Below are 55,239 nucleotides of genomic sequence, written 5' to 3'. Positions count from 1 at the left end.
TCTCGTTCACCGCGTGGATCTGCGCCTCCGGCTCGCTCAGGCCGATCAGCAGGATCTCGGCCTCCGGGTACAGGGCGGCGAGGGTGTTGCAGAGCGGGATCGAGCCGCCCATGCCGGACGTCTGCATCTTCTCGCCCGGGTACGCGGCCTCCATCGCCTGGGCCATCGACGTGTACGCCGGGCTGGAGGTGTCCGCGCGGAACGGCTGGCCCTGGCCGACCTGTTCCACCGCGACCCTGGCGCCCCACGGGGCGTGCGCCTTGAGATGGGCGGTCAGCAGCTCGGTCGCCGCTGCGGCGTCCTGGCCCGGCGGGACCCGCAGGCTGATCTGCGCCCGCGCGCTCGCCTGGAGCGACGGCGTCGCGCCGACCACCGGCGGGCAGTCGATGCCGATGACGGTGACGGCGGGCCGGGCCCAGATGCGGTCGGCGACGGTGCCCGTGCCGATCAGCCCGACCCCGTCGAGGACCTTCGCGTCCTTGCGGAACTCGGCCTCCGGATACTGCAGTCCGTCCCATTCGGTGTCCGTGGCGAGCCCGTCGACGGTCGTGGTGCCGTCCTCGGCGCGCAGCGACGCCAGCAGCTGGATCAGCGCGGCCAGCGCGTCCGGGGCGGCGCCGCCGAACTGCCCGGAGTGCAGGTTGCCTTCGAGGGTGTCGACGGTGACCCGCAGCATCGTCATGCCGCGCAGCGTCGCGGTGACCGTCGGCAGGCCGAGCCGGAAGTTGCCGGTGTCGCCGATGACGATGGTGTCGGCGGCCAGCAGTTCGGGGTGCGCCTCCGCGTACCGCTCCAGACCGCCGGTGCCCTGCTCCTCGGAACCCTCGGCGATCACCTTCACCGAGACCGGGACGCCGCCGTCGGCCTTGAGGGCGCGCAGGGCGAGGAGGTGCATGATGAAGCCGCCCTTGCAGTCGGCCGCGCCCCGCCCGTACCAGCGGCCGTCGCGCTCCGTCAGCTCGAACGGGGGCGAGAGCCAGGCGGACTCGTCGAGCGGCGGCTGCACGTCGTAGTGCGCGTAGAGCAGTACGGTCGGGGCGCCGGCCGGGCCGGGCAGGAAGCCGTAGACCGACTGGGTGCCGTCGGGGGTGTCGAGCAGGGCGACGTCCTGGAAGTCCTCGGCGCGCAGCGCGTCGGCGACCCAGTTGGCGGCCGCCTCGCACTCGCTCTTCGGGAACTGCGCGGGATCCGCCACCGACTGGAAGGCCACCAACTCGGCCAGCTCCGCCTTGGCGCGGGGCATCAGCGAGGCAATGGTCTCGGAAACCGGACGGGCGGTCATGGGCACGCTCCTCGTGGGTGCGACGTTATGTGTACGAATCCGGCCACATGTGCACCGAGTGTGCGGCGTCGCATGCAGGACGAACGTACGGTCGATCCTCCCACAGCGGGGGCCGGGGGCAACGCGCCGTAGGATGCCGTGAGCAGCATGGGCCACTGGTGGGATCGGGAGCAGAAGCACATCGTGAGCAGCGAGAACGCAGACGCCGTACAGGAGCACGAAGAGTCGTCCGTGTGGGATGTCGTCGTAGTCGGTGGTGGACCGGCCGGAGCCTCCGCGGCCTATGCGGCCGCGGTAGCCGGCCGGCGGGTGCTGCTCCTGGAGAAGGCGGAGCTTCCCCGGTACAAGACATGTGGCGGCGGCATCATCGGGTTTTCGCGTGATTCGCTGCCGCCCGGGTTCGAACTGCCGCTGCGGGACCGGATCCACGCGGTCACGTTCTCGCTCAACGGCAGGCTGGCGCGGACCCGGCGCTCCAAGCGGATGCTCTTCGGGCTCATCAACCGCCCGGAGTTCGACGCGGGTCTGGTCGAGGAGGCGCAGAAGGCGGGCGCCGAACTCCGCACCGGCGCGACGGTGATGCGGGTCGAGCAGCACGGCGCCTCGGTGCCCGACCGGCGCACGGTCGCCGTGGTGCTGTCCGGCGGCGAGACGGTCCTGGCCCGCGCGGTCGTCGGTGCCGACGGCAGCGCGGGGCGGATAGGGGCTCATGTCGGGGTGAAGCTCGACCAGGTGGACCTCGGCCTGGAGGCGGAGATCCCGGTCCCGGCCACGGTCGCGGAGGACTGGGCGGGGCGGGTGCTCATCGACTGGGGCCCCATGCCCGGCAGTTACGGCTGGGTGTTCCCCAAGGGCGATGTCCTGACGGTCGGTGTGATCTCGGCGCGGGGCGACGGGGCGGGAACCAAGCGGTACCTGGAGGACTTCATCGCCCGGCTCGGCCTGGCCGGCTTCGAGCCGAAGATCTCCTCCGGCCATCTGACGCGCTGCCGCAGCGACGACTCGCCGCTGTCCCGCGGGCGGGTGCTGGTGTGCGGCGACGCGGCGGGGCTGCTGGAGCCGTGGACCCGCGAGGGGATCTCCTTCGCGCTGCGGTCGGGGCGGCTGGCCGGTGAGTGGGCGGTCCGGATCGCGGAGTCGCACGACGCGGTGGACGCCCGGCGCCAGGCGCTGAACTACGCGTTCGCCATCAAGGCGGGGCTCGGCGTCGAGATGGGTGTCGGGCGGCGCATGCTGAAGCTGTTCGAGCGCCGTCCGGGGGTGCTGCACGCGGTGCTGACGGGATTCCGCCCGGCCTGGAACGCGTTCGCGGGCATCACCCGCGGCACGACCTCGCTCGGCGAGCTGGTCCGTACGCATCCGCTGGCACAGCGGGCGCTGAACGCGATGGACCGCTGAGGGCCGTCCCGCAGGGCCTGTCCGGCGGACCGGGTCCGGACGGGCCCCCGGCCTCGTCCGCGAAGTCCCGTCGAGCGCCGGGCGGCGCCGGCCGCACGGTCAGCGCTCCACGGCGATCCGGAACACGGGGTGGTCCGGGCAGGCCGCCAGCAGTTCGGCGTCCGAGGACTTCGCGGTGACGCCCTGGAAGTAGTCCTTGACCTCCCAGCCCCACCGCTCCAGGTAGGTGCGGATGATCAGCGACTTCTGCTCGTCGTCCGGGATCTCCACGGCGGTGAAGGCCCGGACCTTCCGGCCCACCCGCAGCTCGCCGCCGCCCGCGGCCCGCATGTTGCGCACCCACTGGGAGTGGCCCCGGGCGGAGACGAGGTACTGCGTGCCCTCATGGGTGTGGGGGTTCACGGGGATGCGCTGCAGCTGCCCGCTCTTGCGGCCGCGCACGGACATCTCGGCCGACCCGAACATGCTGAAGCCGTGGCGGGCGAGCCATCCCACGATGCCGTTCATCCGGACGTTGAGGGCGCTGCCGCGGAGGTAGTACGGCTGAGACATGGTGACTCCCCAAGGTTTTGAGAGCGGTGCTCTCGCTTGAGATCAGTGTGCACGGAATGGGTGCTCAAAAGCAAGAGCACTGCTCTCGTTGTTGGTCGGTGCTCTGCTTCCGTGGCAGACTGCTGCCCATGAGCACTGTCCGAGGAGCCAGGGAACGGGCCCGTATCGAGGTCACCGCCGCCATCAAGGACGAGGCGAGGAAACAGCTCGCGGCCGAGGGCGCCGCGAAGCTGTCGCTGCGCGCCGTGGCGCGGGAGCTCGGCATGGCGTCCTCCGCCCTCTACCGCTACTTCCCCAGCCGGGACGAGTTGCTCACCGCCCTGATCGTCGACGCGTACGACTCCGTCGGCGAGGCCGCCGAGGCCGCCCACCGCACCGCCGGTGCCGAGGCCGCCACCCCTCTCGCGCGCTGGATCGCGGTCACCCGCGCCGTGCGCGAGTGGGCCCTCGCCCACCCCCACGAGTACGCCCTGATCTACGGCTCGCCCGTGCCCGGCTACACCGCACCGCAGGCGACGGTCGGCCCCGCCTCCCGCGTCGGCTTCGTCCTGATCGCCGTGGTCGCGGACGCCCACCGCGCGGACGGCCTGGCCCTGCCGCCGCTCGCCGACGATCTGCGCGACGAGGCCGCGCGGATGGTCACCGAATTCGCCCCGGACCTTCCCGTGGAGGCCGCCGTCCCGCTGATCGCCGCCTGGGCGCAGCTGTTCGGGCTGATCTCCTTCGAGATCTTCGGCCAGTTCCACCGGGTGGTGGAGGTCCGGGACGCCTTCTTCCGGGAGGCCGTCACCGAGATGGCCCGGACGGTCGGCCTGTCCGCCGGAGGGAACGGCTGAGGACTCTCCCGTACGACGTACTCCCCGGGGAGTACGGGTGAGCACCACGTCCGGCTGACGCCCCGGGCGCGGCCCGCGGTCTAGCGTGGCCGGCATGGAAGACCAGCGCTCACACGCAAGCGGCGGCGGTCCCCCCTGGGCGCACGGCGAGCCGCCGCGGTGGCTGACCGGGGCGCCGGGACGGTCCGCCACCCGGCTGCCCTGGCCGTCGACGATCCTGATCGGTGCCGTCGTCATGATCGGCTCGACCATCGCGGCCCGGGGGCAGATGGACGAGCGGGCCCCGCTGGACCTCTTCGCCCGGCTCCTGCTCTTCCTGGCCGTGGCCGTGCTCCTGGTGCGCCACCGGCACCCCGTGGCGGCCGTCTTCGGCAGTTCGGCCGCGGCGCTGATCTATCTGGCGGCCGGCTATCCGTACGGGCCGGTCTTCCTGGCCGTCGCCGTGGGCTGCTTCAGCGCGGTCGTCTCGGGGCACCGGCGGGCCGCCTGGTCGGCCGTCGGCATGGTGTGGCTGGGACACGTCCTGGTGGCGCACTGGCTCTACCGGTGGCTGCCGCCCACGGACGACCATCCCGCCGCCTGGGGACAGGAACTGGGCATCGCCGCCTGGGTGGTGGCCATCATCGCCGCCGCCGAGTTCGTCCGCGTACGCCGTGAGCAGTGGGCGGACCGGCGGGCGGAACGGGAGGCGGCGGAGCAGCGCCGGGCCGATGAGGAACGGCTGCGGATGGCGCGCGAACTCCATGACGTCCTGGCCCACAGCATCTCCGTCATCAACGTCCAGTCGAGCGTGGGACTCGCGCTGCTGGACTCCGATCCCGAGCAGGCGCGCGCGGCGCTGACCACCATCAAGGCCGCCAGCAAGGAGGCGCTGGGCGAGGTCCGTCAGGTACTCGACACCCTGCGTGGCCCCGGAGACGCCCCCAGGGCCCCGGCCCCCGGACTCGACCGGCTCCCCGAGCTCGTCGAGCAGGCGGCGAGCACCGGACTGACCGTCACCGTCGAGACCGAGGGCGAACGGCCGGCGGTGCCGCCCGGCGCGGACCTCGCCGCCTTCCGTATCGTGCAGGAGGCACTGACCAACGTGGTCCGGCACTCCGGATCGCGTACCGCGCGGGTCCGGATCGGCTACGGGCCGGGCGGCATCCGGCTCCGTATCGACGACGAGGGGCCCGCCACCGGCGGCGACGCCGGAGGCAGCGGCAACGGGCTGGCGGGAATGCGGGAACGGGCCGCCGCGCTCGGTGGCACGATCGAGGCGGGCCCCCGGGCCGACGGCGGCTTCCGGGTGCGCGCCGAGCTTCCGCTGCCCACCGGTGCGTCCGGCACGGCGGCACACGAGGAGGAGACACCGTGATCCGCGTACTGCTCGCCGACGACCAGTCGCTGGTCCGGGCGGGCTTCCGGGCCCTGCTCGACGCCCAGCCCGACATCGAGGTGGCCGGGGAGGCCGCCGACGGCGCGGAAGCCGTGCGCCTGGTGGGTGAACTGCGTCCCGACATCGTGCTGATGGACATCCGGATGCCGCGTCTGGACGGCCTGGCCGCGACTCGCGCCATCACCGGGGACGCCCGGCTGGACGGGGTCCGGGTGGTCATGCTCACCACCTTCGAGCTCGACGAGTACGTCTTCGAGGCGATCCGGTCCGGGGCCTCCGGCTTCCTCGTCAAGGACACCGAGCCGGACGAACTGCTGCGCGCCGTACGGGCGGTGGTGGGCGGGGACGCGCTGCTCTCGCCAGGAGTCACCCGGCGCCTGATCGCCGAGTTCGCGGCCCGTTCCAAGGAGCCCGCGGCATCGGCCGGACTGGGCGGACTCACCGAACGGGAGCGGGAGGTGATGGCGCTCGTCGGCATAGGGCTCTCCAACGAGGAGATCGCCAGGCGCCTCGTCGTCAGCCCCCTCACCGCCAAGACCCACGTCAGCCGCACCATGGTGAAGCTGGGTGCCCGCGATCGGGCCCAGCTCGTCGTGCTCGCCTACGAGTCGGGGCTGGTGCGGCCGGGCTGGCTCGGCTGACCCGGGCGCGGCCGGAACCCGTGGCAGTGCTCCGGCGCGGTGCCCGGCCGACGGGCGACCGCCCCGGCCGGACACCGCACCGTCCCCCTCGCCCGGTGGTCAGTCCCGCACGGACACCTTCTGTGCGGGGGCCGTCGTCCCGGCCCCGGCCGCGCGGTCCGTCTCCGACGACGCGACCAGCACGGTGTGCTGTACGGGCCTTCGGCGTCGCAGGCCGGGGAGCGTGACCAGCAGACCGGCGACCGCGACCGCGGTCACCACGGCCAGGCCGGGCCGGTAGCTGTCCAGGACCGCCTGGCGCGAACCGTCGCCGCTGCCGTGCGCCGTGATCACCGCCGTCACGACCGCCAGGAAGATCGCCCCGCCGACCTGGATCGAGGTGTTCAGCAGGCCCGACACCATGCCCTGCTCGTCGTCGTCCACCCCGTTGGTGGCCTGGATGTTGAGCGAGGGGAAGGTCAGCGCGCAGGCCGCGCCGAGCAGCAGCATGGACGGCAGGATCACCACGGCGTACGACGGGGTGAGGGTGATCCGCAGGAAGAGCGCGTAGCCGATGACGAGGAACGTGAACCCGGCCGCGATGACGCGCGGTGTCCCGAACCGGTCGACCACATCACCGATCTTCGTGGAGGAGAGGGCGACCAGCACCCCCGCGGGCAGGAAGGCCAGCGCGGTCTCCAGCGCGGACCAGCCGAGCAGCGACTGCATGTACTGGGTGACCAGGAACTGGAAGCCCACGTAGCTCCCGAAGAACGCCGCGGCGCCCAGCTGTGCCCTGACCTGGCTCCCGGAGCGCAGCACCCCGAGGCGGATCAGCGGATTCGCGGTGCGCCGCTCGATGGTGACGAAGACGGTCAGCAGTGCGGCGACGGCGAGGAACGACAGCAGGGTGCGGGCGGAGGTCCAGCCGGCCTCGGGTGCCTGCACGACCGTGAACACCAGCAGCAGCATGGCGCCCGTGCCGGTGACGGCGCCCGGCAGGTCGTAGCCGCGGTGGGTGTCCTCGCGCTCGCTGTGCGGGATCAGCCTGAGACCCGCGACGAGGGCGATCAGGGCGACCGGGGCGGGCAGCAGCATCGTCCACCGCCAGGACAGCTGGGTGAGCAGGCCCGAGAGGACCAGGCCCATGGAGAAACCGGTGGCGGCGCAGGTGGTGTAGATGGACAGGGCGCGATTGCGCTGCGGTCCCTCCTTGAACGTGGTGGTGATGATCGACAGCCCGGCCGGCGCGGTGAAGGCGGCGCTCAGTCCCTTGATGAAGCGACTGGCGATCAGCAGCGGTCCGGAGTCGACGAAGCCGCCGAGCAGCGAGGCGAGGGCGAAGACGCCGAGCGCGATCAGGAAGACCTGGCGCCTGCCCAGCAGATCGGCCGCCCGGCCACCGAGGAGCAGCAGGCCGCCGTAGCCGAGGATGTAGCCGCTGACGATCCACTGGAGGGTCGAGGTGGTCAGTCCGAGATCGTCGGCGATGGACGGCAGCGCGACCCCGACCATGGAGACGTCGAGGGCGTCCAGGAACATCGCGGCGCAGAGCACGAGGAGCGTGCCCCACAGGCGCGGGCTCCAACGCGCATGGGAATCGGGGACGTTGAGCGGAGTGGTCATGCGCAGCACAGTACATGCACATGCATTGAATGCAAGTGCATTTAATGACGATGCAACAAAGGGTGTCGTCTCTGCTAACGTGCGGTCATGGCAGCGAACAAGTCCGAGCGGGTGCTCGTCGACGAGTGGCGGGACATCCTCGCGCTGCACGCCAGGACTCTCTGCGAGCTCGACCGCGAGCTGCACCGGCACGGCCTCGGCGCCAGCGATTTCGAGGTGCTCGACGTCCTGGCGGAGGGGGCGTCCGAAGAGGGCGGCTGCGCCTATCGCATGCAGGAGCTGGCCTCCCGCGTCCACCTCAGCCAGAGCGCGCTGTCCCGCCTGGTGGCACGGCTGGAGAAGGACGACCTGGTGCGCCGGGGGATGTGCAGCGAGGACCGGCGGGGCGTCCAGGTGGAGCTGACCGCGAAGGGGCGGGAACGCCACGCCGAGGTGAAGCCCCTGCAGAGGTCGGTGCTCGCCCGGATGCTGGACGAGCCGGGTCGGTGAGCGCGGCGCCCGACCGTGCCGGGGGAGTTGTGGGTACGGCGAAGGAACGTGCGGGGGAGAGGGAACGGGCCGCCGAGCCGGACGGGTTCTCGGCTGTGGCTACGCCCCGGTCGCGGGCGTCCTCGGCGGTCCGGACCAGTTGACCGCGGAGTTCTCGCGCCAGATCCGGGCGGGCTCCGGGTCGCCCGTCACGGTGACGGCGGCGAGCGGCAGCCGGTTCCAGAGCGTCAGGTAGAGCTCTTCGGCCGAAGCGGTCAACTCGCAGTCCACGAGCCCTTCTTCGGAACCCTCTCCGGCTTCCGCGCCCGTCCGTACGGCCCGTGGCGGCTCCGGCGAGAGGTGTACGGTCCAGCAGGCGTCGGCGTCCGTGGCGCGGATCCGGAGGGTGCGCGGCGCCGAGGTGCGTACCTGGCTCTTCGGGCGGGCGTGGAACCCGAGCAGCAACTCGTCGATCCCGTCCACCGCGAGAGCGGCCGGGACCGGCGACGGCCGCCCGCCCAGCGCCGACTCCGCGTCCACCCGATGGATCGTGGTCTCGTGCGCCTGGCGCCGGGCCCAGAAGGCCAGGGGCGACGGCGCGGGCAGGAAGCTCCAGCACTCCAGCCCGGCCGGTGCGGCGTCCAGGGCGTCCACCAGGAGGCCGTGGCCCTCGCGGAACCAGTCGATCAGTTCCGGCCCGTCCAGATCGGGTTCCCCGCCGTCGGGGTGGTACGAGGTGTGGCCCTCGGCGACGAACGCGGTGGCCCAGCGGTGCACCATCCCGGTGTGCCGCAGCAGATCACGCACCAGCCACTGAGGACACGTCGGCACCGGGGTGCCGGTCCCCGCCTCCTGCGCGGCGGATGCCAGCAACTGTCCTGCGGCGGCCAGGGACTTGATGTGGTCCGTGATCTCCATGGCCCCGATTGTGCCAGGGGTCCGGGCTCCTGTCCCGGCCGGGTCAGGTCGCCGGCGCATGGGTCGCGTTGCGTGCTCCGTACCCCAGCGCCGCGGCCGCGGTGGCCAGCAGCGCCACCGTGGTGAGGGCCACCGGGAGCGAGGACCAGTCGGCCAGGAAGCCGATCGCGGGCGGCCCGAGCAGCATCCCGCCGTAGCCGAGCGTCGAAGCGGCGGCCACCCCGCCGGCCCCGGCCAGCTCACCGGCCCGGCCGACCGCGACCGGGAAGATGTTGGCCAGGCCGAGCCCGGTGACCGCGAAGCCCAGCAGGGCCGCCCACGTGCTGGGGGCGAGCGAACCGAGCAGCATCCCGGCGGTTGCCGTCGCACCGCCCAGGACGAGGGTGCGGGTCTGGCCGAGCCGTTCGAGCAGGGCCGTGCCGCTGAGCCGGCCCGCCGTCATGGCCAGCGCGAACAGGGAGTAGCCGGCGGCCGCGACGCCGGGGTGGGCGTGCAGGTCCTGCTCCAGGTGGAGTGCGCCCCAGTCGGCCAGCGCGCCCTCGCCGTACGCGGTGCAGAGCGCGATCAGGCCGAACAGGAGCACCAGCCGACGGGCCCTCAGGCTCGGCCGCCGGGGTGCCTCGGCGCCCGGTGCCCGGACCGCGGGCCGGGGCGCCGGGTGACGCAGCAGCACCGGCCCGGCCACCGCGGTGACCAGGAGCCCGGCCCCGGTGAGGGCGAGCAGATGGGCGGCGGGGGAGAGGCCGCCCGCGACCAGCCCGCCGAGCCCGGCGCCGACCATGCCGCCGAGGCTGAAGGCGGCATGGAAGCCGGGCATCACGGGGCGCCTCAGCACGGCGACCAGGTCGACCGCGGCGCTGTTCATCGCCACGTTCATCCCGCCGTACGCGGCACCGAAGACCAGCAGGACCATGCCGAGCGCCGGGGCCGAACGCGTCTGCGCGGGAAGGGCGATGGCGAGGGAGAGCAGGACGCCCGAGGCCACGGTCACCGGATGGCTGCCGAAGCGCCGGCACAACCGGCCGGTGAACACCATGGTCAGCACGGCCCCGGCGGAGACCCCGAGCAGCGCGAGGCCCAGGGTGGCGGCGGAGGCACCGGTCTGGTGCTTGATGGCCGGGATGCGGACCACCCAGCCGGCGAAGAGGAAGCCGTCGAGGGCGAAGAACACGGTCAGGGCGGTACGGAGGCGGGCCGACGGAGGTGCGGCGGTGTTTCCGCCCGGTCCCCCCGGTAGGGCCGTCCGCAGTTTGTTTAGTTGCGGCACAAACTCAGCATAGGGGCGCGGCGACAATGGACGCAAGACGGTCGGCAGGGGCGGAGCCGGGCCACCGGGGCGTCGGCCGTACCCCCGGACCGTGGGAGACTCGCCCCCATGAACGGCAAGGTGTCCACCACCCGGACAAAGTTGGAGAGGGGCCGCAGCGCGCTCGGACCCGCGCTGGAACTGGTCCATACCGGACGTGCGCCCACCCGCTCCGTCCTCACCTCCGAGCTCGGGGTCACCCGGGCGACGGCCGGTGCGGTCGCCGCGGAACTGGAGGCGCTCGGCCTGATCCGGGTCGACTCCCGGCCCGGTTCCGCCGCCGGATCGCAGGGCCGCCCCTCGCACCGGCTGTCCGTACGGGAGTCCGGCCCCGTCGTCATCGCCGCCCAGGTGCACGCCGACGGATTCCGTGCCGCGCTCGTCGCACTGGGCGGGCGGCTGGTGGCCACCGCTCCCGGCCGCGTCACCGTCACGGCCGACCCGGCCCAGGTCATCGGTGAAGTGGTCGACGACTGTGCCCGGTTGCTGCGGGACAGCGGACTGCGCTGCGTCGGGGCGGGGCTCGCGGTGCCGTCGGCGGTGGCCGAACCGGAGGGCACCGCGCTCAACCCGCTGCACATCGCCTGGAAGGCCGGCGCCCCGGTGAGCGAGATCTTCGCCGAATGCGTACGCGGAGCGGGCATCCCCGGACCGGCGTTCACCGGGAACGACGTCAACCTCGCCGCGCTCGCCGAACACCGGCACGGAGCCGGCCGCGGCGCCCAGCATCTGCTCTGCGTGGCCACCGGCCACCGGGGAGTGGGCGGCGCGCTCGTCCTCGACGGCCGCCTGCACACCGGGAGTTCGGGACTCGCGCTGGAGGTGGGCCACCTCACGGTCAATCCCGAGGGGCGCCCCTGCCACTGCGGCGGGCGCGGCTGCCTGGACGTCGAGACCGACCCGCTGGCCTTCCTCGTCGCCGCCCGCCGCGAACCCGGCCCGGAGGAGTCGCTGCTCAAGCAGGCCGGCGACCTGCTGCGCACGGAGTACGAGGACGCCGCGGTACGGGGCGCGGCCGAGGAGCTGATCGACCGGCTCGGCCTCGGGCTGGCCGGCCTGGTCAACATCCTCAACCCGGACCGCATCATCCTCGGCGGACTCCACCGCGCCCTGCTCGACGCGGACCCGGAGCGGCTGCGCGCGGTGGTCGCCGACCGCAGCCTGTGGGGGCGGAGCGGCAGCGTCCCCATCCTGCCGTGCTCGCTCGACCACAACAGCCTGGTGGGCGCGGCCGAACTGGCCTGGCAGCCGGTGCTGGACGATCCGCTGGCCGCGCTGGCCTGACGGGGACGGACCCGTGGGGCCTCGGCCGCCGTCACCCTCGGGAGCAGCCGCGACGGCGCGTACTCCCGCGGGGGTACGCGCACGGCCGCCGGCCGTACGACGACTCGGACGCCTCTTCCGGCGAGGCTCGGAAGCGTCAGGAAAACCTGACCACGAACCCCTGAACCGAGGGAGTCGACCGAGATGAACACCCTGGCGTACAGCGGTGGCCCCGGGCCCTGGATCCTCCTCTTCCCGCTCTTCTGGGCGGCCGTCGTCATCGGCGGCGTCACCCTGCTGCGCCGCACCGCGTGGCGTGGCCGGCGAGGCCCCTGGCAGGCCCGCACCACCCCGGAAGCCCCTGCCGAACCGTCGCCGATCAACCTGCTCGGCAAGCGCTTCGCCGCCGGCGAGATCGACGAGGACGAGTACTGGCGCCGGCTCTCCGTCCTGGACGAACAGTTCGGCCGCGGCAGCGGAGGAGGCCCGGCATGACCACCACCCCCACCTCCGAACCCGGCTCGACGGCTCGCTCACGGGGCTGGGCACGGGCGGGATCGCCCTCTCCACCACCGAGGCCGCCGGGACGCGACCTGCGCCCCGTCCACCGGGCCGCACGGCTGAACGTGCTCCACGCGGTCGCCGCCCGGTAGCGCGACGAGGAGGGGTGGGGCGCTCCGGCGCCCCGCCCCTCCCGTCACGTCACGGTCTCCCCGCCCCGGGCCCGGCGGATCAGCCGACCACCGCCGACCGCGCGGCGGAAGGCGTGCCGCTCTCCGGGTACATGACGGGGTCCGGCTCGAACGGCCCGTCGGTGGTGGCCCCGTACACCGGATGCGGGGCGAGCGCCGCGCTGCGCGGAGGCGCCGGAAGGGTGAACCAGACGACCTTCCCGGCCCCGCCCCTCGGACGGACCCCCCAGCTCTCGCTGACCGCGGCGATCAGTGCGAGTCCGCGCCCCGAGGTGCTGGACGAGCTGGGCTCACGCACGGTCGGCAGCCGTGGGTCGTGGTCGTGGACGGACACCGTGAGCCGTTCGAGCAGCAACTCGATCTCGACGGTGCATGATTTGTCCGGCTGGGCATGCCGGTGGACATTGGTCAGCAGTTCGGTGACGCCGAGCGCGGCCTGGTCGATCAGGGGATCGAGATGCCAGTAGCGCAACTGCGCCGAGACGATTCTGCGGACCTGACCGATCCGCGACGGCAGGGCCTGGAGCTCCACCGTGCAGTGCCTGCTTGGCTCGCTGATCACGGCTGCGACTCCCCGAAATAGGTCCGGAAGAAGACGGAGGAACGGATCCCGCGGCCGGCCGGCCGCTGATCCGGACCCGGCGGCGTGGATCTCAGTGTCACCGCCGGTGAACCATGAGTGACGTGTCCAATGTCGCCCAGGGGTCACGGCTCCGCAACTCGCGGTGGCCCGGCGAGGTCCGCCCGTCTCAGGTCATCCGTCCGCCCGCGCTGCGCAGCGTTTCGAGGAACCGGTGGGCCGGCCCGCCCCGGTCCGGACCGTGATTGCGCTGCCCCATCGTCAGCCGGTACCGCGTCCCGTTGAGGCGGGCCACGGCCGCGCCGGCTCCGGCGAACCACGGCCTGCCCGCACTCACCGTCACCACCGGGGCGCTGTCGATCTCCCGCCCGTTGCTGGTCAGCAGGGCCAGCCTGCCGTCCTTGACGATCACCTGCCCGGCCCTGGTGAGCGAGCGGGCCCACCGCTCGATCCGTACCCCCGTCGCACTGAACTCCGTTTCCGGCATGGCTGCTTCGCCCCCTTCGTGACACTTCTGATGGGAAGTCTGCACAAACCTGGACCGGCACGCCAGGCCGCGTGCCGGTCCGGTGCCGGGGCTCCGGGCCCCTTGACGCCAAGGCAGGGCTATGGAGCATCAAAGTGAACGTTTGTGCAGGTGGGGGGAATACCGTTGTCGGTGGAGTGATGGCGACACGAGGAGGAACGCGCTGATGGACACCGAGAAGCACGGCGGCGAGGGCCGGGCCGCTGCGACGATCGACATCGACCGCTCCGATCCCGGGTACCGGGCCTGGCTCAAGGAGGCGGTCCGCAAGGTCCAGGCCGACGCCAACCGCTCCGCCGACACCCATCTGCTGCGCTTCCCGCTGCCCGAGGCGTGGGGCATCGACCTCTACCTCAAGGACGAGTCGACGCATCCCACCGGGAGCCTCAAGCACCGGCTGGCCCGTTCGCTCTTCCTCTACGGGCTCTGCAACGGCTGGATCCGGCCGGGCAAGCCGGTGATCGAGGCGTCCAGCGGTTCGACGGCCGTCTCGGAGGCGTACTTCGCCAAGCTGATCGGTGTGCCGTTCATCGCCGTGATGCCCCGCACCACCAGCCCCGAGAAGTGCCGGCTGATCGAATTCCACGGCGGCCGATGTCATTTCGTCGACGACTCGCGGAAGATGTACGAGGAGTCCGCCATGCTCGCCGCGGAGACCGGCGGCCACTACATGGACCAGTTCACCTACGCCGAGCGGGCCACCGACTGGCGCGGCAACAACAACATCGCCGAGTCGATCTACCAGCAGCTGGGACTGGAGCGCTATCCGGAGCCGACGTGGATCGTCGCCACGGCGGGCACCGGCGGCACCTCGGCGACCATCGCCCGCTATGTGCACTACATGCAGTTCGACACCCGGATCTGTGTGCCCGACCCGGAGAACTCCTGCTTCTTCGACGGCTGGACCCAGCACAATCCCCTGGCCACCAGCGACTGCGGCTCCCGGATCGAGGGCATCGGCAGGCCCCGGATGGAGCCGAGCTTCGTGCCCGGGGCCATCGACCGGATGATGAAGGTGCCGGACGCGGCCAGCGTCGCGGCCGTGCGCGCCCTGGAGCAGGCCATCGGCCGCAAGGCCGGCGGCTCCACCGGCACCGGGCTGTGGAGCGCGTTCAAACTGGTCGCCGAGATGGTCGAGCAGGGCAGCACGGGCAGCGTCGTCACCCTGATCTGCGACCCGGGCGACCGCTACCTCGACAAGTACTACTCCGACAGCTGGCTCGCCGCGCAGGGCCTGGACATCGCCCCGTACGCGGCGACGATCGAATCCTTCCTGGCCGACGGCAACTGGCCCTGACCACCGGCGCGGAACGGGGCGCGCGGCGCGGCGGTCTCAGGCCGCGGACCCGGTCAGCCGCCGGTCGAGCTCGCGGACCGCGTCCCGGAAGGACCGGCCCACCCCCGACCGGGCCAGCCGCAGGGTGAACCGGAACGGGGCGGAACCGTCGGCGGCGAACGTCCACCGCACCAGCGTCCCGGTCCCGGCCGGGGCGAGCCGCCATTCCTCCAGCAGGGCCCGCATGCCGGGGGCGTTGGTCCGGTCGGCCCGGTAGGCGTACCGTCTGCCGGGCTCCGCCGCCATGATCGTCTCCTGGATCACGAAGCCGCCCTTGAGCCGCACCTCACGGCCCGCGCCGTCCTCGGTGGGCCGGGCGGACGTCACCGCCGTGAACCAGCCCGGCCAGCCCGGCACATCGTCGGCGAGCGCCCGGTAGACCTCCTCGGGAGCCGCGGACACCTCGGCGGCGAAGACCAGTCGCAGCGGAGCGGAATCGACGAAATCGAGCTCCACGGAACGGAGTCGGCGTGGCATGGAACGCACCTCCCGTGCGGTCGGCGGCGGACGGGGCCGCGCCACACCATAGCTGACGTGCCATCAGATGTCGTGGTCCGTGCGGCCGCCGCACCCGGGCGCGTCCGGGTACGGCCCCGCCCCGGACTACGGACGTTGTCGCTCCGGGTGGTCCAGCATGCCGTCGAGCACCCGGCCGAAGACCCGGCGGCCCGCCCCGGCGATCAGCGGATCGCCCCACCGCGGCAGCAGCCGCACGCCCAGCTCCTCCACCCACACCACATGGGAACCGGAATCCGTCGGATACACATCGATCGACGCCCGGCCCCGCACCAGCGAACCGCGCTTCTCCAGCCGGCACAGCCCCGCGCGCCCGGCTGCGGGCGGCGTCCACCGCACCACTTCCATCGGGTCGTCGAACGCCAGCGGCCCCACGCCCGTACGCGCCACGAAAACGGTTCCGACGCCGGTCGCCGGCCCCGTGGGGACGGTGATCGTGGTCAGCGGTACGTGCGCGGCGTGCCGTTCCCAGTCCGTCACCCGGCGCCAGGACTCGGCGGCGGGCAAGGAGGTGAAGCGCTCGATCCGGAAGACGGCCACAGCACGATCCTAAGTGGTCGGCTCCGGAAGTCCTTCGGGGGTTGACGCTGGGGGAGCTCCTGTGCCAGGTGGTGGCGTGGAACCCGGCCGAAGCGCGAGTTGACCTTCAAGTTGGATGAACGTCGACAATCGGGGCCATGGACGGCACCACGGAACTACTGAGCATCAGCGCCTTCGCGCGGCGGGTCGGTCTCGCTCCGAGCGCCTTGCGTTTCTACGACGACTGCCGCGTTCTGCGGCCGGTGTGGGTTGATGGGGCGACGGGATACCGCTTTTACAGTCCTGCTCAGGAGTCCCGTGCCGCTCTCCTGCGCAGTCTGCGAGAAGCGGGACTGCCGCTGGCTGAGGTCACCGTGGTGCTCGACGGGCCCGAGCGCGAGGGCCGAGAGGTACTGGAGCGGCACTTGGACAGGATGCGGGACCAGACGCAGACGGCCGAGGCGGCCATCGCCGTGGTTCTACGTTCCTTCTCGACTGCCGGCAGCATGACGGAAGCGCGAATCGGCGGCGTGGAGTTGGCCAGTGCAGTACGCCAGGTGGTGCCGGCCGCGGCTTCCGACGCGGAACTTCCTGTGCTGGGTTGTGTCCTCATCGAGATCGATGACGGCGAGGTGCGTCTGGTGGCTACCGATCGCTACCGCCTGTCGATGCGCGTCCTGAGGCCGGCGGCACTCGACGGAGGGCCCTGCCGCCTGCTGGTGCACGCGGCTGACCTGATCGAGTTCGGGCAATGGGCGGCGCGAGTCCATGAGGTCACCATCCAGGTCGGACCGGACGGCGCCCGCGCACGCAGTACGGCAGAGTCCCGTGTTCTGGTGACGATCGATGACCTGTTCCCTGCCTACCGCGAGATGCTCTCGGCTCTGGCCCCGCCCGAATACCGCGTGATCGTGGATCGCCTGGCTCTGCGTGAGGCGGTCAGCAGCCACGCAGACGCTGCACGTATCGCTCTGAGCTTCGCCGACGACGAGCTGGTCGTCTCGCTTGCCGACCACTCCGACGCCGTCACCCTGCCTGCGGTCTGCCATGAAGACCTGCCCCAGCGGATCGGTTTCGACCCCGCCGTCCTGGGCCCCGCGCTGGAGGCCAGTGTCGGGCCCGACGTTCTGTTGGAGGTCTCCGCCGCAGACCGGCCTGTCGTGGTGCGTTCCGCAGACCAGGGCAGCTTCAGCACGCTGATCATGCCCGTCGCCCTCGACACCTCCAGCTGATTTCCCCAGCACCGCATCCTCACCACCTCAGGAGAACCGTGACCGACCCCGAGAACATCGTCGTGCGGCTGTGCGCGCAGGGTATGCAGGCCGAGACCGAAGGACGAGATGCCCGAGCCCGGGACCTGTTCCTTCAAGCCTGGGAAGCGGCCGAGGACGACTACGACGCCTGCATCGCCGCGCACTACCTCGCCCGGCACCAGCCGACTCCGCAGGAGACTCTGCGCTGGAACCAGGAGTGCCTGAACCGGGCCGACAAGGTCGGCGACGACCGTGTCCGCGGCTTCTACGCCTCACTTCACGGAAACATGGCCCGGGCCCACCGGGACCTGGGCCAGATCGAGCAGGCCCGCGAACACTTCGAGTCCGCCGCCGAGCACATCGACGACGTCCCAGCCGGCCCCCACCAGCAATGGCTCCGCTACCGCATCGCCGCAGGACTGCGTGCCACCACTCAGGCCGCACCACAGCAGCACGAAGACCCGGTCGGCGAACTCCTCACCACGCTCTGCGCACGCGCGGACCTCGAAGCCCTGAGTCTGCTGCTGCCCCCGTACATGGGCAGCCTCGGCACACCCGAGGACGAGGAACGCGTCACCACCGCCCTGCGCATGCTCCATGCCGAGCGTCGTCTTCCCGACGAGGAGCAGGCCGTCCTCAGCCACGCGATCAAGGTCCGGTCCGCCGCGTGAGCGCCCCCGATCCTCGGTGACCCGCGCGACACGCACGTAGACCGCCGGCCGACTTCGTGGGGGCCGACGAACCTTCAACGATCACGATGGCCCGCCGACCTGACGGTCGGCGGGCCATCAACATGCTGGTCACTACCGCTCTTCCTGCCTCCTTGAAAATCCAGCGAGGTGGAAGGAAGAGGGGGGACAGTCGAAATCATTCAGGTTCATCAGCCTGCCGCAGGATCCGGGGGACAGGTACGTGGCCATACGCGCTGCCGTGGGGGTGGTGCTGACCGCCGCCGAGCGCCACCGGCTGAAGAAGATGGCTTACGGGCACAAGACTCCACACCAAGCCCGGCAGCGTGCCGCAGTGGTCCTCCTTGCGGCACGTGGTCAGGGCAATGCCAGGATCGCTGCCGAGACCCACCTGCACGTGGACATGGTCCGGACCTGGCGCGGGCGGTTCGCCCACGGCGGGCTACCGGCCCTGGCTGACCGCAAGCGCTCCGGGCGTCCCGCCCGTTTCACTCCCGTGCAGGTCGCCGAGGCCAAGGCGTTGGCCTGTCAGTTGCCCACCGAGACCGGCGTGCCTTTGTCGCGCTGGTCCTGCCCGGAGCCGGCCGCCGAGCTGACCGCGCGTGGGATCACCGAGAGCGTCTCCGCATCCACGGTGCGCCGCTGGCTGCGCGAGGACGCGCTCAAGCCCTGGCAGTACCGGTCCTGGATCTTCGTCCGCGACCCGGACTTCCGCGCCAAGGCCCAGCGTGTCCTGGACCTGTACGCCCGCACGTTCGAGGGTGTCCCGCTGGGCGAGGACGAGTACGTCGTCTCCAGCGATGAGAAGACCTCCGTCCAGGCGCGCTGCCGCTGCCATCCGACCCTGGCCCCGGGCCGCGCCCGGGCGATGCGCGTCAACCACGAGTACGGCCGCGGCGGCGCGTTGGCTTACCTGGCCGCCTACGACGTCCACCGCGCGAAGGTCTTCGGCCGCTGCGAGCCGAAGACCGGCATCGTCCCCTTCATGGCCCTGGTCACCCAGGTCATGACCACCGAGCCCTACGCGAGCGCCAGACGCGTCTTCTGGATCGTCGACAACGGCTCCCCCCATCGAGGGAAGAAGGCCGTCGACCGTCTGACCAAGGCGTTTCCGAACGCGATCATGGTCCACACTCCCGTACACGCCTCTTGGACCAACCAGATCGAGATCTTCTTCTCCATCGTCCAAGGCAAGGTCGTCCAACCCAACGACTTCACGGACCTCACCCAGGTCCGGGACCGGCTCCGAGCATTCGAAGACCGCTACAACGCCACGGCACAGCCGTTCCAGTGGAAGTTCACCACCTCCGACCTGGACGATCTGCTGGCCCGGCTCGACCGACACACACCAGCCGACCGACAAGAAGAATCCTCCGTCGCCCTGGCAGCCTGATCAACCCCCGAAGGACTTCCGGAGCCCACCACTTAAGCGCCCGGACTCCGCCCGGAGCCCCGCAGCCGCTCAGGAGCCGCCCTCCGCGACCGGGCCGGTCACCACCAGCCCCGGCAGATGCTCCTCGATCTCCGCACGGGCGGCGTCCGACAGCCCCGCGTCCGTCACGAAGGTGTCCACCTGGTCCAGCGAAGCGAACGAACTCAGACCGACCGTGCCCCACTTGGTGTGGTCGGCGACCACCACCACCCGCCGCGCCGACTGGACGAAACGGCGATTGGTCTCGGCCTCCGCCAGATTCGGCGTCGAGAGACCGGCCTCCACCGAGATCCCGTGCACCCCGAGGAACAGCACATCGAAGTGGAGCGAGGCGATCGCCTGATCGGCGACCGGACCGACCAGCGAGTCCGAAGGGGTCCGCACCCCGCCGGTCAGCACCACCGTGGCCGCCCCGGGCCGGGCCCCCGTCCCGCCCCCCGACCGCTGCGCGGCGTGGAAGACATCGGCGACCCGCACCGAGTTGGTCACCACCGTCAGATCCGGTACGTCCAGCAACTGCTGGGCGAGCGCGTACGTCGTCGTGCCGCCGGACAGCGCGATCGCACTGCCGGGCACCGCCATGGCCGCCGCCGCCCGCGCGATGTCCTCCTTGGCGGTCAGCTCCAGCGCCGACTTGGCCTCGAAACCGGGCTCGTGCGTACTGGCCTCGACCACCGGCACGGCCCCGCCGTGCACCTTCTCGACGACTCCCTGGCGGGCCAACGCGTCCAGGTCCCGGCGCACCGTCATGTCGGAGACATTCAGCTTGCGGGTCAGCTCATTGACCCGGACCCCGCCGCGCCTGCGCACCTCGTCGAGGATCAGGGCACGCCGCTGCTCCGCGAGCAGGTTCTGATTGTCGCTCAACGCCGGGTCCGGTCCTTCCCGATGGTCGTGCAGCGGTCTCTTCGAACGGGGTCATCCTGCCACGCGGTGTCGCCGGCCGCCGCACTGGGGAGATTCGGTGAGAGCGGTGCGGCCACCGGCCCCCTTCCGCGATTCTGGTGACCGCGCACCGAACCTCCCCCACGACCGAGAGAGCGAGCCACTCCCGTGCCACCTGCCACCCAGGCCCCGCAGAGTCCCGGGCCCGCGCTGGAACTGCTGGTCCACGGCGTGGGCGGCGCCACCCCGCAGGAGATGCTCGACGACCCGCGTACCGTCCGGATCACCGGCGACGCGACCGCCGCCATCTACCGGCGGACCGAGGACACGGACGCCGAACAGCACCCCGAGCGGTACCGCGACCGCCCCATCCCCGAGGCCTACTGCTGGTCCAACCTCACCTCCGGCAACGGCTCCCGCGCCCTGTGGCTGCTGCTGCTCCCCTTCATGGTGGTCAACCTCGCCCACTGGATGCGCCCCACCGCCCGCTCCCGCACCCGCACGGTGCGCCTGTACGGGGTCCTCGTCCGGCTCGTCGCGCTCAGCCTCACGGTGCTGCTGACCGCGGCGGCCTGCGAGGTCGCGCTCGACCTGGCGGCCTGGCAGTGCGCGGGCGTGCCGGACTGCTCCAACCAGCGGTCCTGGCTCGGCTTCCTGTCGACGGCACAGGGAGGCTGGTGGTCGCAGCCGGGCCGCAGGCTCGCTCTGGCCGCCCTGGTGCCCACCGCGCTGGTGGCGCTGCTCTGGTTCCTGTCCAACCGGACCTGGAGCGCGTACGAATCACAGCGCCCGCTCACCGGAACCGAACCGGACGACCTCGACCCCACGCCCACCCCGGCCGCCACCGGCACCGAGCCCGTCGTCCGCCCCGCCCTCGGCCGACCCGGATTCTGGTACGGCCGCCGGCTGGTCGCCCGGCTGCGCGCCGCCCACACCGCCGCCGGATTCCTGACCGTCGCCGCCTCGGTCGCGGGCGCCGCGGCCCGTCACGACCGGGCCGTCACCGGCCCCGTACCCGGCATCATCGGCCGGCTGATCGAGGCGGCACTGGTCGTGGGCGGACTCGTCGTGCTCTGGGTGGTCTGCCGCCGCGGCCGCAGCGAACGGCGCCTCGACAACCGGCTCGACCGCGCCCTCATCACCTGTCTGCCCGGCGTGGCCCTGGCGCTGCTCGTCCTCACCGCGGCGTACGCCGCCTGGTCCCGCCCCGACTGGACCTCGGCCGGGGCCCTGCCCGGCGACCTCGCCTTCAGCGTCATCACCCTCGCCCAGGGGACCCTCGTCGTCGTACTCGCCGTGGTGTCATTGAGCCTGTACCGCCGGACCCCCGAACCCCGCACCGTCATGTACGGACTCGGCGGGCCCGTGGTCGCGATGCTCGCCTGCGCCCTCGGCGGCGTCATGAGCGGCGGGGTCTCCCAGCGCGTCGCCGACTGGCTCGACGGCCCCGGCACCCCCGGCATGGGCCGGAGCTCCGTCATCGAGGGCCCGCCGGTGCTGCTCAGCTGGCAGGCGTCGGTCATCCCCGTGCTCCTGGTGCTGCTGGCCGTCCCCGCCCTGGTGCTGCTCGTACGGACCTGGCTCGCCGCCCGTGCCCTGGAGCCGGAGATCGACCGGACGTACGAGGACGAACGCCCGGACCCGGCCCGTACCCGGCAGATCGCCCGCGTCCAGGCCACGGCCGCCCTCACCGACTCCGCGCCCTGGATCCTCGGCCCGGTCTGCGCCGCCACCCTGCTGCTCGGCGCGGCGGCGGTCTGCGGGGCCTGGGTGAGCGGAGAGGTGCCCGGAATCGCGATGAAGGGCAGCGGCCCGTTCATCGAGTCCGTCGCCCAGGCCGCGCAGTCCACCGGCTCCTGGATGGTCGGACTCGGCTTCATCCTCTTCGTCACCTGGGGGCGGCGCGCCTACCGCGACGCCTCGGCCCGGCGCACCATCGGCATCCTCTGGGACGTCGGTACGTTCTGGCCGCGCGCCGCCCACCCCTTCGCACCGCCCTGCTACGCCGAGCGGGCCGTCCCCGACCTGGCGTCACGGATGTCCGCCTGGACCGCGCTCACCCGGGGCAGGCTCGTCATCTCCGGGCACTCCCAGGGCAGCGTCCTCGCCGCGTCCGCGGTCTGGCAGCTGCCCGCCGGGACCCGCAGCCGGGTCGCCCTGCTCACCTACGGCTCACCGATCGAGCGACTGTACGCGCGCTGGTTCCCGGCCTACTTCGGCCCCGGGCCGCTGCACGCCCTGCACCGCTCCGTGCACTGCTGGCGCAACCTGTGGCGGGCCACCGACCCGATCGGCGGCCGGGTCCGGCTCGACGAGGGCCCCGGGCCCGAGGTGGACCGAGGGCCGCTGAAGGACCCCCTGGTCTACGGGCGGACCCGCGAACATCCGCTGCCCGAAGCCGTTCTGGGACACTCGGACTACCAGGCCGACCCGGTCTTCGCCCAGGAGCGGACCGCGCTCCTGGAACGGCTGGACCCGGTCCTGCCCCGCCAGTCCGACGGGGAGCACGCCATCAAGTCCCCGCGGAATCAGGGAAGTTCGGGCAGGTCCTCCGGGTAGAGCAGGGTCAGGTCGTCCGTGCTCGGCTCGGCGAGCTGGGCGACCCGGCCCGCATGCCGCTCCACCATCGACTCGAAGGTCTGGCGCGCGGTACGGCCGTTGCCGAACGCCGGTCCCTTCGGCAGCTCGGTGAAGTACTTCAGCAGCGCCTCCCCGGTCCCGGAGGCCAGGCTGTACTCGTGCTCTTCGGCCTGCTGCTCCACGATGCGCAGCAGCTCGGCGGGCTCGTAGTCGCTGAAGGTGATGGTCCGGGAGAAACGGGACGCCACCCCGGGGTTGACGGTGAGGAACCGCTCCATCTCATGGGTGTAACCGGCGACGATGACGACCACCGCGTCCCGGTGGTCCTCCATCAGCTTCACCAGCGTGTCGATCGCCTCCCGGCCGAAGTCCCGGCCGGAGTCCTCGGGCGACAGGGCGTACGCCTCGTCGACGAACAGCACCCCGCCGCGCGCCCGGTCGAAGGCCTCCTGGGTCCGGATGGCGGTCGAGCCGATGTGCTCACCGACCAGATCGACCCGGGACACCTCGATCAGATGGCCCCGCTCCAGCACCCCGAGCGAGGCGAGGATCTCGCCGTACAGCCGGGCCACGGTGGTCTTGCCGGTGCCGGGGGAGCCGGTGAAGACGAGATGGCGGCGGACGGACGCCGCCTTGAGCCCGGCCTCCTGGCGGCGCCGGCCCACCTCGATCATGTCGGTGAGGGCGCGCACCTCCCGCTTGACGCTGTCCAGGCCCACCAACGCGTCCAGTTCCCCGAGCACCGCGTCCGACCCGCGCGCCGGCGCGGTGGCCGGCACCTCGGCCGGGGCGGGCTCGACGGCGCGCTGTCCGGGAATGCCGCCGAGCAGTCCGGGGGCCGACTGGGTCGCCGTCAGCACGGTGGGTGCCGGGGGAGCGGGCGAGCGCAGCGCGCTCTCGTCGCTCGTGCAGTCCTCCACCACGGGGCCGGTGCCCTGGCCGTCGCCGTGCGCGACGGCGGGCTCGGCGAACTCGTAACCACCGCGGGCGCACCGCTCGGTCCGGCAACGGCTCAGCGTCGTACGGCAGCCGTCCATCACATGGAAGCCGTAGCCGTCGCTGCCGGTGACCCGGCAGCTGTTGAACGTTCCGCGCCCCTCGGCGGAGACATAGAAACCTGCCTCGGCGGGCGAGGTGACCGTGCAGCGCTCGATCGTCGGGTCGGCGCCCTTGGTGACGATCACTCCCGTCTGCGCCGTGTCGATGGTGCAGTTGTTCAGCGTGCCCCCGCTGCCGTGGTCGCGGAACCAGGCGCCGGTGGACGCCTCACGGATGCGGCAGTCGTCCAGCTGTGCCGTCGCCCCGTCGCTCACCGACACCGCGGTGTTGCGGACCTGGGAGAGATCGCTGTCGACGACGTCGGCGCGCGAACCCCGGTCGAGCACGAAGATGGCGTCCGGCACGTCATGGACCCGGCAGGAGTCCAGTATCACCGTCGCCCCGTCGCTCACCCAGACCGCCGGGTAGTCACCCGTACTGTCGTGGATCTCGCACTGGTTGGCGTCGACCCGGGTGCCGGGGTCCCAGACCGAGAGGCCGTTGCGGCCGAAGCGGCGCACCGTGGAGCGGGTCAGGGTGAGGACCGAACGGGAGCGCAGGTCCACCGCGTTCTCCGGGATGTCGTGGATGTCGCAGTCGGCGAGCGTCAGTACCGCGTCGGTGTCGAGCGTGACGCCGTCCGCCGAAGTGCGGTGCACCGTGCAGTCGGTGAGGTGGGCGGCCGCACGCGCGGTCACCTGTATCCCGCTGCCCTTGATCTCGTACACCTCGCAGCCGACGCCCTCCAGGGCACTGCCCTCGCCGGTGACGCTGAGGCCCGCGCCCGACGCGTGATGGACCCGGCAGCGCTCCAGCCGGGGATGCGCGCCGTCGCGGACCGAGACCCCGGACTGCCCGGCGGAGACGACCTCGCACTCCTCGAACACCCCGCCCGCGCCGTCGAGTACGGCGATGCCGACCCCGGCGGGGTTGTCGACCGTGCAGCGGCGCACGGTCGGCCGGGCCGTGCCGCGCACCTCGATCCCGGCGGCGGAACGGGTGACGATCCGCAGGTCCGCGATGTCCGGTGCGCCGTCCTCGACCAGCAGCGCGGGGGCCGTCGAGTCCTGGCCCTCCACATGCAGGTCCGTGACGACGGCGGAGGCGCGGACGGTCAGCGGGACCCCGTCGGCCGGGGCGATCCGGACGGAGCCGACCGAACCCTCGGGTCCGCGCAGGGTCACCGCGCGGTGCAGGACCAGATTCTCCCGGTAGGTGCCCGGGGCGATGGTGAGGACATCGCCGTCGGCCGCGGCCTCCAGGGCTGCGGTGAGGGAGGCGTATTCGCCTGTGCGGCGCCGCCACCGCGATGTGCCGGTGTGCGTCACCTGGACCGTGCCCTGTGCCATGGCGCTGTTGTGCCCCCACCTCGTGCGTGCGTGATGCCCGGGTCACCGGCCTTGCGGCAGCGGCGAATCACGGGACCGCCCACCGGGAAAGCGGGCGGGCCGGTCCACCGTAGCGCGCGCGGCGGGCGGGAGTTGCCCCGATCAGCAGCTGATCAGCTACCGGTTCCGGTCCTGCCCCAGTCCGGACCGGTCTTGGCCCAGTCCTGGTCGATCCGGGTGTACCGTGCGCGCACCATGTGCCGGACGATCAGTTGCCGTACGCCCTCGATCAGTCCGACGGCGAGCATCGTCGCGCCGAGCCCGGCCAGCACCGCATGGGTGCGGGCCGTCGGAGCATCCATGGGGCGTGTGGTGGGGCGGCCTTGGAGATCCGTCCAGATCTCCACCCTGGTGCCCGGGGCGGCCTTCCGGGACGAGGTCATCACCGTGCCGCGGCGGGCGGTGCCGTCCGGGGCCTTCCAGCGCGCCACCACCGGGGTCTGCGAACCGTGCTCCGAGGACACCTCGGGATCGGTGACGAGACGCGGTGGCCGCGGTGCCCGGCGCAGCACGACCGCGGTGGTGGCACGACGTCCGGCCTGCTGGACCCGCACCGATTCCTGCAGGGCGTCGTCGGCGTACGACCCGCACACCCAGCCCAGCGCCGGCGCCGACAGCACCATCAGGAGCAACGCGACAAGAGCCACCCATGCCTCGCGCCGGTCAGTGGCGCGGCGCAGGGGATTGTGCCGCCAGCGCCATACACCTGTAACCGCTCGCACAGTCCCGCACCCCCTTCCGTATCCGTCTTAGCCTGATACGGCACGCTTCGCGTGCTGAAGGAGCGAAGAGAGAGCAACCTCACCCCGGCCAACGCGCGGACCACCCCCGTGAGTTCCCGCCGGCCGCACCGGACCGACGACATGTCCGGAGCGGGAACGCCGAAGTCGCCGTCGAGTCCCCATGGCTCGACGACGACTCCGTGCGACTGCGTGTGATGTCGGCTCAGTACCCCCGGCCCTGGTACGGGCGGTTGTACGGGTCCTCGTAGGGCGAGGGGGCCGAGGCCGGGCGGGTGGGCGCCGGGCGGGGCGCCGCCGGACGCATCGCCTCGTAGCCGGTGCCCGGCGCGGGCCGCTGCTGTTGCTGCGGGTAGGGCGCCTGGTACCCGCCACGGGCCGCGGACGGCTGCTGCGGGATGTACGGCGCCGGCGCGTGCTGCAGCTGCGCGGGCTGCATCGGCGCGTACCCCTGCTGAGCCGCCGGCTGCTGGTAGCCGTACGACGGACCGGGCTGAGAAGGTGCCGCGGGAAGAGCCGGCAGCGCCGCCGGGAGCGCCGGCAGATAGCTGTTGCCGGTGTCGTAGGCGGCAGGCACTCGGATCGGAGCGATCTGAGGGGTGCCCCGCTCCGCGACCAGGGAGTCGTAGATCGGAGTCTCGGGGAACGACGGTGCGGCGTAGTAGCCGCCGCCGTAGGTGGAGCGGGGGGAGGTCATGACACCTAAGTTAAGCCCACGATGTGCCGGTTGGGGAGACCTAATCTTGGGGTCATCCGTTTTACGCCGGTTCTGACCGCCTGACCTGCCAAAACAGCGATAAGGGCTGTGTGAGGAACGGGGGCTTTTCTGCCCTCCGGGGGGCAGTGCGGAGGAACGTGCCGCCCACGGCATACTGGGCCGCCACGGGAACGGGAGGGCTCAGCGGTGACCCGAGAGCACACGGAGTACGACGTCCTGGTCGTCGGAGGCAGCGGGGTGGACACCATCGTGCGGGTCGACGCCCTGCCCGTCCCGCTCGCCGACTCGGTCCATGTCGGGCCGATCGAGGAATGGGCGGGCCACACCGGAGGCAATGTGGCCCTCGGCACCCGGGCGCTCGGACTTCAGGTCGTGCTCCTCGACTGCATCGGTGACGACTGGACCGGTGCCCAGGTGCGCGAGCGCCTGGCCGAGGGGGACGTGGAGTTCGCCCCGCTGATCTCCGCGGCGGGCACCCGCCGCGCCGTGAACCTGGTGGACGCGACCGGACGCCGGATGTCGTTCTACGACGCCCGCGACCCCGCCGACCTGAGAATGCCCCGGGACTTCTACCTGCCGAGGCTGCGGCGTACCCGCCATGTCCACCTGTCCATCATGGACTTCACGCGCTTCCTCTACGACGACATCGAGGAACTCGGCGTACCCGTCTCCACGGACCTGCACGACTGGGACGGACTGGCCGACCACCACCGGGAGTTCGCACTCCGCTCCGACCTCGTCTTCCTCAGCGCGGCGGGTGCGGGCGAGGGCACCTTCGCCCTGATGCGGGAGATCCTCCGCGAGGGCCGCGCCGACACCGTGGTCGCCACGGCGGGCGCGGGCGGCTCCCACGTACTCACCCGGGACGGCGGCTCCACCCCGCACCACGTTCCGGCGACCGTCCCGCCCGCGCCGGTGGTGGACTCCAACGGCGCGGGCGACGCGTACGTCTGCGGCTTCCTGTACGGCAGGCTCGCCGGCCGGGATCCGCTGGCGTGCGCCCGGCTGGGGGCCGTGGCGGGGGCGTACGCCTGCACCGCGCCGGGATCCACCGCGCTCGTCCCGCGGGAAGTCCTGCTGGCATCGGACCCCGTCCGGTGACGGGCCCGCCGGTGATCAGGACGAACGCAGGGTTGCGAGCACGATTCGTTCGGCGGAGTGGAGTTGACCGGCTGTGATGCCCCCGTACTGCGCAGTTTGCAACGCTTCCCACAGGGATCAGGACTACGAGAGTTTCACCCTCGTGTACTTCCGTGAGACGGCGCCACCGCTCGATCGAGCGGGGCATCCCGAGAACGCCCTCTGGTTCTGCAGGGACCACGTCCGGCACACCGAGGGCAAGACCCACATGAGTGCCGTCCTGGCCCTGGTCCACATACGCGCGGCGGTCCGGCGCAACGCCCCGAACCCCTGGCCGCTCACGAGCATGCCCTGAGTGCCATGCCGCGTGATCGGACTTCCCCCCTGTGACGTTCGGGGGGATTAGGTTGTCGGAGAAAGGTTTTCGGGCAGCCGGACTCGCGATGGGGGCGAGCATGACCATGCAAAAAGGCGCCAATGTTCCGGTGGCGGCTCAGGCCGTGCGGGTCGAGCTGGGGTGGCGCACCTCCCCGGGGGCACCGGACGTGGACGGCTCGGCGCTCCTTCTCGTGCCGTCGGGAAAGGTGCGCAGCGACGCCGACTTCGTCTTCTACAACCAGCCCGCCCACGCGTCCGGCGCGGTGCGCCACGAGGGCAAGCGGACCGCCGGTGACGTGACGACGGACAGCCTCGCGGTCGACCTCGCGCGCGTCGAGCCGGCCATCGACCGGGTGGTCCTGGCGGCCTCCGCGGACGGCGGCACGTTCGGCCGGGTGGCCGGGCTGTACGTACGGATCACGGACGCGGCGAGCGGCAGGGAGCTCGCGCGCTTCGACAGCGCGGACGCGACGATCGAGACCGCGTTCATTCTCGGGGAGCTCTACCGGCGCCAGGGCGCCTGGAAGTTCCGCGCCGTCGGCCAGGGGTACGACACCGGCCTCGAAGGGCTCGCGACCGACTTCGGGATCTCCGTCGACGAACCGCAGCGGCCCCAGCCGACGCAGCCTCATCACCGGCCCCCAATGCCCCAACAGCCGCAGAGCGCAACGCGGGTCGACCGCCGGCCGTCGACGCCGCCCGCGCCGCCGATGGCGCCGCCGGCGCCTCCCGCGCCCCCTGCACCCGCCCCCGTCCGACTGTCCAAGGTGACGCTCACCAAGGAAGCTCCGGTGGTCTCCCTCGCCAAACAGGGCGGTACCTCGGGAGCGCTTCGCGTCAACCTCAACTGGCAGGTGCGCAAACAGTTCAAGGGCTGGGGAAGCAAGCTCGGCAGAGCGGTCGCCAACCACTCGGACCTCGACCTCGACCTCTGCGCCCTCTACGAACTGACCGACGGCCGCAAGGGAGTCGTACAGGCGCTGGGAAACGCGTTCGGCGCCCTCCAGCACCCGCCCTACATCCATCTCGACGGAGACGACCGCACCGGCGCCGTCTCCACCGGCGAGAACCTCACCGTCAACCTCGACCACAAGAACAAGCTCCGGCGCATCCTCATCTTCGTCACCATCTACGAAGGCGCCCGGAGCTTCGCCGACCTCCACGCGACCGTCACGCTCCAGCCCCAGAACGGCGCCTCGATCGACTTCTCGCTCGACGAATGCACCGTCCCGTCCACGGTCTGCGCCCTGGCGCTCCTGACCAACAACGGGGGAGACCTCACGGTGCAGCGCGAGGCCCGCTACCTCGTCCCCGAGCGCGGGGTCAGCCCGCAGCGCACCATCGACTACGCCTACGGGTGGGGCATGAACTGGACACCCGGCCGTAAATGACCCCCCGGCGGTCCGGTGGTCCCTGCGGCCATCGGCCCACCGCCGGCTCGGCTCAGCGGTCCGGCGCGGCCTCGGGACGGGCGTACGTACGCCCCTTCCAGGCCGCGCCGCGGCCCCGGTAGTGCTGCACCGCCGAATCGACCGTCATCAGCAGATAGAGCACGGCGGTGAACGGCAGCAACGGCGCCGACCACAGCGACTGCCGGTAGTAGCCCAGCATCGGCAGATACGTCGTGGTCATCACCGCCCACGCCAGTCCGCCCGCCCACGCCGCCACCGGGTCACCGGTCAGCAGCCCGGCGACGAGCGCGGCCGGCGGGACGAGATAGACCAGCGCGAGCCCCAGCACCGTCCCCAGCAGCAGCGGCGGGCTGTGGCGCAACTGGGCGTACGCGCTCCGCGACACCATCCGCCACAGATCCGCCAGCCGCGGATACGGCCGCACGCTGTCCACCCGCTCCGCGAGCCCCAGCCAGATCCGCCCGCCGCTGCGCTGCACCGCCCGCGCCAGCGACACGTCGTCGATCACCGCCTGCCGGATCGACTCCGGCACCCGGGCCCGCCGCACCGCCCCGGTCCGCAGCAGCACACAGCCACCGGCCGCCGCAGCCGTCCGGGCACCCGCTCGGTTCACCCACCGGAACGGATAGAGCTGCGAGAAGAAGTACACGAAGGCCGGCACCACCAGCCGCTCCCAGGGGCTCGACACCCGCAGCCGGGCCATCTGCGAGACCAGGTCGAAGCCGCCCGATCCGGCGGCGGCGACCAGCTCCCGCAGACTGTCCGGCTCGTGCGCGATGTCGGCGTCGGTGAGCAGCAGATAGTCCGGCTCCCGGGTCCGGGCCAGCGAGATCCCGTGCCGCACCGCCCAGAGCTTGCCCGTCCAGCCCGGCTCGGGCTCACCCGGCGAGACGACCGTCACCGGCAGCCCTCCGTGGCGCACGGACAGTGCGCGGGCGACGTCCCCGGTCCCGTCCTTGCTGCAGTCGTCGACGAGAAAGATCTCCGCCTGCCCCGGATAGTCCTGCGCCAGCAGCGACGGCAGGCTCACCGGCAGCATGTCGGCCTCGTCACGTGCGGGCACCACGATCGCGACGGACGGCCATCCGGCGGGGGGCTCCCGGCCGGGCAGCCGCTGGTCGGTCCGCCAGAAGAACCCCTGTCCCAGCAGCAGCCACACCCATGCGGCCAGCGAACCCACGGCGATCCAGGCAACGGCGCTCATCCGCCGCAGTCTGCCCCACCGGGACGGAACCGCAAGGGCGGTCGACTATGGTGACCGGGTGAAGATCGCGCTCATGGACTCAGGAATCGGCCTGCTCGCGGCAGCCGCCGCGGTACGCCGGCTGAGGCCGGACGCCGATCTGGTGCTCTCCTCCGACCCCGACGGCATGCCCTGGGGACCGCGTACGCCCGAGTACGTGAGCGCCCAGGCGCTCGACGTGGCCCGCGCGGCCGCCGCCCACCGGCCGGACGCACTGATCGTCGCCTGCAACACGGCCTCCGTGCACGCCCTGCCGGCGCTCCGCGCCGAGCTCGAACCCACGCTGCCGGTCATCGGCACCGTCCCCGCCATCAAGCCGTCCGTGGCCGGCGGCGGCCCCGTCGCGATCTGGGCCACGCCCGCCACCACCGGCAGCCCGTACCAGCGCGGACTCATCGCCGAATTCGCGCGCTCCGTCGACGTCACCGAGGTGCCCTGCCCGGGTCTCGCCGACGCCGTGCAGTACGCGGACGAGACCGCGATCGACCTGGCGATCGCCGCGGCCGCCGCCCGCACCCCGCGCGACGTCCGGGCCGTGGTCCTGGGCTGCACCCACTACGAACTGGTCGCCGAACGCATTCGTGACGCGGTGCGCCGGCCCGGTCTGCCGCACGTCGCGCTGTACGGTTCCGCGGACGCCGTCGCCGCCCAGGCACTGCGCCGGATCGGTGTCGAACCCGCTCCGTCGGCCGAACCGTCCACCTCTCTCGCGGTCCTCCTCAGCGGCCGCCCCGCCGACCTGCCGGAAGCCGCTCTGGCCTACGCCGAGGGACAGCTGCTGGGAGCCGTCAGCCCGGCCCGCTGACCCGTCGGGGCCCGTTCGTCCCATCCCCGGCGTGCGGAATCCTGAGTACGCTGCTTGACATGAGGGACCACCCCCGAAAACCCCGGCACGACGGAGCCGATGCCCGCTCCGCCGTCTGGATCGGCCGGGCCACCAACCGGGCCCAGTGGGTACTCGCGGTCGCGGGCGCCGCCTGTCTGGCGCTCGGCGTCCAGCTGGCCGTCACCTCCAACTGGACCTCCGGCATCGCCCCGCTGCTGATGTCCGTGATCGGCTGCGTCGCCGCCGGGCTGCTCATGCTGTTCGGCACCCTCGCGTTCGTGAACGTGGCCGTGAGGGTCGACGGCGACGCCCTGGAGGTGCGCTGCGGCCACATGGGCCTGCCGCGCCGCCGGATTCTGCTCACCCAAGTGGTGGGCGCGGAATTCGCCCCCGAGGTCACCCCGCGCCAATGGGGCGGCTGGGGCTACCGCTGGCGACCCGAGCAGGGCACGGCCGTGGTGGTCCGCAGGGGCGAGGGCCTGGTGCTCCGGCTCGGCGACGGCAGGACGTTCACCATCACGGTCGACGACGCGGAGGCGGGCGTCCGGTTCATCCGCGAGCGCCTGCAGCTGCCGGCGACCGGAGCGACGGCCGGTACCTGACACCCGAGGGCCGCCCCGCGCGGACGGCAGCGGACCCGATCCGGGCGGGAGAGTGCCGGAACGATCCGGTACGAAGGGTTCCAGCACACGGGCGGGGCTGCCGGACCCACAGGCGGCCACCGTAGACTCCGCCGGGTGAGCGCCACCACCACCGAAGTCGAAGCCGCGCAGCCGGCCACATCCCCCGTGTCCCGGAAGCGACGCTTCCTGCGGCCCCCGGCCGCCGTGATCGCGGGCGTACTGCTGTATCTGAGCTTCCCGCCGCGCCCCCTGTGGTGGCTGGTCCTCCCCGGCTTCGCCCTGCTCGGCTGGGTGCTGCACCGACAACGGCTCCGGGCCGGCTTCGGACTGGGCCTGCTCGCCGGACTGGGCTTCATGCTGCCGCTGCTGCACTGGACCGGCGAGGAGGTCGGCCCGGTGCCGTGGCTGGCGCTCGCCGCCGCCGAGGCGCTGTTCATCGCGGTCGGCTGCATCGGCATCGCCGCCGTCAGCCGGCTGGCCTGGTGGCCGGTGTGGGCCGCCGCGGTCTGGGTGCTCGACGAGGCGGTCCGGGCCCGGGTGCCGTTCGGCGGCTTCCCGTGGGGGAAGATCGCCTTCGGCCAGGCGGACGGCGTGTTCCTGCCGCTCGCGGCCCTCGGGGGCACACCGCTGCTCTCCTTCGCGGTGGTGCTGTGCGGCTTCGGTCTCTGCGAAGCGGTACTCCAGGTCCGCGACCACCGCCGTACGGGCACGCTGCCGAGGGCGGCCGTAGCCGCCGCGGCCGCGACCGTCCTGGTACCCGTCGCCGGCGCGTTCGCCGCGCTGCCACTGGTCGACGACTCGGCCGAGGACGGCACCGCGACCGTCGCCGCGATCCAGGGCAACGTGCCCCGGCTCGGACTCGACTTCAACGCCCAGCGCCGCGCCGTCCTGGACAACCATGTGAGCCGTACCGAGCAGCTCGCCCGGGAGGTGAAGGAGGGCAAGGTCCCGCAGCCCGACTTCGTCCTGTGGCCGGAGAACTCCTCCGACCTCGACCCGTACCGGAACGCCGACGCCCGGATCCTGATCGACGACGCGGTGAAGGCGATCGGTGTGCCCACCGTGGTCGGCGCGGTGGTCGAGCCCGACAGCGGGAACCTGCGCAACACCCTCATCCAGTGGGAGCCGGGGAAGGGCCCCGTCGACACCTACGACAAGCGCCACATCCAGCCGTTCGGCGAGTACATGCCGATGCGCTCCGTCGCCCGGATCTTCAGCTCCGACGTGGACCGGGTGACGCGTGACTTCGGCCCCGGGAAGAAGGTCGGGGTCTTCGACCTGGCGGGCACGAACGTGGGGCTCGTGACCTGTTACGAGGCCGCGTTCGACGACGCCGTACGGGACACGGTCACACATGGCGGCCAGCTGATCGCCGTACCCAGCAACAACGCCACCTTCGGCCGCAGCGAGATGACCTATCAGCAGCTGGCCATGTCCAGGGTGCGGGCGGTCGAGCACAGCAGGTCGGTCGTCGTCCCCGTCACCAGCGGGGTCAGCGCCGTCATCCGCCCGGACGGCACGATCGTGAAGCAGACGAAGCTGTTCACCCCCGACGCGCTCGTGGACGAGGTGCCGCTGCGGTCCTCGCTGACGCCCGCGACCCGGATGGGCACGCTCCCCGAAGGGGTGCTCGTGCTGATCGCCGTGGCCGGGCTCGGCCTGGTCACCTTCCGTGCGGTACGGAGCCGGCGCAGCCGTTGATCCACCGGTGCGCCGGACAAGGGCTGTCCCGTGATCCGTGGTGGATCACGGGACAGCCCTTAGGGTCGGACCATGGCAACTCCTGATTTCATCCGCGAGATCCGCGCCACCGCGGGCCAGCAACTGCTCCTGCTGCCGGGCGTCACCGCCATCGTCTTCGACGACGAGGGAAGAGTGCTGCTCGGACGCCGTTCCGACACCGGCAAATGGTCGGTCATCGGCGGCATCTGCGAACCGGGCGAGCAGCCGGCGGCAACGGCGGAGCGCGAGGTGTACGAAGAGACCAACGTGCGCTGCGTCGCGGAGCGGGTGGTGCTCACCCAGGCCCTGGAGCCCGTGCAGTACGCGAACGGCGACCGCTGCCAGTACCTCGACGTCACCTTCCGCTGCCGGGCGACCGGCGGTGAGGCACGCGTCAACGACGACGAGTCGCTGGAGGTGGGCTGGTTCCCGGTGGACGCGCTGCCGCCGCTGAACGAGTTCGGGCTCTTCAGGATCAAGCAGTCCATGACCGACGGACCCACCTGGTTCGAGCCCACCGCCGGGCAGTGAACACCGTCGTCCGCAGGGCGGCCCGGTCTCCTCGGCCACCCTGCGGACGACATCCGCGACACGGGCTCAGACGGTACGGGCGTCGGCCTTCGGCGCCCCGGCGGTGTCCGGGGCGGCCGCCACCCCGCCGATGTCCGTGAGGTCCCGGTGCCGGGTCTCCTTGGCGCACCCGACCGCGAGCAGGGTGATGAGCGCGGCGGCGATGACGTACAGCGAGATGGGTACCGAGCTGTCGAAGTCCGCGAGCAGCGCGGTGGCGATGAGCGGCGCCGGAGCACCGGCCGCGACGGACGAGAACTGCGCCCCGATCGAAGCGCCCGAGTACCGCATCCGGGTCGCGAACATCTCCGAGAAGAAGGCGGCCTGCGGTGCGTACATCGCACCGTGGAAGAACAGCCCGACGGTGACGGCGAGCAGCAGACTTCCGAAGTTCCGGGTGTCGATCAGCGCGAAGAACGGGAACGTCCACAGCCCGACACCGACCGCGCCGACCAGATACACCGGCTTGCGTCCGACCCGGTCCGACAGCGCGCCCCACATCGGAATGACCGCGAAGTGGACGGCCGAGGCGATGAGTACCGCGTTGAGCGCGGTCTGCTTGCTCAGATCCGCCGCCGTGGTCGCGTAGACGAGCACGAATGCCGTGATCACGTAGTAGCTGATGTTCTCCGCCATCCGGGCACCCATGGCGATCAGCACATCGCGCCAGTGGTGCCGCAGCACGGCGACGAGCGGCATCTTCTCGGCCGTCCCGGCACCCGACCTGCGCTCCTCGGCCTGCGCCAGCGCGGCCTTGAAGACCGGCGATTCATCGACGGAGAGCCGGATCCACAGACCGATGAGCACCAGGACACCGGAGAGCAGGAAGGGGATGCGCCAGCCCCACGACCCGAAGGCGGACTCCGACATCAGCGCGGTGAGCGCGGACAGCACCCCGGTGGCGAGGAGCTGCCCGGCCGGTGCGCCCGTCTGCGGCCAGGAGGCCCAGAAGCCGCGCCGCTCGGCGTCCCCGTGCTCCGACACCAGCAGCACGGCCCCGCCCCACTCGCCCCCGAGCGCGAAACCCTGCACCAGCCGCAGGATCGTGAGGAGTACGGGGGCGGCGGCCCCGACCGTGGCATGCGTCGGCAGCAGCCCGATCGCGAACGTCGCCCCGCCCATCATCAGCAGGCTGAGCACCAGCAGCTTCTTGCGGCCGAGCCGGTCGCCGTAGTGCCCGAACACCAGGGCACCCAGCGGCCGGGCGGCGAAGCCGACCGCGTAGGTGAGGAAGGACAGGAGCGTTCCGACGAGCGGGTCGGACTCGGGGAAGAACAGCTTGTTGAAGACCAGCGCGGCGGCTGACCCGTAGAGGAAGAAGTCGTACCACTCGATGGTGGTCCCGACGAGGCTTGCGGCGACGATGCGCTTGAGGTTCGACGGGGCTGGCGGAGAGGTTGCTGGGGCGGCCATGGGTACCACTTCCGGACGGTTGGCGGGGACGTGCGTGCGTCGCCATACCGTAGGAAGGGGCAGTTCAGGGGCGTATGTGGCGGGACACCACAGTTCTCGGCCCGGGTGTGCGCGGGGCCACTATGACAGGCACGTCGAGACTGCTTCGAGGACCGTGCTGAAGGCCGGCAGGCGCCTGTCAGGATTGCGCTATTAGGCACGGTCTAAAGGTCCCCGGACGACCTGTTCGGTCCTTCAGTGGATGCCAGGCGTGTTGTGGGCTCCACGGACGTGTTTTGACAGCCGTGGTCGGCGTGGTGAATGAGCTCACCAGGGGAGACCTCGCGGCTGGCCAGGGCATACTCCAGTGAGGTGAGGACCAGGTCGGAGTCCGCTCGGGCGGAGGTCTCCCAGGCGACCACCCGGCGGGAGAACGCGTCGCGGATCGCGGACAGCCACAACGGCCCCTCCCCGGTGGAGACCATGGTCAGGTCGGTAACCCACAGCCGATTCGGCCCATTCGCGGTGAAGTCGCGTTGCACCAGGTCAGATGCCAGATCGGCGTCCGGGTCACGGCGAGTGAAACCCTTGCCCCGGCGGGGGCTGATCCCGGCCAGGCCAGCCTCTCGTATGAGCCGCTCGACGCGCCTCCTGTCGACGTGGATGCCCTCACGCCTGAGAACGGCGTGCACGCGAGGTGAGCCGTAGATCCCGCCGGACTCGTCGTGGACCTGCCGTCCGAGGCCGCCAGCGCCATCGCGCCGTTCTCAGACAAGTACGGCGACACGGTCCGGATAGTCGATATCGGCGACTTCTCCCGCGAGCTCTGCGGCAGCACCCACGCGGCCCACGGCTCCCAGGTCGGCGCCCTCCGCCTGCTCAGCGAGTCCTCGATCGGCTCCAACCTCCGCCGCGACGAAGCCCTCACCGGTCACGGAACCCTCCGCCGCCTCGACACCGAGCCGCGGCTGCTCAACGAGCTTGGCCGGCCTGCTCGGCACCCGCCCCGCCGAGGCCCTGGAGTCCAGCGCCAGCGCCTGGATGCCCTGGTCACCGCCCAGCAGCAGCTGACCCGGCTCCGGGCTGAGGAACTACGCCACCAGGCCCGACACCTCGCCGCTCAGGCCCAGCCGACCGGCCACGGCCAAATGGTCGCCCAGCCCGTCACCGGCGTTGCCCCGGACGGACTGCGACCTCGCAGCCGACACCCTCGCGCGTCTCGGCCACGGTCCGGCCATGGTGATCCTCGGGACCGAACACGACGGCAAGGTCCTCCTGGCCGCCGCGATTCCACCCGATCTCCACCAGGGCGGGGCCGACTCCAGCCAGATCCTCGCCCAGGCGGCCCGAACAGTCGGAGGCGACTCCGGAAGGCCGTGGTCCCCTCGCAGCGCCGGAGGGTGCCGCCCAAGCCTTCAGCCAGGCCCTGGACCTTGCAGCCCAGGATGCCGCCCGCCTGCTCAGCGACGACTAGATGATCAATTCCAAGGGATGCCTGCAGGGGGGGATGGGGTGGGCGGCGGGCGAAGCCACCGCAAGACGGTCAGGCGGCTGCCGACCCTGGTTGTCGAGGTGGCAGCGGGCGGTCAGGCGTCAGGGTCGACTTCGGGGTGTGTGAACCGCACGGGCTTGCCCAGCGACCGGGCGTAGGCGATTTCGGCTCGGGTGCTGTCTCCGATGTAGTCGCCGACGACGAGCACCTCATCAGCGAGCAGGATCTTCGCCCGGTGCAGTTCGTCGAGTCGGGCCTTCAGTGCCTTAGCCTCGACAGGATCGGACCACAGTTCGTGCGGTGAATTGATGTCGCAGGCTGGTTTGACGACAATTTTTCCGGGCTCAGCCGTGGTCTCCCGCAGATCGGCCTCGGCCATCTCGGTCATGAAACGGGTGGAGCCGCAGATCACGACGATATCCGGGAAACTCAGCTGCTTCTTCGCGTCGGCGAGTCTCTCCTCGGGGGTGATCAGTTGGGATGACACTGGTTCCTCCTGGTGGTGCGGCCCGAGGGGTGCCTGAAGAGACGAGAACGAGGGTCCCCAAGATCGTCTTGTGACGAACGACGTGGACACCCTCGCGACAGCACTTTAGTGCGACGACCGACGGCATCCTGAAGGAACATCCCGAGCTGGCGCCGTGGCGCCCGCCGGTCGGCATGACGCCCCGCTTGAGTGATGCCGGCGGCCACGAACGCTCCGGGCCCGCCCCGAACGGCGGGCCTGGGACGTGCACCCGTGAATCACTCTTCCGGGACACCGCCTTCGTTGACGCCTGGTTCCCCCGTCATAGACCGCCGCGAGGCACCGGAGACGAGGGCGGTCCGGTGGTCAAGCGTCTGACTGGGTAGACCAGCGGCCGCCGGGCTCGGGTCAATCACGGTCGCCACTGACGGTTCATCAGGGAAGGGCGTCCAGCCAGCCTGGACGAGCCGCCCAGGGTTTCGCTGGCATTCGGCGAACTCGGGACCCGGGACATGTCGACACGAAGGCTCCTCGATCAGCTCCTACCGCCTTCGGGCGGCCCGGCGGCATCCAGGCGCAAGCTGCCGAGCGCCAGTCCTTGATCATTCAGGTGGCCGTGTCCTGAATGCGCCAGCCCATCAGGAGCCGTAGCGTCAAGGTCGAAGCCGTTCCTGACGGGACGACGGCTGGCGGTCCCGCGGCCCCTTCGCACGTGACGCGGGACCGCCGTACCTACCGAGCGACTGCGAGGCAGCCGACTCCCGTGACGGCTGTTCCCGCAGCGGCAGTGAAGTTCGATCCGAAGAAGTGGCGGCCACGCCCCAAAGCCCGGTGGACGGGGCCTTCACTCACTCGGGTGATCGGCCTGTACGGCTCGCCGACTGCTTCTAGGCTTCGGGCATGCCCTGGAACTGGATGCAGATCAGACTTCACCCGCCAACGGCCAACAAGGCCGGATACGGCGAAGCAGCAGTCGGCGAGGGCGGGTTGACGTACCAAGAGGCACGCGACGAGGTGCATGCCGTCCTGCTGGCCATGGCGCAACTGCCACTGCCGAATGCTGCCGTGCACGCTGAAGCTGCCGCCCAGTGGAGCCGTGGCGTCCCCGATGACGTACTGGCCGCCGGGCTCCTCGTCTCGCGGGTGTACGAGTACGGGCGGTTGCCGGGTGAGACGTCGGACCGGGCGGCCCGCGTGCTGATGGAGGAGTTCAGTATGAACACAACTGGGGAGCCGCACCGGGTGATCCTGTCGGCCAGCTCCCCGGGTGGCCGCTCGAAGCTCTGACGGACAGTCATAGCGCGACGATCCTGCCACGGGTTCTGTTGCTGGCCCGGTCAACAGCACACGCGTTCCTGGCCGCCCGTCAGCCGCGACGGTGAAGCACGCCCGGGCCCCGCCCACGCCCGAGCGCCCTTACGCCGGTCGGCAGGGGCAGCCGTAGGACCGGGTCCGGCAGGAGGAAACGGTGATCCGTCCACCGGAGGCGTTCGTACGAAGCACCCTCGCCCGCGAAGGCGGGAGTGAGAACGCCGCAGGCCGGCTGGCCGGGCTGCCAGCCATTGTGGAAGAACTGCTCGGCCGCTGGGAGTGCCTGCCGGACGGCGTCCCGATGTATGGCGGCGTCGGGCTCGTCGTCCCAGTACGGCGCGAGAACGGGCTTCCCGCCGTACTGAAGGTCTCCTTCCCCCACCCCGGGAACCGTCACGAACCGGACGCCCTGGCAGCGTGGGACGGACACGGCGCGGTGCTGCTGTACGAGCGCGACGACGACCAGTTCGCGATGTTGCTGGAGCGGGCCCGCCCGCTCACCCTCGCCCAGGCCGGTGCAGGCAACGAGGACATGGTGGCCGCTGTCGCCGGACAGATCAGCCGCCGCCTCGCAGTACCCGCCCCCGAGCACCTTCCCCGACTGCGGGAGCAGGCCGGCGCCTGGGAGCGGCAGCTCCGCGCGGATGCTGCCGCGTTCCCGCGCGTGCTGACGCCGTGCGCCGTGGCCGCCGCACTCGCGACCGTTCGCGACCTCGCCCGCGACCAGCCCGACAGGCTCGTGCACGGCGGTCGGGGTGGGCGGGCGCCGACCGTGGCCGCAGGGCGGTCTGGTCAGCTGACTGCATTGAGCGTTCTTGCGTGGGCGACCTGGTGCTCCACCGGACGAGCGTGCTGCTGTTCACCATCCGATTCCCTCGGCGGGGATTTCCGTGATGGGGGACGGTGCTGCGGGCGAGATGCCCCAGTGCTCGTGGGCCAGGCGGGCGGCTTGGGCCGCCTGTTGGTAGCCCTGGTCGCCCCAGCCGAGAAGCGCGGCGGCCTGCTCTGGGGTGGCCAGGAGCCGGGCGTACCGGCGGCCGCTGGCGGGGTCGGTCGCGGACGGGCCGACTGCTGTGATCGGTGCTGCCAGTCGCAGCCGAGCGCACTCACCGATGCCGCCGTAGACGTCACCGGTCGCGTCGTAGACCCAGCCCAGCCGCTCGATCCTTCCCAGAGAAAGGGTCAGTTGTGCTTCTTCGGCGGCCTCGCGTACTAGGGCGGCTTCCGGGGACACGTCTGTTGCCTCGACCGTGCCGCCAGGCAGCATGGCCAGCGGATCAGCGGGGTCGATCACCAGGACAACCCGGCCGTCGGGCACAAAGAGCCAGCCCCAGGCCTGAGGTACTGGAAGCCGGTCGGGTACCTGGTCAGGGTGCCAAGGCCAGTCGCGTCCCTTGAGGGGCCGTGTGTGTACCTGGTATAGGTCCAGCGGTGGCACTTCCCCGACGTGCCTGCCGCCGTCGAGGTGGGCGGTCGTGCCGGCCAGACGGGCGCGCAGCGCGGCCAGCATGAGCTGTGCGTCCACGGGGATCATCCGCTCGGCTGCTGCCCGGGAGTCGAGGAATTCGTATCCGTGCAGTTCGTCCGCGGGCAGGCGGAGGGCCGCGATGTCCTGCTCGGTCAGCGTTCCGCCGTCGAGCGCGTAGCGCACCTCGCCCGGGAACGGCAGGTCCGCGGCGACGTCCGGATGTCCCGGCGCGACCCAGTTCACGGCCAGCACCCGCCCAGGCGATCTCAGCAGTCCGAGTTCTTCGTGCACTTCGCGACGGAAGACCTGCCCCGGGCCTTCTCCAGGCTCGGCACCGCCACCCGGCAGCAGCCACTGCCTGCGGTAGGTCGGTTTCACCAGCAGGACACGCCCCAGTTCGTCGGTCATGAGCGCGGCCGCGCCCAACCAGACAGCGTGCCGTGACCGGGCGTACTCCTCCTGGGACATTGTTGGCTGCTCGGGTACCGCGGCTGTGTCACCGTGCGTAGGGGTACTCACCTGTGCTCCCGTCTGTTGCATTGGTGTGGCTGGAATGAGGGACGCGGTTCAGATGATGGGCGGCCGCCCGGCGGCCGTCAGCCGCCAGACCGTCTGCCAGCTCATGGGGCGTCGGGCCTGCGCGCGCCGGAGTGTCCATCCTTCCCGCATGCCGCTGACCGATTCGTGGATTCCGCCGTGGCGCAGTGAGCGGGCCAGGGTGATGGCGGTCCAGTTCGTCAGGTACAGGGGGATGAGAGGGCGGGGCAGGTTGCGGTAGGCGACGGTGATCCTGTTGCGGACGGCGAACCGGTGGAACAGCGCGTGGCGGGTGGGGCTGGTCACCGGGTGGTGCATCCGAAGGCCGGCTGCGTACCAGCCGGTCCAGCCCGCCGCCCAGCATCGATACGCCAGATCGAGCCCCTCGTGGTACAAAAATAGGCTGGCTTCCCACCCTCCGAGAGCGTCGAAGACCTCCCGGCGGACGAGAACGACGCCCTCGGTCATAGTGGTGATCGTTCCAGGCCTGCCCGGTTCACCGGCGCGCAGTCGGGGCACCCAGCGGCGTGGTGTGGTCACATCGTCGGGCCCGGTCAACCGCGGCTGGACGTAGGCGGCTTCGGGATGCTGGTCCGCCTCGGCGATCAGGCGGGCGAGTACATCGTCCGTGGGAAGGAGGGCGTCGTTGTCCAGGAAGAACAGATAACTGCCCTGGTTCAGCCGGCTCGCCTTGGCGAGGGCTCGGGCTCCGGCGTTGCGGCCGCCGGGAATACCAATGTTGGTCTCCAGGGCCACAGTGAGGGCGCCGGCAGGGACGATGTCGGGGACACAGCCGTTGCCGACAACGCAGATCTGCAGATCGACTCCTTGCTGGGACATCAGCGTGGCCTGCGCGGCGCGTTCCTGCTCAGGCCTGTCATTCATCGTCAGAAGGACTACCTGGACGACACGGAGGTGCGGGCGCTGCGGCACAGGGATTCCTTCGGATGTGATGGGGCTGCCAGGGGCTGGACAGCGGGACGGGGTGCCGGTGAGCGGCTTGGTGCGCGGTTGCCGAGGAGAGGCACAGCGCTGGTGCGCCACATCCCCGCGAGCTCTTGCCGCGGCGGTGTGAGCCCGGCATATCCGTCCTGGCTCGGCCGGTTCCCTCGGCCCGGCGAACATCGCGGGGCGTTCCTGCGGGGCAGTTCCTTCATGACGGGCTGTCCAGGAGCGAGGCCGCGCCTGCGGCGAGGAGTTCGTCTCCCGCGTGTTGCCCGGTGAGGGTCGCTTCGGTGGCAGGGCCGGAGGCTGTTGCGCGGAGGGGGGCGCCACCGGCCGGGTCGAGGACCGCGGCGTGCACCGTCACCGTCTCGGCCGCCGGGTCGTGGACGGCATCGTGACGACGTCCAGACCGGTCTTGGGGTAGCGGTCGCGAAAGAGGGCGGCGAACCGGCCGGTCTGCTCCATGGCCATGGGGCTGGGCCGTGTTCCCAGCCGCAGGGACCGGGTGGTGACGGTGCTGGTCATGTGATGGTGGTCCGGCTCTCGAAGGGGTGGGCGGTTGGCCAGCTGGTGGTGCACAGGGCGAGGTGGTGGATGACGATGCCGCTTTGGCACAGCGCCGTGAAGATTTCGGCCGGGTACGCGGGGTTGGGAGACGGCCATGAGCACTGTGACCCGGTCACCGGAAGCCGGGCCGCCGGTGACCAGCTCCGTGGCAGGCACTACCAGGGCGGCAGGCCCTGGTAGTCCCGCGGGTGGAGATCGTGCCCGGCGAGCGTGTTCCGCAGGGCATCGCCGACGGTCTCCGGGTCGGCGACGACCGCGCCGGGTATCGCTTCGCGAGGCTTGGCGGCGAGGGTCGTCCTGCCGCCACGTACGGGCCGTTGAGCGAGATGTTCAAGTGCTCTCCACGGCTGCGGCGGATGTCTTGCTGTGCTCAACGGTGTCCTGGAGGAGCACATCACGGCCCGGCCACCGGAACACCATGCGCGAGAACGGTCTGTCCACTACGTCACCAATGGGCAGCAGACGATCGGGGGTGCCAGCCGGGTGGATGGTCAGGCCCGGGTCGTCGCCGTCACGTACGTCGCGGTCCCAGGCCCGCACCGTGGCCGCCAACTGCTCGGCGAGCTGCGGCCCCTGTTCCCCGAAGGCGTGGACCACCCATTCCCATTCCTTGCCGGCCGGGCTGTTGCCGTGCCTGATCTGGACGTGCACGAGGTAGGCCAGTGAGGCGTCCCCTAGGACCGCCGGGGCATCACAGTCCTTCGCGATCACGGTGACACCGGTGCTCTTCTCCCGGCGGGCGAACAGGCGGCAAAAGCCGGGCAATGTCGTAGCCGCGTAGAGCTGAAGCGAGCCGAAGCAGAACCCGCTGCCCATCCTTACCCCAGTGGCGACCTCGTGACGCGGCCCGCACAGCGCCTCCTCCAGCCCCTCGGTGGAGGAGAGGGCGCCGTCCTCGAACCGGAGCCGCAGCTCATCGTCAAGGAGGTCGACGAGCGGGACGGCACGTGCGAGCTCGCCTTGGGCGCGGATGAACCCGCAGTGCGTGAACCGCTCCGCGTGCAGGACGTCCCCGGCGCGCCGGAACGTGATGGCCCGGGTGTAGCCGCCTACCTCCAGCGGCAGGACCAGGCGCCCGCCCTCGGCCAGCTGCGCGCGCCAGGCCGGGGCGATGTCCCACACGTTGTACGTGATCACGCTCCCGTCGAATCCGCCGCGAGGCACGAGGCGGTCCGGTGCACCGCGGGCGGCGTCGCCCTGGAAGGCGGTGACGCGACCGCTGCCCGCCTCCGCGGTGAACCGGCGGGTGCGGTGGACGACGTACGGGTCGATGTCGCCGGTGACGACCCGTCCTGTGGGGCCGGTGACGTGGGCCAGCAGCTCGGCGTTGTAGCCACCGGACCCTGCCTCGTACACGACCGCGCCCGGCTCCAGCTGAAGACTCTCGATCATGTCGGCCTGGAGCCAGGCTGCGGACACGGAGCTGAGAGCGGTCCCGGAGGACTCCCTGACCGTCACCACGGCGAGGTCGTCGTCGTAGGCCGTCTCCAGAGGGGCTTCCGGGACGAACCGGTGGCGGGGGACCTCCCGCAGAGCCGACTGAACCCGCGGGGACGGCGCCCACCCCTTGGCCACCACGGCACCAGCCATCCGGTTCCGCAGCCGCGTGGCCTCGGCCGGCTCGCCGGGCACCGGCGGCACGGTGGCGGCGCACACGTAGGAGTGGACGGGCGGCAGCCCCGGCAGGACCCCTGGCCACACCGCGTTCAATGCCTGGGCGCTGGGCGCAAAGATCTTCCCCGAAGTCGCCAGAGTGGACAGGTCGTGCCACTCCCACCGCACGAAGCGATGCGGTTCGGGCAGAGCGAGTTCACCGCCCCAGCCGGTGAGGCGGACCACGGCGGTGACACGCCGCACGTCCAGCCGGTCGTCGTGAAGAACCGTGACGACATGCGCGTCCTCCAGGCGCGCCGTCAGCCCGGTCTCCTCCGTCAACTCCCGCACGGCAGCCGCCGGTGCGGCTTCAGCCGTCTCGATCCGGCCGCCGGGCAGCTCCCACATCCCCCTGGTCGAGCGGCCCAGCAGGACCCGCCCGTACGCGTCAGTGACCACGGCCGCGGCACCGAGGACCGCTTGCGGGCCGGGCCGCAGCTTCTCCTGGGCACTGAACGACCCGCCCGTGCCGCGCAGAACCAGCACACCCAGACCCGCCGCGTCGAACCGCTCGACGCTCTCGAACCCGTCGGTGAGGGCCGCAAGTTCATCCTCGTCCAGTGCGATATGGCGCCGCTCCGACGGAGTGTTCTCCACGACCGGTGTGATGACGACGAGCACACCTTCCTCACGCAGCAGCGCAGCCAGCCGGCGCAGCACCCTGGCACGATCGCGGACGAAGGCGATGCACAGCCGCAGGGTGATCAGGTCGTAGCCGTCCTCGGACAGGTCGGCCAGGTCGTCGTGTTCCACGTCCAGGCACAGCCAGCGCACCCCCTCCACGCCAGCATGCTCCGACCGAGCCCGCTCCAGGGCGCCTTCGGCGAAGTCGACGCCGTCGACGCAATACCCGAGCGAGGCAAGGTATGCCGCCAGCTCGCCCGTGCCGGAGCAGGCATCCAGCGCGCGGCCGCCCTCGGCCGCCGGTGCGTGCTCGACGAGCAAACTCCTCTCCTCGTCCCCGAGTCCTCGAAAGCCACGGCCCTCGCTGTAGTGCTCGGACCAGTCGGCCCGGGTGTATCCCACAGATCTCTCCTCGTTCGTGAAAAGGCGGGACGGTACGGCGTTACGGCATTTCGGCGGGGCCGTAAAGGGCGGCAGGCCGATTTGCCCGCAGTGCCCAGTAGCGGTCGCCATGCGACCAATGCCACCATTCCGTCACGTAGTTGATCAGTCCGGCTTCCGAAAGTGCGATGGAAAGCGTGGTCCGGTTCGCTCTGGCACTCGCTGAGATGTTGGCGGCGCCGGTGTAGCAGGCGTTCTCGCTTTCCTCGGGGTTCGCGTTCATTGCCGTCCCCATATCCAATTCCTTGCCCGTCCGGTCGACGAGAGTCAGGTCAACGGCGGACCCGGCGCTGTGCGGCGCAATCTCCGGGGGCGACACAGAGCGGCTGGCTGCCACCCGGACGTCCTGCTGCGTCCAGTCCGGATTGGCCGCGCGCAACTGCGCCGAGTACCGCTCGAAGTACGTCTGCTGCAGGTCCGGCGGCCGGTAGCCTTCGACGATGAGGAGACGCAGCCCGTCAGGGGGCCGGCGTTGTGCGTCCAGCAGTCGGTCGCGGACTCCCTTACGCAGGTGCGCGAAAGCACCGGCCGGGTCGGATCTACGGGTGTCGGCAAGCAGTTCACCGCACTGACGGACGTCGACCAGGGGCTCGCCGCACTCCTCTACCGGAATAGCGGCCACGGACGGATCGGACATCAAGACGATCGTCATTACTTTTCCCTGTTCCATGAGTCGAAGATTTCGGGATTCGTGTCACGCAATTCAGTGCCGAGCGGCTTACGAATGTCGATGTTCCGTCTTTGGTGAGAATCGATGAGAAGCGGTCTCAGGGGGTGTGTGCGCGCATCTTTTCGAGGCCGGTTTCGCGCATGATGCGCCCGACCGTGTCGGTGAGGCTGCTGTCGGCTCCGATTACGGTTTCGACCCCCTCCGGGAGGAGGTCGCGCTCCCGGTACCAGTCGCGCAACTCCCGCTCGGTGACATGGGCCAGATATTCCCGGTCGGGCTTTGAAGAATGCCGGGCCAGCGTCTCCTCGATGGGAATGTCGAGGTAGTAGCAGCGGGAGACCCCACGGTGGTCGCCGAGCAGCCCCGCGAGCATGTCGCCGTACCGGCCGGCGTGCAGGACGCCCTCGATCACCACGTGAAATCCTGCATCCAGGGCGTAGCGGGCGACTGTGTCGATCAAGCCGATGTTCGCGCCGCCAGGCACATCACGCTCTCTCAGTACGACTCTTCGCAGGTTGTCCTGGCCGACCACAGCCAGGCCGCGGCCGAACCGGTCGCGGATCCCCGCCGCGACCGAGGACTTGCCTGACGCCGAGTTCCCGCGAACTATGACAAGCCGGGTCACTTCGCTCCCCACGAACCGTCGTGAGCCCGGGGTGAGCTGACGCTCCCCAGCGTCTGGGCCGACCCGCCCCGGGACGACGGCGTGAACGGGGCGGTACCGGTCCGCTTCAGGGAGGTAGGGGATCGGGTCACCAGGGTCCTGGAAGTGCACGGCCATCAGCCGGCCACTGCGGTATGCGTCGAGCCCGGCCCGGCAGTAGGCAACCATGGGCGCCGGCAGGGCATCGAAAGGGAACCAGTCCATCGCGTCGCACACCGCCGGCTCGAGAACACGGGGTGTGCCCTGCCAGGCGCGAACCTCGAAGAACAGGCCGACGCGGGCCCCGCCACTGGGAGCACGGTGGTGCACCGTGACAGCGAAGCGGACATCGACCGGGTCAATGATCAGGCCGGTCTCCTCCCGGGCCTCGCGAACGAGCGCCGTCACAACGTCCTTATGGGCACCGTCCAAATGCCCGGACGGGAAGTGCCGGAGTCCCGCCGCGTAGACGTCTCCGGCACGTCGGGACATGAGGATCTCCGGGCCCGCTGCGCCGTCGCGGCGCAGGATCAGGTGGACATCCAGCGGCTCGGTGTGCCGCCCGGTGCTCACGCCGCACCGACGCGGCGGGCGAGCAGCACGGTGAACATGGTGTCCTCGACGAGCCCTTCGCCGTGCATGTACTCCTCCAGGAGCGCGCGCTTCCTGTTCGAAACGGGCATGCCGGCGGCCGGGCTGCCCGGGTTCATCGAGACCCGGTCGATCATCCTCAAGGCAGCGGGGCGGTCCAGCCAGTGGAAGGCCCGGGCGCAGGTGACCAGATCGGCTTGGTATCCGTCGGCCGGCGCGGAGAACGACTCCGCGGGTACAGCGTGGAAGGCCACCACTGCTTGTCCGTGCAGGGGCCGGAGTTGCTCGGTGGCGGTGCGGAGCATGTCGCTGTCCGGGTCGACGAGGTCGACGCGAGTGATCCGGGGAACGGCGGGCAGCAGGGCGGCCGGGACCTGCCCGGTGCCCGAGCCGAGATCCAGGAGAGTCGGCCGCTCAAGGTCGGCCAGGGATTCGGCAAGGAGCCGGACGGCTTCGTCGGGAATTCCCGGGCGGTATCGGGCATAGTCGGCCGCCGAGTCGAACAAGGCCACAGGTCCTCTTTCCGTGCGGGAAGTGCAGGTCGGCTGTGCTGTCATGGCGTGGCGGAGAGCGCGGGCAGTTCCCATCCGAGGGCGGTGATGCCGGTTGCGGAAGTGACGTGCTGCTGGGCGCCGTTGTCCGGGATGTCGACGTGGAAGGCCGCGGGGGATCCGGCCCGCACCCAGAGGGCGTGGACGTGTTCGAGTTCGGCCCACACATCGCGCGGACCATGGATCCGGACGGTGCCGTCACCGTGGCCGGCCACGGCCCAGGAGTTCTCCTCGGGGGCCACCACGGTGAGTGTGCCGGCCTGGAAGTGCCGCACCACCCCGGGAACGAGGTAGGCCGCGGCCAGCCAGAACCCGTACGCGTGATCCGGCGGCGGAGCGAATGCGGTGGGGCGTCTCTTCCCGGGGGTGTTCGCGATCTGCTGGAGATGGTGCTGGGCGGTGAGCCAGGTGTATCCGTGCAGGGGGAGGTGGCCGCGAGGTCCGCCTTCCAGGACGGCCTCGATGCGTCCTCCCGGCGTGCGCGTCACCAGGCAGTGCCCCGGCCAGCTCGGCGTACGCGTTGCCAGTGTGGTCAGCAGGCGCCCGCCGGGAGCGAGCTGGTCCACCCACGCCGACGGCAGGCACGGCACGCCGATACCGGAATGGATCCGGTCGTACGGCGCCTTCGGAGCGTGCCCGTCTAGCGCGTCGCCCGCCACCACACTCGCACCGGCGCCGACCCGGTCGAGAGTCTTCTGTGCGAACGCGGCCATGTGTTCGTCCCGCTCGACACCGACCGCCAGACCGGGCCCGGTGAGCGCCGCAGCGAGCGCGAGCGAGACACCCGGCCCGGTCCCGAGGTCCAGGTACATGTGCCCGGCATCGATCCGCATCCGCTGGAGAACTTCCACGGTGTACGGGGTGAACGTCGACATCGCCGTCATCCGGCCCCCGCTCACCACGCCACGGACCTGACCCTCCAACGGCTCGCCGTCACGCTGGACCAGGACCGACTCGCCCGAGTACACCAGCTCCTGCCACTCGGCCCGGTCCTTGGGATGTGCTCCGTCCAGCAGCTCCCACGTCACCGGCTCGCTGCCCCGTTCACTACGCCGTACGTACGCCCGTGGCATCAGCACGCCGCGGTCCAGGCGCGACAGTGCATCCCGCAGGCGCGGATCGGTCAGCACCCCGTCGGCTTGAAGGCGTTCGACCAGCGCCAGGCGCGCCGACTCCGCATCTGTGAGCCCCTCGGTCGCCGGGTCGGCCGTCCCGGATTCGGCCTTCACCGCAGTTCACCCGCCACCGCCGACAGGTGGACTGCGGGTGCCCAGCCGAGCTCGGTGTACGCGGTGCCGGCGAGGATGCCTTCGATCGCGGCACGGGTGTAGCGGACCATCGGGTCCGGCAGGCCGTCCAGCGGCCACCACTGCCAGGCCGTGCATCTGTCGGGCTCGCGGATCTCCGGTTCCCCGGACCACCGGCTTGCCTGGAAGAACAGTTGGATCCGGGGTTCGGCGTTGTCGTGATCGTCGAGCAGGTGCACGGTGTGCATCAGGGTGAGGTTCGCCGGCGCGATGACGATCCCGGCCTCCTCATACGCCTCCCTGATTAGGCACGCGCGAACGCTCTCCCGCTCCACGTGACCGGCCAGGGCATGCCACGTGCCACCCGCGAACTTCACATCCGGGTGACGCAGGCCCAGGAGAGTTCGGCCGTCGCGCTCCAGGAACAGGTGCGCGCCGACCACGTTCTTCACGGCTCCCGCCCCGCCCTGACCGGCATCATCCTGCGGCCCGGGCAGCAGCGGTGCGGGGTGCTCGGCGTGGTGGGCCTTGATCACCTCGTGGGCCCACGAGCACATCGACAACTGCTCCATGGTGGCGATGCCGAACCAGGCGAACATGATCCCTTCGGTGACGGGCAGGTCATGGGCGATGCCGTCCCAGCGGGCGATGTAGACCTGGATGTTCCCCTCGGCGACGTTCGGACCGTGGACCTTCACGGTCGTGTAGGGGGTGATGCCGGAGAGGACGAGGCCTGTCTCCTCAAGGATCTCGCGGGCGATCGCTTCATCCAGCGTCTCGCCGGGCTCAGGCCCGCCGCCGACCAGTGACCAGGTACCGGGGTCGCAAATCGGTTTGTGTGCATCCCTCAAATGAAGGAGGTACTCGCCGCGGCCGTTGACGATCAGGACGGCGGTACTCGCGGGCAGAGGTGAAGTGGACGCGTTCAACGAATTACCGCCTTTGCGCAAGGAGCCGGTTGGCGATCGGTACGGGGTGCTGGGCGGCAGCGCCGTCAACGAAGACGGACGCTTCGGCGCAGCCCCCCGCCCGGCGTCGAGGCACGGCCGCGGACCGTGTGAGGGATCCAGCCGTCAGCTCCGCCTGCCGTGGCGTGTGCCGCCGGGCCGTGCCCGCGACGGCCACAGAACGGAGGCTTCCAGAAGCGCCGCGCAGCCCCGGACGCGCAGGACCGGGTCACTGGGCCTCCTCGCGCCGGTCAGCGCCACTCCGCGACGTGGGGATCCTGGCGTTTGCGGCGGGCAGGCTGAGCCCGTACTGCGCGGCCTGGGCCTCATACATCTGCCGGTAGAGACCCCCCTTGACGGCCATGAGCTCGCCGTGCGTGCCCTCCTCGGCGACGGCGCCCTGGTCGAGGACGTAGATGTGATCAGCCTTCGCTGTCGCGGCCGGCCGGTGCGTGACCAGCACAACGACGTGACCGCGCTCGGCCAGTGACCACAAGCGCTGAAACGCAGCAATCTCCGCATGAGGATCGAGAGCCGAGGTCGGCTCGTCGACGAGGAGGAACGGCGCGCTCCTGTACAAGGCGCGGGCGGTTCCGAGCTTCTGCCACTGCCCGCCAGAGAGCTGAACCCCGCGCTCGTACCCTTTGAAGGCGATCGAGTCCCAGCCGTGGGGAAGTTCCTCGACGAGGTCCTTCACGTCTGCGGCCCGTGCGGCTTCCTTGACCCGGTCCATATCGCGGGGCTGATCGCCGATGCCAATGGCCACGTTCGTCGCCGCGGTCATCACTTAGTGAGGGAAGTCCTGGGCGAGCATGGCTACTTGGGCGAAGACCTGTGCCCGGTCCGCTTCACGGACTTCGACCTGCTCGCCGGCCTCGCCCGCCCACCGCACATGACCTTCGAAGGGCTGGCGCTCCGGCGTGTGATGCGCTGTGGAACTTCGGTATGTACCTTTCACCGGGCGTTTCACATGACCAGCGTTCCAGCGGAAGGAGTGCGCGCGCACACGATTGCGGCAGGTTGCATCTCAGGCAGCTGGCGCGGCCCCGGAGGTGACAGGGCCAAGGCCAGATGGCAGGTAGCGTACGGCCGTCGACACAGCCTCCTCCGCCGTCGGGGTCTCTGCGAGGATCTTGCCCATGTAGTTGGCGCTGACGGTGTACCGGGTGTCCCGATGAGCGTCCAGGGACATTGGGATGACGGTGAGGTGAGGGCGGGTACTGGTGGAGAATCGCAGTGTCCAGTGACTGGTGAACGGATAGAGATCCCGTAGCGCACGCTCGCTGTATGCCGCTTCGACAAGCGCCTGGTACTCGGGCCAGTCCTTTTCGTGTGCCTCCGTGCGCAGGTGCTGCCACTCGGACTCGGCCAACTGCACAGGATCGTGGTCGGGCACCTCGAATCGGCCGGTCAGGTGAACAAACGACGTGGCTTGGCGGATGTCGGAAAGTGCGGTTCCGGCGTGCCATGCCTGCGCAACCCGCACAATCTGGGCTAGATCCAGCGTATTTCCTTCGATAAGCGCCATGTCTTGAAATGACTCGCAGCCGCGGATCGACCACCGCCGTTCGACCGCCCACGCGCTGATGACCAAGTCATTCCGATGTGGAGCTTCACTCGCAACGATGGCATGGCCAAGCGGGTCGCTCTCCGAGACCGCGATGGGTACCGAGAGGCTGTCCTTGACCGCAATGTCCTGAAGCGCGGCGCCGAGACTGCCTTTGGCTGCGATGTCGGGATACAGAGCGGCTGAATCAGAGAAGGTGGCCATGAAGCACATTGTGCCGCTACTGAACTTGATCGGGTGTTGTCGGGCATACACCTCATCGTGCTCCGCATGCCTTGCGCGATGATGTGATCGTGTTCCCAGGCGATCGGAATCCGGTTCGTTGCACGGCGCCGGGACCGCTAGGGTCAGGCGGGTGAGTGATCCTCAGCCAGTCGTATGGCTACTTACCGGCATGCCGGGCTCAGGTAAGACCACCTTCGCGAAGGCGTTGGCACGAGGCGGTGTGGTCCGTCTGTCAGTGGATGAACAAATGACAGCCCGGCATGGACGGATCGGCAAGGACCACGCCGAGCACGAACACCTCGCGCTTCAGGCTCCCGTGATCGAGGACGTTCGGCGACAGCTTGTCGCACTCCTACGGGAAGGCCGTTCGGTAGTGCTGGATCACGGCCTGGGCACCCGTGCGGTCAGGGACGACTACAAGCAGCTGGTCACGGAGTATGGCGCCAGGTGGCGGCTCGTCCACTTCCAGGCTGATCACGATGAGTTGTTGCGGAGACTGGCCAAGCGGAACAACGAACAGGAACATGGCGTGATTTCACCAGAGACGCTGGCCTGGATCGCCGAGCACTCTGAAGCCCCTGCGGGTGAGGGTGAAGAGCCCCCGGTACTTCCAACCTCAGCCTGACAAAGATCCCGGGCTGAGAAGGCTGCCGGTCACACAGGTCCATCCCGGTCGATAGCCAGGCCAGATCAGGTGTCCAGCGCCAGGTCGGCGCCGGCAAGGCATCCGTCGATGAGGTGCGGCCGGTACTGGATCTTCCTGAGGCTGCGCTTCACGGCGGTGGCGAGCTGGTCGAGGTTCGCGGCGGCAAGGTTGCCGATGGTCCGTTTCACCAGTGACCAGATGCCTTCCTGCGGGTTGAGGTCGGGTGTGTAGGAGGGGAAGTGGAAGACGGTCAGCCAGCCCTCGTACGCGGCGATGAAGTCCTTCATCTGCGGCATGAGGTGGGTGCGCAGGTTGTCCCAGACCAGGACGATGGGGCCTTTGAGCTGGTTGTGGGCCCGCACGATGAGGTCGCGACAGTCCTGCCAGGTGAAGCCCTTGGGCTCTCCTTTGCGGCCCCGGTGGACGCGGAAGCTGTAGATCAGCCGCGACCGCTCTCCGGAACGGAAGCAGGTCATTCCCGCCATCGAGACCCGTCCGGAGCCCCGGCCCCGGACGCGGACGACGGGCGTCTGGCCGATGCGGCCCCAGGACCTTGCGCGTGGCGGTTTCAGCGACTGGCTGGCCTCGTCCTCGAAGACGATCCAGGCTCCGCGGGCCGCCGCCGTGCTTTTACCTGTGGCCACACCTCCTTCTTCCACAACTCCACTGCCTCGTCGTCACGTTCGATCGCCCGCCGAGCCGGCTGCTGCCAGGACCAGCCATGGCGTTTGAGTAGCCGCCACGTCCCCTCCACTGTGTAGCTGACGTGGAACAACCGTCCGATCAACGTCTTCACCCGGGCTAACGTCCACCGCTGGTCCGCCCAGCCATGGGCGAGCGGACCACACTCCAACTCCCGCTCCAGCCTGGCCATCTGGCAACTCGACAGCCTCGGACGCCCAGGCGAGCCCTTCGACCGGACCCCCTCCCGGCCCCGCTCCCGCCACTGCCGACGCCAGCGCTCCACCGACCGTTCGCTCACCCGAAGCGCGACCGCGATCTCCCTGTTCTTCGCGCCGCCCTCGAAGAGACCGACTGCCTCCAGCCGAACCCGCTCCCTAGCAGCCCTCTTCACGTCGTTCAAGCCGCCGCCCTGCGCGTATCTCACAAACCACAATTACCGACCAGGCCCACGCACTGTCAGAAGCCGTTGTCTTTCCGAGAGTGGCGGGTATGTTTCCGCTGGTCAGGTGTAGGCGCGGTGTTTTGGCGGCAGGGACGAGGTGTTGTGTCGTCTCTTCGGTGGAGGTGCCGGGATGCCGTCGGTGATGGGGTTGCTGGAGGAGCGTGAACGCGCGGCTCGGCAGCGTGTGGAGGCTCTCCAGGCCGAGTTGCGGGAGGCCGAGGCCGTGTGGGAACGGTTCGTGATCGCCCGTGAGACGGTGGGCGAGGTTCTGGCGGAGCCTCGCGGTGGCGAGGACGTGCCGCCGGCCGTGGTGGCCGGCGAACGGCCGGTGCAGGTCACGGCGGCGGTGCCCGGTTCGGTGGTGCCGCGCTGGCAGGAAGGGCTTGCCCCGACGGTTCTCGCGCCGGACTACCAGCGGATCATGGATGTCCTGGCCGGTGGGAGCGGTACGCGCGGGGAGGCGATGGACTGCCGGCAACTCGCGGCGGCAGTCGGGCTGGAGCCGGTTCCGGCGAAGGTGGAAGGGGTGCGGTCGAAGGCGAAGCGTCTGGCCGCGCGGGGCTGGCTGGCGGAGGAACGTCCGGGGCTGTTCAGCGTGCCCGTCGCACGAGTCGGCGGCTCATGACCATGCTCATCGACCACCGGATCACCGCCTCTGAGGTGTCGGTGCGCGTCTCGTAGTCGCGGGCCAGCCGACGTGAGTGCATCAGCCACGCGAACGTGCGCTCCACCAGCCACCTCTTCGGCAACACGGTGAAGCCGCTGGTGTCGTCGCTGCGTTTGACCACCGTCAGCGCGACGCGCAGGACACTGCGGGCGAAGTCGACCAGGCGCCCGGTATAGCCGCCGTCGGCCCACACCCGCGTGACGCGCCAGTGCCGCTCACGCAGCCGGACCAGCAGGGTCTGCCCCGCATCCCGGTCGGTTACCGAAGCTGCGGTCACCATCACGGCCAGCAACAGTCCGAGGGTGTCCACCACGATGTGCCGCTTGCGGCCGTTGACCTTCTTTCCGCCGTCGAAGCCCCTGGTCGCGGCCGGCACCGATGCGGCTCCCCTCACCGACTGCGCGTCGATGACGCTGGCCGTCGGCTCCGGATCCCGGCCCGCAGCCTCGCGGACCCGGTCCCGCAGCCGGTCGTGGAACTCGGCGGCCAGGCCCTTGTCCCGCCAGCGCCGGAAGAAGGCGTACACGCGGTCCCACGCAGGGAAGTCCGCGGGCATCGCCCGCCAGGTGATGCCGCCCGCGACCAGGTAGCGCACTGCGTCGACCATCTGCCGGTGGCAATAGCTCTCCGGTTGCCCGCCGCGGCCCTCCAACCAGCCGGGGACCGGCATAGCGTCGCGCACGACCGCCCACTCCGCGTCGCTCATGTCGGACGGATACCTCGGCCGCCTGTACGGCCGATCCCCGGCGTTCCCGAACCGGTGAGCGAGGCAATCACACGTCAGGGGAGCCGAGTTGGACGACATCAGCGCCAACACGGAAGACTGCAGCACCAGGGGCCTCCTGTTGCTCGGTTGGATTCGACACCCACGAGCTGTGCGGGAGGCCCCGCTCTCATGCCCGGCCAGTCAGAAGATCACCCGACCGAGTCGACGACCTCGAACTCACGCTCACCAAGATCGATACTGCAACGGCTTCTCAGCTTGGCGTTTATCCTCGGCGGGCTTCGTGTTCCTTGATGGTCTCGGCGCGTTTGACGGTCTTGCCGACGTCGTGGCGCTTGGCGCGGTG

55 protein-coding genes and 3 pseudogenes (1 of these 58 only partly in view) are annotated in these 55,239 nt (G+C 70.8%); 25 read left to right on the top strand and 33 right to left on the bottom strand.

The genetic code is table 11. The features are described from left to right. Positions 1–1,282: the 5' portion of a dipeptidase gene (locus tag ACFYY1_RS38395; protein WP_388594127.1), read on the bottom strand. The gene continues 83 nt to the left of window position 1, outside the view; the window shows 1,282 of its 1,365 coding nt (coding positions 1–1,282); the start codon lies at positions 1,280–1,282; its stop codon lies beyond the left edge, outside the window. A 183-nt stretch (positions 1,283–1,465) separates the two neighbouring features. Here ACFYY1_RS38395 and ACFYY1_RS38390 point away from each other — a divergent pair, with 183 nt between their 5' ends. Then, positions 1,466–2,680 carry a geranylgeranyl reductase family protein gene (locus ACFYY1_RS38390; RefSeq protein WP_266735027.1) on the top strand — a complete coding sequence of 405 codons (1,215 nt, stop codon included), beginning with the start codon at positions 1,466–1,468 and terminating at the stop codon, positions 2,678–2,680. Positions 2,681–2,779: 99 nt separating this feature from the next. Here ACFYY1_RS38390 and ACFYY1_RS38385 read toward each other — a convergent pair whose 3' ends face one another. After that, positions 2,780–3,232 carry a nitroreductase family deazaflavin-dependent oxidoreductase gene (locus ACFYY1_RS38385; RefSeq protein ID WP_388594124.1) on the bottom strand — a complete coding sequence of 151 codons (453 nt, stop codon included), beginning with the start codon at positions 3,230–3,232 and terminating at the stop codon, positions 2,780–2,782. A 128-nt stretch (positions 3,233–3,360) separates the two neighbouring features. Here ACFYY1_RS38385 and ACFYY1_RS38380 point away from each other — a divergent pair, with 128 nt between their 5' ends. From ACFYY1_RS38380 to ACFYY1_RS38370, 3 genes are all read left to right on the top strand, one after another. Next, on the top strand, positions 3,361–4,068 hold the full coding sequence (locus ACFYY1_RS38380) for a TetR/AcrR family transcriptional regulator (RefSeq protein ID WP_388594122.1): 708 nt from the start codon (positions 3,361–3,363) through the stop codon (positions 4,066–4,068). 94 nt (positions 4,069–4,162) lie between these two features. Further along, positions 4,163–5,425, top strand: coding sequence for a sensor histidine kinase (locus ACFYY1_RS38375; RefSeq protein WP_388594120.1), 1,263 nt, complete (start codon positions 4,163–4,165; stop codon positions 5,423–5,425). After that, on the top strand, positions 5,422–6,087 hold the full coding sequence (locus tag ACFYY1_RS38370) for a response regulator (protein ID WP_388594118.1): 666 nt from the start codon (positions 5,422–5,424) through the stop codon (positions 6,085–6,087). The genes ACFYY1_RS38375 and ACFYY1_RS38370 overlap by 4 nt, the downstream gene beginning before the upstream one ends. A 99-nt stretch (positions 6,088–6,186) precedes the next feature. Here the strand turns inward: ACFYY1_RS38370 and ACFYY1_RS38365 are convergent, their stop codons facing one another. Then, positions 6,187–7,692, bottom strand: a complete 1,506-nt coding sequence (locus ACFYY1_RS38365; RefSeq protein WP_388594116.1) for an MFS transporter — start codon at positions 7,690–7,692, stop codon at positions 6,187–6,189. A gap of 87 nt (positions 7,693–7,779) precedes the next feature. Between ACFYY1_RS38365 and ACFYY1_RS38360 the strand changes: the two genes are divergently transcribed. Continuing rightward, positions 7,780–8,181 carry a MarR family winged helix-turn-helix transcriptional regulator gene (locus ACFYY1_RS38360; protein ID WP_388594114.1) on the top strand — a complete coding sequence of 134 codons (402 nt, stop codon included), beginning with the start codon at positions 7,780–7,782 and terminating at the stop codon, positions 8,179–8,181. A gap of 99 nt (positions 8,182–8,280) precedes the next feature. On the opposite strand, the gene ACFYY1_RS38355 is transcribed toward ACFYY1_RS38360, so the two are convergent. Further along, a complete protein-coding gene (locus ACFYY1_RS38355) occupies positions 8,281–9,078 on the bottom strand; it encodes a maleylpyruvate isomerase family mycothiol-dependent enzyme (protein WP_388594112.1) in 798 nt (265 codons plus the stop codon). A gap of 43 nt (positions 9,079–9,121) precedes the next feature. After that, positions 9,122–10,345 carry an MFS transporter gene (locus tag ACFYY1_RS38350; protein ID WP_388594110.1) on the bottom strand — a complete coding sequence of 408 codons (1,224 nt, stop codon included), beginning with the start codon at positions 10,343–10,345 and terminating at the stop codon, positions 9,122–9,124. A 108-nt stretch (positions 10,346–10,453) separates the two neighbouring features. On the opposite strand from ACFYY1_RS38350, the gene ACFYY1_RS38345 reads away from it, so the two are divergent. The 3 genes from ACFYY1_RS38345 to ACFYY1_RS38335 all read left to right on the top strand — a co-directional run bounded on the left by ACFYY1_RS38345 (position 10,454) and on the right by ACFYY1_RS38335 (position 12,300). Further along, on the top strand, positions 10,454–11,668 hold the full coding sequence (locus ACFYY1_RS38345) for an ROK family protein (protein ID WP_388594108.1): 1,215 nt from the start codon (positions 10,454–10,456) through the stop codon (positions 11,666–11,668). A 183-nt stretch (positions 11,669–11,851) separates the two neighbouring features. After that, positions 11,852–12,142, top strand: a complete 291-nt coding sequence (locus ACFYY1_RS38340; RefSeq protein WP_388594106.1) for an SHOCT domain-containing protein — start codon at positions 11,852–11,854, stop codon at positions 12,140–12,142. Continuing rightward, positions 12,139–12,300 (top strand): hypothetical protein, encoded by a 162-nt coding sequence (locus ACFYY1_RS38335; RefSeq protein ID WP_388594104.1) that lies wholly within the window; start codon positions 12,139–12,141, stop codon positions 12,298–12,300. The genes ACFYY1_RS38340 and ACFYY1_RS38335 overlap by 4 nt, the downstream gene beginning before the upstream one ends. A gap of 79 nt (positions 12,301–12,379) precedes the next feature. On the opposite strand, the gene ACFYY1_RS38330 is transcribed toward ACFYY1_RS38335, so the two are convergent. Both ACFYY1_RS38330 and ACFYY1_RS38325 read right to left on the bottom strand, forming a co-directional pair. After that, positions 12,380–12,901 carry an ATP-binding protein gene (locus tag ACFYY1_RS38330; RefSeq protein ID WP_388594103.1) on the bottom strand — a complete coding sequence of 174 codons (522 nt, stop codon included), beginning with the start codon at positions 12,899–12,901 and terminating at the stop codon, positions 12,380–12,382. A 187-nt stretch (positions 12,902–13,088) separates the two neighbouring features. Continuing rightward, the gene (locus tag ACFYY1_RS38325; protein WP_388594101.1) at positions 13,089–13,406 is read right to left on the bottom strand and encodes a hypothetical protein; all 318 of its coding nucleotides are present in this window, start codon (positions 13,404–13,406) and stop codon (positions 13,089–13,091) included. 205 nt (positions 13,407–13,611) lie between these two features. On the opposite strand from ACFYY1_RS38325, the gene ACFYY1_RS38320 reads away from it, so the two are divergent. Next, positions 13,612–14,742: a PLP-dependent cysteine synthase family protein gene (locus tag ACFYY1_RS38320; RefSeq protein ID WP_388594100.1), complete on the top strand. Its 1,131-nt coding sequence runs from the start codon at positions 13,612–13,614 to the stop codon at positions 14,740–14,742. Between the two features lie 36 nt (positions 14,743–14,778). On the opposite strand, the gene ACFYY1_RS38315 is transcribed toward ACFYY1_RS38320, so the two are convergent. Both ACFYY1_RS38315 and ACFYY1_RS38310 read right to left on the bottom strand, forming a co-directional pair. After that, positions 14,779–15,258, bottom strand: coding sequence for an SRPBCC family protein (locus ACFYY1_RS38315; RefSeq protein WP_388594099.1), 480 nt, complete (start codon positions 15,256–15,258; stop codon positions 14,779–14,781). Between the two features lie 126 nt (positions 15,259–15,384). Then, a complete protein-coding gene (locus tag ACFYY1_RS38310; protein WP_388594096.1) occupies positions 15,385–15,837 on the bottom strand; it encodes an SRPBCC family protein in 453 nt (150 codons plus the stop codon). 137 nt (positions 15,838–15,974) lie between these two features. Here ACFYY1_RS38310 and ACFYY1_RS38305 point away from each other — a divergent pair, with 137 nt between their 5' ends. The 3 genes from ACFYY1_RS38305 (at position 15,975) to ACFYY1_RS38295 (ending at position 19,151) form a co-directional block, all read left to right on the top strand. Then, the gene (locus tag ACFYY1_RS38305) at positions 15,975–17,048 is read left to right on the top strand and encodes a MerR family transcriptional regulator (RefSeq protein WP_388594094.1); all 1,074 of its coding nucleotides are present in this window, start codon (positions 15,975–15,977) and stop codon (positions 17,046–17,048) included. A gap of 38 nt (positions 17,049–17,086) precedes the next feature. Continuing rightward, positions 17,087–17,740: a hypothetical protein gene (locus tag ACFYY1_RS38300; protein WP_388594092.1), complete on the top strand. Its 654-nt coding sequence runs from the start codon at positions 17,087–17,089 to the stop codon at positions 17,738–17,740. Positions 17,741–17,981: 241 nt separating this feature from the next. Continuing rightward, positions 17,982–19,151, top strand: coding sequence for an IS630 family transposase (locus ACFYY1_RS38295; RefSeq protein WP_388594089.1), 1,170 nt, complete (start codon positions 17,982–17,984; stop codon positions 19,149–19,151). A 69-nt stretch (positions 19,152–19,220) separates the two neighbouring features. On the opposite strand, the gene ACFYY1_RS38290 is transcribed toward ACFYY1_RS38295, so the two are convergent. Next, complete coding sequence (locus tag ACFYY1_RS38290; protein WP_388594087.1) at positions 19,221–20,057, bottom strand: DeoR/GlpR family DNA-binding transcription regulator; 837 nt, start codon at positions 20,055–20,057, stop codon at positions 19,221–19,223. 186 nt (positions 20,058–20,243) lie between these two features. On the opposite strand from ACFYY1_RS38290, the gene ACFYY1_RS38285 reads away from it, so the two are divergent. Beyond that, the gene (locus ACFYY1_RS38285) at positions 20,244–22,634 is read left to right on the top strand and encodes a hypothetical protein (protein ID WP_388594085.1); all 2,391 of its coding nucleotides are present in this window, start codon (positions 20,244–20,246) and stop codon (positions 22,632–22,634) included. On the opposite strand, the gene ACFYY1_RS38280 is transcribed toward ACFYY1_RS38285, so the two are convergent. The 3 genes from ACFYY1_RS38280 to ACFYY1_RS38270 form a co-directional block, all read right to left on the bottom strand. After that, complete coding sequence (locus ACFYY1_RS38280) at positions 22,604–25,042, bottom strand: right-handed parallel beta-helix repeat-containing protein (RefSeq protein ID WP_388594084.1); 2,439 nt, start codon at positions 25,040–25,042, stop codon at positions 22,604–22,606. The two genes, ACFYY1_RS38285 and ACFYY1_RS38280, sit on opposite strands and share 31 nt — an antisense overlap. A 152-nt stretch (positions 25,043–25,194) precedes the next feature. Beyond that, positions 25,195–25,728, bottom strand: a complete 534-nt coding sequence (locus ACFYY1_RS38275) for a hypothetical protein (RefSeq protein ID WP_388594082.1) — start codon at positions 25,726–25,728, stop codon at positions 25,195–25,197. Between the two features lie 298 nt (positions 25,729–26,026). Continuing rightward, positions 26,027–26,518, bottom strand: a complete 492-nt coding sequence (locus tag ACFYY1_RS38270) for a DUF6643 family protein (RefSeq protein ID WP_388594080.1) — start codon at positions 26,516–26,518, stop codon at positions 26,027–26,029. Between the two features lie 207 nt (positions 26,519–26,725). Between ACFYY1_RS38270 and ACFYY1_RS38265 the strand changes: the two genes are divergently transcribed. The 3 genes from ACFYY1_RS38265 (at position 26,726) to ACFYY1_RS38255 (ending at position 29,388) form a co-directional block, all read left to right on the top strand. Then, positions 26,726–27,640: a carbohydrate kinase family protein gene (locus ACFYY1_RS38265; protein ID WP_388594078.1), complete on the top strand. Its 915-nt coding sequence runs from the start codon at positions 26,726–26,728 to the stop codon at positions 27,638–27,640. Positions 27,641–27,782: 142 nt separating this feature from the next. Then, positions 27,783–27,974 (top strand): hypothetical protein, encoded by a 192-nt coding sequence (locus ACFYY1_RS38260; protein ID WP_388594076.1) that lies wholly within the window; start codon positions 27,783–27,785, stop codon positions 27,972–27,974. 88 nt (positions 27,975–28,062) lie between these two features. Beyond that, entirely contained in the window at positions 28,063–29,388 is a 1,326-nt protein-coding gene (locus ACFYY1_RS38255) for a TerD family protein (RefSeq protein ID WP_388594074.1), read from the top strand. A 52-nt stretch (positions 29,389–29,440) separates the two neighbouring features. Here ACFYY1_RS38255 and ACFYY1_RS38250 read toward each other — a convergent pair whose 3' ends face one another. Further along, a complete protein-coding gene (locus ACFYY1_RS38250; protein ID WP_388594073.1) occupies positions 29,441–30,613 on the bottom strand; it encodes a glycosyltransferase in 1,173 nt (390 codons plus the stop codon). A 58-nt stretch (positions 30,614–30,671) separates the two neighbouring features. On the opposite strand from ACFYY1_RS38250, the gene ACFYY1_RS38245 reads away from it, so the two are divergent. The 4 genes from ACFYY1_RS38245 to ACFYY1_RS38230 all read left to right on the top strand — a co-directional run bounded on the left by ACFYY1_RS38245 (position 30,672) and on the right by ACFYY1_RS38230 (position 34,354). Next, complete coding sequence (locus ACFYY1_RS38245) at positions 30,672–31,457, top strand: glutamate racemase (protein ID WP_388594070.1); 786 nt, start codon at positions 30,672–30,674, stop codon at positions 31,455–31,457. Between the two features lie 59 nt (positions 31,458–31,516). Further along, a complete protein-coding gene (locus tag ACFYY1_RS38240; RefSeq protein ID WP_388594069.1) occupies positions 31,517–32,080 on the top strand; it encodes a hypothetical protein in 564 nt (187 codons plus the stop codon). A 135-nt stretch (positions 32,081–32,215) separates the two neighbouring features. Further along, positions 32,216–33,802, top strand: a complete 1,587-nt coding sequence (gene lnt, locus ACFYY1_RS38235; protein WP_388594067.1) for an apolipoprotein N-acyltransferase — start codon at positions 32,216–32,218, stop codon at positions 33,800–33,802. Positions 33,803–33,874: 72 nt separating this feature from the next. Beyond that, positions 33,875–34,354: an NUDIX domain-containing protein gene (locus tag ACFYY1_RS38230; RefSeq protein ID WP_351263098.1), complete on the top strand. Its 480-nt coding sequence runs from the start codon at positions 33,875–33,877 to the stop codon at positions 34,352–34,354. Positions 34,355–34,420: 66 nt separating this feature from the next. Here the strand turns inward: ACFYY1_RS38230 and ACFYY1_RS38225 are convergent, their stop codons facing one another. The 3 genes and pseudogenes from ACFYY1_RS38225 to ACFYY1_RS38215 form a co-directional block, all read right to left on the bottom strand. Next, complete coding sequence (locus ACFYY1_RS38225; protein ID WP_388594064.1) at positions 34,421–35,806, bottom strand: MFS transporter; 1,386 nt, start codon at positions 35,804–35,806, stop codon at positions 34,421–34,423. 203 nt (positions 35,807–36,009) lie between these two features. Further along, positions 36,010–36,393 (bottom strand): transposase, encoded by a 384-nt coding sequence (locus ACFYY1_RS38220; protein WP_388594164.1) that lies wholly within the window; start codon positions 36,391–36,393, stop codon positions 36,010–36,012. Then, positions 36,391–36,510, bottom strand: a pseudogene (locus tag ACFYY1_RS38215) (IS3 family transposase); the annotation flags it as partial. The pseudogene ACFYY1_RS38215 and the gene ACFYY1_RS38220, both read right to left, overlap by 3 nt. Between ACFYY1_RS38215 and ACFYY1_RS38210 the strand changes: the two are divergent. Continuing rightward, positions 36,511–37,263, top strand: coding sequence for a hypothetical protein (locus tag ACFYY1_RS38210; protein WP_388594062.1), 753 nt, complete (start codon positions 36,511–36,513; stop codon positions 37,261–37,263). It abuts the pseudogene before it with no gap. A 108-nt stretch (positions 37,264–37,371) separates the two neighbouring features. On the opposite strand, the gene ACFYY1_RS38205 is transcribed toward ACFYY1_RS38210, so the two are convergent. Beyond that, on the bottom strand, positions 37,372–37,764 hold the full coding sequence (locus ACFYY1_RS38205; RefSeq protein WP_388594059.1) for a hypothetical protein: 393 nt from the start codon (positions 37,762–37,764) through the stop codon (positions 37,372–37,374). Between the two features lie 879 nt (positions 37,765–38,643). Between ACFYY1_RS38205 and ACFYY1_RS38200 the strand changes: the two genes are divergently transcribed. Together ACFYY1_RS38200 and ACFYY1_RS38195 are read left to right on the top strand one after the other, a co-directional pair. Then, a complete protein-coding gene (locus tag ACFYY1_RS38200) occupies positions 38,644–39,030 on the top strand; it encodes a hypothetical protein (RefSeq protein WP_388594057.1) in 387 nt (128 codons plus the stop codon). Between the two features lie 325 nt (positions 39,031–39,355). Next, a pseudogene (locus tag ACFYY1_RS38195) lies at positions 39,356–39,742 on the top strand (aminoglycoside phosphotransferase family protein); the annotation flags it as partial. Between the two features lie 171 nt (positions 39,743–39,913). Here the strand turns inward: ACFYY1_RS38195 and ACFYY1_RS38190 are convergent. From ACFYY1_RS38190 to ACFYY1_RS38135, 12 genes and pseudogenes are all read right to left on the bottom strand, one after another. Further along, positions 39,914–40,990: an NUDIX domain-containing protein gene (locus tag ACFYY1_RS38190; RefSeq protein ID WP_388594053.1), complete on the bottom strand. Its 1,077-nt coding sequence runs from the start codon at positions 40,988–40,990 to the stop codon at positions 39,914–39,916. Positions 40,991–41,089: 99 nt separating this feature from the next. After that, positions 41,090–41,944, bottom strand: coding sequence for a glycosyltransferase family 2 protein (locus ACFYY1_RS38185; RefSeq protein ID WP_388594051.1), 855 nt, complete (start codon positions 41,942–41,944; stop codon positions 41,090–41,092). Positions 41,945–42,364: 420 nt separating this feature from the next. Further along, positions 42,365–42,529, bottom strand: coding sequence for a hypothetical protein (locus ACFYY1_RS38180; protein WP_388594049.1), 165 nt, complete (start codon positions 42,527–42,529; stop codon positions 42,365–42,367). Between the two features lie 372 nt (positions 42,530–42,901). Then, positions 42,902–45,250, bottom strand: coding sequence for a methyltransferase, FxLD system (fxlM, locus tag ACFYY1_RS38175; protein ID WP_388594047.1), 2,349 nt, complete (start codon positions 45,248–45,250; stop codon positions 42,902–42,904). Positions 45,251–45,290: 40 nt separating this feature from the next. Next, complete coding sequence (locus ACFYY1_RS38170) at positions 45,291–45,941, bottom strand: M15 family metallopeptidase (protein ID WP_388594044.1); 651 nt, start codon at positions 45,939–45,941, stop codon at positions 45,291–45,293. A 115-nt stretch (positions 45,942–46,056) separates the two neighbouring features. Then, entirely contained in the window at positions 46,057–46,596 is a 540-nt protein-coding gene (locus ACFYY1_RS38165) for a kinase (RefSeq protein WP_388594162.1), read from the bottom strand. Between the two features lie 255 nt (positions 46,597–46,851). Next, positions 46,852–47,094: pseudogene (locus tag ACFYY1_RS38160) on the bottom strand (NUDIX domain-containing protein); the annotation flags it as partial. A gap of 77 nt (positions 47,095–47,171) precedes the next feature. Continuing rightward, positions 47,172–47,705, bottom strand: a complete 534-nt coding sequence (locus ACFYY1_RS38155) for a class I SAM-dependent methyltransferase (protein ID WP_388594042.1) — start codon at positions 47,703–47,705, stop codon at positions 47,172–47,174. A gap of 41 nt (positions 47,706–47,746) precedes the next feature. Further along, on the bottom strand, positions 47,747–48,973 hold the full coding sequence (locus ACFYY1_RS38150; protein WP_388594039.1) for a methyltransferase domain-containing protein: 1,227 nt from the start codon (positions 48,971–48,973) through the stop codon (positions 47,747–47,749). Next, on the bottom strand, positions 48,970–49,920 hold the full coding sequence (locus ACFYY1_RS38145) for an NUDIX domain-containing protein (RefSeq protein ID WP_388594037.1): 951 nt from the start codon (positions 49,918–49,920) through the stop codon (positions 48,970–48,972). The genes ACFYY1_RS38150 and ACFYY1_RS38145 overlap by 4 nt, the downstream gene beginning before the upstream one ends. A 247-nt stretch (positions 49,921–50,167) precedes the next feature. Next, on the bottom strand, positions 50,168–50,722 hold the full coding sequence (locus ACFYY1_RS38140; protein WP_388594159.1) for an ATP-binding cassette domain-containing protein: 555 nt from the start codon (positions 50,720–50,722) through the stop codon (positions 50,168–50,170). Positions 50,723–50,965: 243 nt separating this feature from the next. Further along, positions 50,966–51,709, bottom strand: coding sequence for a DUF6193 family natural product biosynthesis protein (locus ACFYY1_RS38135; RefSeq protein WP_388594035.1), 744 nt, complete (start codon positions 51,707–51,709; stop codon positions 50,966–50,968). Positions 51,710–51,860: 151 nt separating this feature from the next. On the opposite strand from ACFYY1_RS38135, the gene ACFYY1_RS38130 reads away from it, so the two are divergent. Next, complete coding sequence (locus ACFYY1_RS38130) at positions 51,861–52,355, top strand: AAA family ATPase (protein ID WP_388594033.1); 495 nt, start codon at positions 51,861–51,863, stop codon at positions 52,353–52,355. A 65-nt stretch (positions 52,356–52,420) separates the two neighbouring features. On the opposite strand, the gene ACFYY1_RS38125 is transcribed toward ACFYY1_RS38130, so the two are convergent. Both ACFYY1_RS38125 and ACFYY1_RS38120 read right to left on the bottom strand, forming a co-directional pair. Then, positions 52,421–53,020: a transposase gene (locus tag ACFYY1_RS38125; protein ID WP_388594030.1), complete on the bottom strand. Its 600-nt coding sequence runs from the start codon at positions 53,018–53,020 to the stop codon at positions 52,421–52,423. Then, complete coding sequence (locus ACFYY1_RS38120; RefSeq protein ID WP_388594028.1) at positions 52,945–53,484, bottom strand: winged helix-turn-helix domain-containing protein; 540 nt, start codon at positions 53,482–53,484, stop codon at positions 52,945–52,947. The genes ACFYY1_RS38125 and ACFYY1_RS38120 overlap by 76 nt, the downstream gene beginning before the upstream one ends. A gap of 148 nt (positions 53,485–53,632) precedes the next feature. Between ACFYY1_RS38120 and ACFYY1_RS38115 the strand changes: the two genes are divergently transcribed. Next, entirely contained in the window at positions 53,633–54,127 is a 495-nt protein-coding gene (locus ACFYY1_RS38115) for a hypothetical protein (RefSeq protein WP_388594026.1), read from the top strand. Here ACFYY1_RS38115 and ACFYY1_RS38110 read toward each other — a convergent pair. After that, on the bottom strand, positions 54,093–54,875 hold the full coding sequence (locus ACFYY1_RS38110; RefSeq protein WP_388594024.1) for an IS5 family transposase: 783 nt from the start codon (positions 54,873–54,875) through the stop codon (positions 54,093–54,095). The genes ACFYY1_RS38115 and ACFYY1_RS38110 overlap by 35 nt on opposite strands. Positions 54,876–55,239 lie beyond the last annotated feature (364 nt).

This window comes from Streptomyces sp. NPDC001890 (assembly GCF_042891445.1).
In the GTDB taxonomy this organism is placed as follows: Bacteria; Actinomycetota; Actinomycetes; order Streptomycetales; family Streptomycetaceae; genus Streptomyces.
Note: the sequence above shows the minus strand (reverse complement) of the source record. Positions and strands in the feature narration are given on the sequence as shown.

What these genes read in the sequence shown, in the direction of transcription:
- ACFYY1_RS38110 (WP_388594024.1), bottom strand. Translation starts at nt 54,875, where the DNA reads ATGAGCGACGCGGAGTGGGCGGTCGTGCGCGACGCTATGCCGGTCCCC.
- ACFYY1_RS38375 (WP_388594120.1), top strand. Translation starts at nt 4,163, where the DNA reads ATGGAAGACCAGCGCTCACACGCAAGCGGCGGCGGTCCCCCCTGGGCG.
- ACFYY1_RS38355 (WP_388594112.1), bottom strand. Translation starts at nt 9,078, where the DNA reads ATGGAGATCACGGACCACATCAAGTCCCTGGCCGCCGCAGGACAGTTG.
- ACFYY1_RS38385 (WP_388594124.1), bottom strand. Translation starts at nt 3,232, where the DNA reads ATGTCTCAGCCGTACTACCTCCGCGGCAGCGCCCTCAACGTCCGGATG.
- ACFYY1_RS38185 (WP_388594051.1), bottom strand. Translation starts at nt 41,944, where the DNA reads ATGAATGACAGGCCTGAGCAGGAACGCGCCGCGCAGGCCACGCTGATG.
- ACFYY1_RS38140 (WP_388594159.1), bottom strand. Translation starts at nt 50,722, where the DNA reads ATGACCGCGGCGACGAACGTGGCCATTGGCATCGGCGATCAGCCCCGC.
- ACFYY1_RS38335 (WP_388594104.1), top strand. Translation starts at nt 12,139, where the DNA reads ATGACCACCACCCCCACCTCCGAACCCGGCTCGACGGCTCGCTCACGG.
- ACFYY1_RS38315 (WP_388594099.1), bottom strand. Translation starts at nt 15,258, where the DNA reads ATGCCACGCCGACTCCGTTCCGTGGAGCTCGATTTCGTCGATTCCGCT.
- ACFYY1_RS38115 (WP_388594026.1), top strand. Translation starts at nt 53,633, where the DNA reads ATGCCGTCGGTGATGGGGTTGCTGGAGGAGCGTGAACGCGCGGCTCGG.
- ACFYY1_RS38280 (WP_388594084.1), bottom strand. Translation starts at nt 25,042, where the DNA reads ATGGCACAGGGCACGGTCCAGGTGACGCACACCGGCACATCGCGGTGG.
- ACFYY1_RS38340 (WP_388594106.1), top strand. Translation starts at nt 11,852, where the DNA reads ATGAACACCCTGGCGTACAGCGGTGGCCCCGGGCCCTGGATCCTCCTC.
- ACFYY1_RS38365 (WP_388594116.1), bottom strand. Translation starts at nt 7,692, where the DNA reads ATGACCACTCCGCTCAACGTCCCCGATTCCCATGCGCGTTGGAGCCCG.
- ACFYY1_RS38305 (WP_388594094.1), top strand. Translation starts at nt 15,975, where the DNA reads ATGGACGGCACCACGGAACTACTGAGCATCAGCGCCTTCGCGCGGCGG.
- ACFYY1_RS38320 (WP_388594100.1), top strand. Translation starts at nt 13,612, where the DNA reads ATGGACACCGAGAAGCACGGCGGCGAGGGCCGGGCCGCTGCGACGATC.
- ACFYY1_RS38180 (WP_388594049.1), bottom strand. Translation starts at nt 42,529, where the DNA reads ATGACCAGCACCGTCACCACCCGGTCCCTGCGGCTGGGAACACGGCCC.
- ACFYY1_RS38360 (WP_388594114.1), top strand. Translation starts at nt 7,780, where the DNA reads ATGGCAGCGAACAAGTCCGAGCGGGTGCTCGTCGACGAGTGGCGGGAC.
- ACFYY1_RS38325 (WP_388594101.1), bottom strand. Translation starts at nt 13,406, where the DNA reads ATGCCGGAAACGGAGTTCAGTGCGACGGGGGTACGGATCGAGCGGTGG.
- ACFYY1_RS38380 (WP_388594122.1), top strand. Translation starts at nt 3,361, where the DNA reads ATGAGCACTGTCCGAGGAGCCAGGGAACGGGCCCGTATCGAGGTCACC.
- ACFYY1_RS38135 (WP_388594035.1), bottom strand. Translation starts at nt 51,709, where the DNA reads ATGGCCACCTTCTCTGATTCAGCCGCTCTGTATCCCGACATCGCAGCC.
- ACFYY1_RS38250 (WP_388594073.1), bottom strand. Translation starts at nt 30,613, where the DNA reads ATGAGCGCCGTTGCCTGGATCGCCGTGGGTTCGCTGGCCGCATGGGTG.
- ACFYY1_RS38190 (WP_388594053.1), bottom strand. Translation starts at nt 40,990, where the DNA reads ATGTCCCAGGAGGAGTACGCCCGGTCACGGCACGCTGTCTGGTTGGGC.
- ACFYY1_RS38255 (WP_388594074.1), top strand. Translation starts at nt 28,063, where the DNA reads ATGGGGGCGAGCATGACCATGCAAAAAGGCGCCAATGTTCCGGTGGCG.
- ACFYY1_RS38230 (WP_351263098.1), top strand. Translation starts at nt 33,875, where the DNA reads ATGGCAACTCCTGATTTCATCCGCGAGATCCGCGCCACCGCGGGCCAG.
- ACFYY1_RS38240 (WP_388594069.1), top strand. Translation starts at nt 31,517, where the DNA reads ATGAGGGACCACCCCCGAAAACCCCGGCACGACGGAGCCGATGCCCGC.
- ACFYY1_RS38345 (WP_388594108.1), top strand. Translation starts at nt 10,454, where the DNA reads ATGAACGGCAAGGTGTCCACCACCCGGACAAAGTTGGAGAGGGGCCGC.
- ACFYY1_RS38270 (WP_388594080.1), bottom strand. Translation starts at nt 26,518, where the DNA reads ATGACCTCCCCCCGCTCCACCTACGGCGGCGGCTACTACGCCGCACCG.
- ACFYY1_RS38225 (WP_388594064.1), bottom strand. Translation starts at nt 35,806, where the DNA reads ATGGCCGCCCCAGCAACCTCTCCGCCAGCCCCGTCGAACCTCAAGCGC.
- ACFYY1_RS38200 (WP_388594057.1), top strand. Translation starts at nt 38,644, where the DNA reads ATGCCCTGGAACTGGATGCAGATCAGACTTCACCCGCCAACGGCCAAC.
- ACFYY1_RS38170 (WP_388594044.1), bottom strand. Translation starts at nt 45,941, where the DNA reads ATGACGATCGTCTTGATGTCCGATCCGTCCGTGGCCGCTATTCCGGTA.